We start from the raw sequence: 57,671 nt of genomic DNA on the forward strand, positions 1-57,671 counted from the left end.
CCTGGTCGAACTCCGCATAGCCCAGGCGCCGGTCGCCGCAGACCAGTGCCTCGCGGTCCGGATGGGCCGCGGCCTGGCGTTCGAACAACCGATGCACCGGCTCCGGCTGGCCGTAGTCCACTTCGGTAGCGTTCCAGTCGACCAACTGCCCGCGGTCGCTGTCGGTCAGCAGATCGTAATCACCAATGGCGGCTTCCGGCGCCGCCACGATGTGCCGGAGCAGGCCCTCAAACCGGTGATGGATGTCGGCTACGGTGCCCTCGTCAAACAGGTCCGCCGCGTAGTTCCAGTTACCGCCGACACGGCCATCCGGGAAGGTCCAGGTATGCAGGGCCAGGTCGAACTGGGCGGCACCGGCGTCCTGCGGCATCAGTTCGGCATGCAGGCCGGGCATCAGTTCGAAGGTTTCGGCGTCCCGTTGCTGGTGGTTGTAGAGCACCTGGAACAGCGGGTTGTGACTCAGGCTGCGTTCCGGCTGCAGGTGGTCCACCAGATGTTCGAAAGGCAAGGCCTGGTGCGCCTGGGCCTGCCGGGCCACCTCGCGCTCCCGGTTCAGGACCGTCGTGAACGGTTCGCTGCCGTCCAGCTCGCTGCGCAGGACCTGGGTATTGACGAAGAAGCCGATCAACCCTTCCAGCTCCGCTCGCTCGCGGCCGGCCATCGGCACGCCGACACTCAGGTCGGTCTGGCCGCTCAGCCGGTAGAGCAGCACCTTGTAGGCGGCGAGCATCACGGTAAAGAAGGTGGTGCCGCGGGCACGGGCCAGGGCGTTGAGTGCCCTGGCCAGTCCGTCATCCAGCAGGAAGTGATGGCGCCCGCCCCGGAAGGACTGCCGGGCCGGGCGCGGACGGTCCGAGGGCAGTTCCAGGACCGGCGGTTCGTCCCCCAACTGGCGGGTCCAGTAATCGAGGTCGGCTTCACCGGCGCCCGCCTCCAGCGCCCGGCGTTGCCACAGCGCCGCATCCGCGTATTGCAGCGGCAGTGGCGGCAGGTCGGACACCTCACCGTTCAGCGCGGCGCGATAGCATTGCACGAACTCCATCAGCATGACCTGGATCGACCAGCCGTCGGCGATGATGTGATGCAGGCACAGCACCAGGCGGTGGTCGTCTTCCGCCATCCGCACCAGCACGACCCGCCAGAGCGGCCCCCTGACCAGATCGAAAGGCTGTTGGGCCACATCCCGGGCCCGTTTCCGGAACATGGCTTCGCTGTCGGCGGACAGCTGCAGGATTTCCACCGGCGCGAGCGGGCCGACGACCTGTTGCGGCTCACCGTCGTCGTCCACCCGGAAGGTGGTGCGCAGACTTTGGTGGCGTTGCGCCAGGGTATCGAACGCGGTCCGCAGGGCGGCCCGGTCCAGTTGGCCGCGCAGGCGGATGGCCCCCGGCAGGTGATAGGCGCTGTTGCCGGGTTCCAGTTGGTCGATGAACCACAGCCGCTGCTGGGCGAACGAGGCCGGACTCACATCGCCGGCCACGCCCTGCGGGATCGGCAGGGCCGACAGGGTCAGCCCCTGGGCCTGCAGTTTCCGGAGGAAGACCCGGCGCTTGTCGGTGCTCAGTTCCAGGAAGCGGCGTGACAGGGCCATCGCGTTGTCCGGCATCATTCGATCTCCTCCAGTTCGCTCATCAATGCGTCGAGGTTGTCCAGGCGGTCCTGGTCCAGGGTCTGGCCCTGCAGGCGCCTCACCACCTCCGCCATGGCCGCCACGGTGGTGGCCTCGAAGGCTTCCGCCAGCGGGACGGTGACCCCCAGGGTTTCACGGATCCGGGACAGCAGGCGGGTAGCGAGCAGCGAGTGGCCACCCAGTTCAAAGAAATGGTCGTGCCGGCCGACACGCTCGACCTGCAACAGGTCCTTCCACAGCGCGGCGATGCCGGTCTCAATGTCACCGGACGGCGCCTCGAAGGGGCGCTCGTCCAGGGCGGGTTCCGGCAGGGCCCGGCGGTCCAGCTTGCCGTTGGCATTCAGCGGCAGGCGATCGAGGACAATCAGGTGGCTGGGCACCATCACCGCCGGCAGCTCGGCGGCCAGACGGCCCCGCAGGCTTTCCGTCGCCAGCGGAAGGCCATCGTCGGCCACCAGGTAAGCCACCAACTGGGAGCCATGGGGCGTGTCCCTGGCCGCAACGGCGGCCTGCCGGATGCCGCCGCAGGCCAACAGACAGGATTCGATCTCTCCCAGCTCGATACGCTGGCCCCGGATCTTGACCTGGAAGTCCGCGCGGCCGGCGTATTCCAGCACGCCGTCATCCGTCCAGCGGGCCAGGTCACCGGTACGATAGAGGCGTTCGCCCGGTGCCCCGAACGGGTCCGGCAGGAAACGTTCGGCGGTCAGTCCGGGCCGGCCGGCATAGCCCCGCCCCACACCGGTGCCACCGGCGTAGAGTTCACCCACCACCCCCCGGGGCAGCGGCTGCAGCTGTGCGTCCAGCACGTACAACCGGTTGTTGTCGGTGGGGCGGCCGATGGGAATGCCGGACCCGGTGTCGGCGATGCCCTGCAACGTCTGCAGGGCCACGTCGTCGGCACATTCCGCCGGTCCATAGGCGTTAACCAGCGGAATGGCCGGATAGCGTTCAAACCAGCGCCGGGCCAGCTCGCGGCCCAGGGCTTCCCCGGTGGGCAGCATCCAGCGCAGGCGCAGCGTCGGTTCGTCCGCCGTGGCCAGGATGCCCTCGATCACCGCCGGCACGGTCTCCAGCACGGTCACGCCGCTGTCCGCCACGGCCGCCACCAGTTGCCGGGGATCGTGGGTGATGGTGTCGGGGATGATCTCGACCTGCCCGCCAAACAGGGGGGCGGTCAGGAACTGCCAGACGGAGATATCAAACCCGGTTGCGGCCGTCTGGGCGATGATGTCACCTTCGCCCAGTTCCAGGTAGGGCACCTTGGAAAGCTGGTTGTTGAGCATGCCCCGGTGGCTGACCATCACGCCCTTGGGCTCGCCGGTGGAGCCGGAGGTGTAGATCACATAGGCCAGTTGATCCATCGCCGGATAGCGGCGCGGATTGGCGTCATTGCCCGTTCGCAGCAGGGATTCCAGGGTGATCACCTTGGGCCGTGCTGCGGATTCCGCCAGGATGGCGTCCACCTGCGCCAGACAGGCTTCCGGCGCCACCAGCACCGGCGCCTGGCTGCTGTGCAGCATGCGCCCGCTGCGCGCCGGCGGATGACGCTCGTCGAGAGCCAGGTAGGCGCTGCCCGCCTTGAAGGCACCCACCATCAGGGTCAACAGCTCCAGGTTGCGGGGCGAATACAGGGCCACCACCTGGTCCGGTTCGACACCGGCTTCGATCAGGCCGTGCCCGATGCGGTTGGCCCGCTGGTTCAGGGTGCCGTAACGGAGCGATTCGCCTTCGCAGCAGGCGACAGTCCGGCCGGGATCGGCCAGTGCCCACGCCTCGAACCGCTCCAGCCAGCTCAGACTCGTCCACTCCGGTTCGCGGTTGCCCTGCCCCAGTGCCAGCAGGTCGCGACGCTCATCTCCGGTCAGCAACTGCACCCCGGTCAATGGCTGTTCCGGCGCGGCCATCAGTTGACGCAGGAGGTAATGGTACTGGTTCAGCAGGGCCTGGATATCGCCGGCCCGGAAGCAACGGGCGTCGTAGCTGAACTGCAACCGGTAGGTCTCGCCCGGCAGGATCACCACGGTAAGCGGGTAGTTGGTGTGGGTCCGGTTGGCCCGGGGACGGATGTCGTAGGCCTCGGCTGCCTGCTGCACGTCCGGTCCCATGGGCACGTTCTCGAACACGAACAGGCTGTCGAACAGCGCTTCGTCCCGGGGCGTATCCGCCAGGTGCTGGACCTCCGCCAGGGACAGGTGCTCATGCTGGCGCATGCCGGCATTGGCGGACTGCAACGCCTGCAGGACGTCCAGGCCGGTGCGGGCCCCGGCTTCCATGCGGACGCGCAGGGGCAGCGTGTTGATGAACAGGCCCAGGGTCTCCTCGATGCCGTCCAGCTCGGTGGGTCGACCGGCCACGGTGACGCCGAACAGCACGTCGTCCTGGCCGCTGTGGCGCATCAGCACCAGCGCCCAGGCCGCCTGCATGAAGGTGTTGACCGTTAGTCTGTGCCGGCGGGCCTGGTCCGCCAGCTGCGCGGTTTCCGCGGCGGTCAGGGTCACGGCGACATCGTCGATGGCGGATTCCCCCTGGGCGCGGTGCCGGTATGGCAGAGGCGTGACCTCGGTAAAACCGGCCAGGGTGTCGCGCCAGAACTGCCGTGCCTGCGCCTCATCCTGCCGTTGCAGCCAGGCGATAAAGTCCCGGTAGGGGCGCGCCGGGGTCACCGTCAGCTCGCGTCCGGCCAGCAGGCTGCGGTAGTGGTCGAAGAATTCCGCCAGCATCAGGCCACGACACCAGGCATCGATGAGGACGTGATGGTGGCTCTGGATGATCCGGTAATCGCCGTCACCGAAACGCACCAGCCGCAGGCGCAGTAGCGGCGGCCGGCTGAAGTCGAAGCCATCGCGGCGCTCCTGTTCCAGCAGGGCCTCAAGTTCGGCCTCGGCCTGCTCACGATCCAGATGGCTGAGGTCGATCCACTGGGCCGGGGACGGCACCTCCCGGTAGACAATCTGGTGCTGGATGCCGCCATCGAGACCGTGGAAACCGGTGCGCAGCATCGGATGCCGGCGGACCACCGCCTGCCAGGCCGCCTTGAACGCCTCGAAATCCACGGCGCTGCGGACGTCATACTGGTCCTGCATCAGGTAGATGCCGCTGCCCTGCTCCAGCAGGCTGTGCAGCAGGATCCCTTCCTGCATCGGCGCCAGCGGCAGGATGTCCTCGACGTTGGTGGGATTGTCGAGTGCATCCAGTTGCGCCTGGTCCAGCCGGGCCAGCGGCACGTCGGACGGTGTCAGGCCGCCGCTGTGCGTCCGACAGCGTTCAATCAGCGACGTCAGCGCCTGCCGGTAGGCCTCAGCCAGGGCTTCGACCCGGGGCCGGTCGAAGCGGGCTTCGCTGTAGGTCCAGCGCAGGCGCAACCGGCCGTCGCGGACCAGGCCATCCACCACCAGCGCGTTCGCCATGGGTCCTTCCCGGTCGCGCAGATCGCCAAGGGGGCCATCGTCCAGGCTCAGCCCGGATGCCGCGGGGGAGTCGAACTGCCCCAGATAGTTGAAGGTCAGCCCGGCGCCCGTCAGTGACGGCAGGTCCGCGCCCTGTAATTCCTTGAGGACGCCATAGCCCAGCCCATCGCCCGGTACAGCGCGCAGCATCTCCTTGGTCTGCTTCAGGGTGGCCAGGATATCCGCCCCACGGTCCAGGGCAACCGGATAGAGCGAGGTGAACCAGCCGACCGTCCGGCTGACGTCCGGCGCACCCTCGGGTCCCTGGCGGCCATGGCCTTCCAGCATCACCACGTTGCGGGCGCGACCGGTCCACTGCTCCAGTGCCGCTGCCAGTGCCGCCAGCAGGACATCGTTGATGCGGGTGCGGAAAGCGCCGGGCACATCGTTCAGCAGGGCCCGGGTCTGCGCCGTATCCAGGGCCATGTCCAGGTGGCTGGCGTCGGCAATCCGGGCCGGTGCGTCCGGTCGGGCACAGGGCATGGCCGCCTCTTCGGTGCTGAAGGCCTGCCAGTAGTCGAGTTCGCCGTTGAGCCGTCCGTCCGCCAGTGCCCGGTTCAGGTAACCGGCCCAGTCGTGAAGCGCCGTGGTTTCAGCGGCGAGATCGATCGCCTGGCCCCGCTGGCGCTGGCCATAGGCCGTTTCCAGGTCGTCCAGCAGCACACGCCAGGACACGCCGTCCACCACCAGGTGATGAGCCGTCAGCATCAGGATCTGCCGTCCATCCGGCAGGATGGCCAGTACCGCCCGCAGCAGCGGGCCGTCGCTCAGGTGCAGGTTGCGGTGCGCCTCGTTGAACGTGACGAGCATGGCGGACTCATCCACAACGTCCACGACCTGGAGCAGGTCCTGCGGTGACCGGTCGGCGACGGTCTGGGTCGCCTGTTCCGGATCGAATCGCAGGCGCAGCGCCGGATGGGCCCGGACCACGGCGGCCAGTGCCTGGCGCAGGATGTCGGTATCCAGTGAGGCCTGCACGCGCAGGCGTACCGCCTGGTTCCAGTGGTGCCGGTGCGCCATGGGCTGGCCGAAGAAGCGCTGCTGGATGGGCGTCAGCGGATGGGTCTGGCTGGAGGATGCCGACGGTAACGGTTGCGCCGGGGACGCCTCGGCCACCTGCGCCAGCTCGGCAATGGTCTGCTTCTCGAACAGTTGCTTGGGCGTCAGGCGCACGCCCTGCTTCCGGGCCCGGGCGATCACCTGCAGGCTGATGATGGAATCCCCGCCCAGGCTGAAGAAGTTGTCGTGACGCCCGACCCGATCCACCGGCAGCAGCGTGGTCCACAGGTCCGCCAGGATCGTTTCCACACCGTCCAGCGGCGCGGCGAAGTCCTCACCCTGCCGCTCCGGTTCCGGCAGCGCCCGGCGGTCCAGCTTGCCGTTCGCCGTCAGCGGGAAGGCTTCCAGCGGCAGGATGTGGGCAGGCACCATATAGTCCGGCAACTGCCGTTCCAGCGTGGCCCGCAGGGCGTCCACATCCAGTGCGTCCGCCAGCGGATAGGCGACAAGCTGGCCGTTGCCGTCCAACTGCACGTGGGCATCGGCGACCCCGGCAAAGGTCCGCACCCGCTGGGCCACTTCACCCAGGGAGACGCGGTAGCCCCGCACCTTCACCTGATCGTCCTGGCGGCCCAGGAACGTCAACCGGCCGTCGTCCAGCAGCCGGGCCTGGTCGCCGGTGGCGTAGAGACGCTGGCCCGGGTGTTCCGGATCGGCCGCAAAGGCCCGGGCGGTCAGCTCCGGCAGCCCGAGATAACCCCGTGCCAGCCCGGCGCCGCCCAATACCAGTTCCCCACGGGCGCCCTGCGGCAGCACCAGGCGTTCATCGTTCATCACCTGCGCCCGGATATTCGGCAGTGGTTGCCCCAGCGGCACCGTGGTCGTCGTCTCGCCCGTGGTTTCCGTGACCAGGACACCCACCGTGGATTCGGACGGGCCGTAGTGGTTGAGCACGCGGCATTCCGGGTTCAGCGCCCGCACCTGATCCAGCAGCGAAGACGGCAGCGCTTCGCCACCGAGGACCAGTGCGGTGCGTGGCAACACCCGTGCCGGGTCCGCCGCCTGCAACAGGCCGGCAAGGTGCGTGGGCACGATCTTGAGCACCTCCACCCGATGCTCGGCCATGTAGCCGGCGAAGGCCTCGGCGTCCATCACCCGGTCAGCGCTCAGCAGGTGCAGTGTGCGCCCCGTGCAGAGCGCACCGAACAGGATGGTATGCCCGAGGTCCGCCGCCACCGTGGACACCATCGCCATGCTGGCCGTTTCCGGCAGGGCCAGGGTCCGCATCACGCCCTGTACGTAGTTGGCGATGGCGCCGTGGCTGACCACCACCCCTTTAGGCGTACCGCTGGTGCCGGAGGTGTAGATCAGGTAGGCCGCCTGGTCCGGATCGATCAAGGCCGACACCGGCTCCGAAGCGGCCAGCCGCCAGTCGGCATCGGCCTCGAAGCCGATCCGGGTGCCGTCATAGCCGGGTACCGGCGTTTCCGCCAGCAGGATCGACGCGCCGCAATCCCGCAACACGTAGGCCTGCCGTTCCGCCGGCCACTTCGGATCGAGCGGGACGAAGGCGCCGCCGGCCTTAAGCACCGCGATCACTGCCACCGCAAATTCCGGCGACCGGTCCAGGCATAGCCCCACCGGCACCTCGGCGGTCACGCCGTGCCGGCGCAGCGCCCGCGCCAACCGGTTGGATACCGCCTCGAGCCATTCATAGCCGTAGACCCTGTGTTCAAACTGCAGTGCCGTGCGTGGTCCGCTGCTGCCAATATGGGAACGCCAGAGTGCCACCAGGTCCGTGCACGGGAAGACCACCTCCTCCCCTTCCAGAACCGATGGCGTTGCCAGCAGCTCAAATGCTCCCAGGGCAAGATCCGGCTCGGCCGTTACCTGCTCGGCCAGGTTCACCAGTTCCTCGGCAAAACACTCGACACGCGGCGCATCGAACAGATCGCAGGCGTAGGTCAGCACGCCTTCGATGCCGTCGGCGTGATCGGTGATGTCCAGCCCCAGATCGAAGTGGGCCGTGTCGTCATCCCGCTGGCGCATGGCCAGGGTCAGGCCGGGCAGTTCGAGATGATCGGGCAGCGGCAACTGCTGGGTGAACTTCACCTGGCACAGCGGGTTGTGGCGCAGGTTACGTTCCGGCTGCAGCGCCTCCACCAGTTGATCGAACGGCAGGTCCGCGTGCGCCTGGGCGCCCTGCGTCGTGGTACGGACGGCGGCCAGGAAATCCCGGAAACCCAGGTCCGCCTGGGGCTGGCTGCGCATCACCAGCGTGTTGACGAACAGCCCCACCAGTCCTTCGGTTTCCGGCCGCCCCCGACCGGCCACCGGCACGCCGACACGCAGGTCCCGCTGGCCGCTGTAGCGGTAGAGCTGGGTCTTGTAGAGCGCCAGCATCAGCATGAACAGGGACACGCCTTCGGCACGGGCCAATTCATGCAGGCGACGGCTGAGGGATTGCGGGAAGCGGAAGCTGAGCCGCGCCCCCCGGTGACTCTGGGTTTCCGGCCGGGGTCGGTCGGCGGGCAGGGTCAGGACGGGCTGCCCGTCTCCCAGCTGCTTTTTCCACCAGGCCAACTGGCGTTCACCGTCCCCGCCAGCCAGGCGTTCGCGTTGCCAGTGGGCGTAGTCGGCGTATTGGACGGGCAGCGCCGGCAGGTCCGGCTCCCGCCCGTCCACAAATGCAGCGTAGAGCGCCGCAAATTCCTTCACCAGCACCTGGGCCGACCAGCCGTCGGCAATGATGTGATGGATCACCAGCAGCAGGCGGTGATCCGTGTCGGACATCCGGACGAGATGCGCCTGCCACAAGGGCCCGGTCTCCAGGTCCATGGGCTGGCTGACCTGGTTCCGGGCCAACTCGGTCAGCTCGTCTTCCGGGGCGTCGCTGCCGGACAGGTCGTGACGATGGAGGGGGACCGGCTGCGGGTCCAGGATGGACTGGATCGCCCGCTGACCGGCATCCTCACCGAATACGGTCCGCAGGCTCTCGTGGCGGGCGGCCAGGGCATCCAGGCTCCGTTGCAGCGCCAACTCGTCGAGATGGCCGCGCAACTGCCACTCGCCGGCGAGGTGGTATGCGGTCGAGCCGTCTTCCAACCGGTCCAGGAACCACAGCCGCTGTTGGGCATGGGACTGCGGCGGGGGCGCATCCGCCGGTCGACGAGCCAGTGCCTGGTTGCGGCCCGCGTGACGCTGCTCCACGACCCAGGCCGAGAACTCCGCCAGTCGGGGACGCTCGAACAGCGCGCCCGGGTCGAGATCCATACCCAGCACCTGGTTGAGTCGGGACACCACCTGCATCAGGCCGACGGAATCGCCACCCAGGGCAAAGAAATGATCGTCCGGCGCCAGGGTATGCTGCTTCAGCACTTCCTTCCACGCGGCAACCACCTCCGGCAGCAAGCCGGGTTCCGCCTCCGTGTCGGAGTGGTCGGTATCCAGCAAACGCCCCTGCCGCCAGGCTGCATAGGTCGCCAGCTGGCCGCGCTCCCAGCCTGTCCGGCAGGCCGAACGCTGCAGCTTGCCACTGGTGGTTCGCGGCAGCGCGCGCGGCTCCAGCAGCAGGATCAGCTGCGGCGCCACCTGGAACTGTCCGGTCAGGGTGTCGGCAATGGTAGCGCAGATCATCTCCGGTTTGACCATCCTGCGGACGCTGCGACCGATCTCCAGGGCCAGCCCGATCCCTTCGGCACCCTCCGCGTCCCGGGTGGCAAACGCGGCAATCCGGCCCCGCCGCAACAATTCCAGCTCCCGCTCCAGGGTCGCTTCGATATCCTGGGGATAGAGATTCTGGCCATTGAGGATGATCACATCCTTTTGCCGACCGGCGATGAACAGGTCGTTGCCTTTGGCGATACCCAGGTCGCCGGTGCGCACCCAGCGCTGGCCGTCTGCTTCCACAAACGTCGCCGCCGTGGCGTCGGCATTCTGCCAGTAGCCCTGGGCCACACTCGGCCCGGCCACCCAGATTTCGCCCACCTGGCCGTCGCCGACTACAGCACCGTCCCGGGTATCGACCAGGCGGATCGCGTGATCCGCATCTACCCAGCCGCAGCCGACCAGCCTGCTGTCCAGTGCCGCAACCTGTGCCGAACCGGCCGTCATCTGACTCGCGTCAAAACTGAATTCCCGGATTTCACCATTAAACGCGTGGGAGCTGACAAACAGGGTCGCCTCGGCCAGGCCGTAGCTGGGTGCCAGGGACGCATCCCGGAACCCGGCGGCGGCGAAGCGCTCGGCAAACAGCTCCAGTGTCTGTGGCCGGATCGGTTCGGAACCGGTAAACGCCATTCGCCAGTGGGACAGGTCGAGACGGGCGATGTCCTCATCCCGCAGCCGTTCGGCACACAGCCGGTAGGCAAAGTCGGGCCCGCCGGAGAAAGTGCCCCGATAACGACTGATCGCCTCCAGCCAGCGCGCCGGCCGCCCCAGGAAGAACTGCGGCGTCATCAGGTTCACGCTGTGCCCGTGGAGAATCGGCAACAGCAGTCCTGCCATCAGCCCCATGTCGTGGAACAGCGGCAGCCAGTTGACCCAGACGTCACTGTCGCTGGCGCCGAAGCCGCTGGCCATGGCGCGCTCGTTGGCCATCAGGTTGGCGTGGGAGACCATGACGCCTTTCGGCGCCGAGGTGGACCCCGACGTATACTGGAGAAACGCCAGGTCGTCCTCGACAATCCGGTGCGGCTGCAACGCCTCGCTGTAATCCAGCGGCACCTGATCCACCGCCACCAGTTGGCCGCCTTCCGCCAGCACCGGTTGCAACTGCGCCCGGTAGCGCTCCAGGTCCGCCGATAACCCGAGAACCGCCTTGGGAGTCGCATCCCGCATGATACCCACCAGCCGGTCCAGGTAGGCCTGGCGGTTGTTTTCCGGCGGGAAGGCCGGTACCGCAATCGCCCCCGCCTGGAAGCAGCCGAAGAAGGCCGCCGCGAAGTCCGCCCCGCTGGGCAGCATCAGCAGGCAGCGCTCGCCGATCACCGATCCCAGATGGGATTGCAGGTACGCCGCCAACGCACTCGACTGCCGGTACAGCGTGTCGTAGGTGGTGATCCGGGGCGGTTCGTCGTCCTGCTGGATATGCCGGATCACCGGCGCATCCGGCCGGTCATCCGCGTAATGCGCCAGGACGTCTGCAAAATTCGGGAAGGATTGCGGATCTTTGCTCATGGTCTCACCTGCCAGCAAGGGTCAATGCGTGCTCAGGCGCCTGACCGGCGCCATCAGGGGTTTGGAATACTCGGGGTCAGAGGGCGGAGGTCAGGCTCGCCTCCTGGTCGGACCGGGTCGTTGCGACGACCGAGCGCCCCAGGAAGATGGATTCGAGGATCTCCTGCGAGCGCACCGCCAGCACCGACAGCAGCGTGTCGCTCAGGCCGTGGCTGATTTCGCAGCAGCCCTGCAGGTAGATGCATGACTCGCTGTCCTTCAGCTTGAGGCGGTAGTTGCGGTCCGGCGTAAAGCTCTCGATGTGGTCGCCCAGTCCCGCCAGGAGCTCACGATGCTGGTCGCGCCGGTAGCCGGTCGCCAGAACCACGGCATCGAAGTCGAGGGCGGATTCGCGGTTGCCCACCAGATCGCGCAGGGCCAGGTGAAGACCGCCCTCACCCGCCTCCACGCTCGCCACTTCGCGGCGGGTCAGCATCCGGTGACGTTCGTCGCCGCGCAGCTTTTGCAGGTAGAACATCTGGAAGATGCGCTCGATCAGTTCCAGGTCGACGACCGCGTAGTTGGTATTGCGGAACTCGGCCAGCAAGTCACGGCGGCGCTCCTCGCTCTGCTGGAAAATCTGGTCGATGAACGACGGATTGAAGATCTCGTTGACGAAGGGGCTGTCGTCGGACGGCTTCAGCGCCGTGCCCCGCAGGATCATGGATACGTCCACATGAGGGAAGCGGTGGGTCAGGTCCTCGAAGATTTCCGCAGCACTCTGGCCACCGCCCACCACGGCCACCCGCGCACGCCGGCCGGAGTCCGCCAGCAAGGTTTCGATCCGTCCCCGGTACTGGGAGGAGTGCAGGACGCGTGGGTCCCTCACCCCTTCAAACGCCGCCGGCACCTGCGGCGCACCGCCCACGCCCAGCACCAGGTTGCGGGCCCGTCTGCAGCGGGTTTCACCATCCGCATCCCGGGACAGCACTTCGACACCGGTCAGCCTGCCGTCTTCCAGCAGCGGCTCGACGGCCTGTACATGCTGGCCGTAGTGGACCTGATCGTCGAACTGGGACGCGGCCCAGCCCAGGTAGTCGTTGTATTCCTCGCGGGTCGGGAAAAAGGTCTGGATGTTGATGAAATCCTCAAGACGGCCCTGTTCCTTCAGGTAATTGATAAAGGTAAAGCGGCTGCGCGGGTTGCGCAGTGTGGCCAGATCCTTGAGAAATGAGATCTGCATGGTCGAACCGTCGATCAGCATGCCTTCGTGCCAGTTGAACGCCGGCTTGCGTTCGAGGAAGCACACGTCGGGCGAGCGGGCACCCTGCGCGAATTCCCGGGTGGCTATCGCCAGGGCCAGATTGGACGGGCCGAACCCGACGCCTAGATAGTCATGGATGTGACTCATCACCTTTCTCCCGTAGTCGTGAACTGAGATTGAATCCCTTGCTTTCCCGCCCGGGTCCGATGGCGCCAGACCAAAAAGCAAATAATTCTCATTTACATGACGATCAGGAAGGACAGGTGTTTAAAGGAATATTGAAAGGCCGTCAGCGGCAGGAAAGGACAGGATGAGGCCGGGCTGAGCAGAATAGCCGGCCGATAGAGGGCTCATGGCCCTGAAACCTTTTGCGACCCGTTGGCCGTAGGTTGATGGGGCGCCGAAGGTGTGCCATACACCTCCGGGAACCAGGCCCACTACCCCGCCGAACTCACGGCCCGAACCGCATCATCGCTCACCTGCCGGCGCTGCTCGCCGGTCAGCTCGATCAATTGGCCGCCATCCATCCTGAACAGCCGGTCGGCCTGGTCGAAGTAGTGGTCGTCGTGGGTGATGGCAAACAGGGTCTTGCCACGGGCCTTCAGCATGGGGATCAACTCTCGATAGAACAGCCGCCGGAACAGCGGGTCCTGGTCCGCAGCCCATTCATCCAGCAGCAGGATGTCCCGCTCCTCCAGCAGCGCCAGCAGCAGCGCCAGACGCTTGCGCTGACCCTGGGACAGACGGGTATCGGCGATGCGCCCGTCCGCAATCTGCGCCTTGTCCCGCATATGGAGCTGATCCAGCCAGTGGTTGACCTGCTCCGGATCGGCATCGACGCCATGCTCGCCAATCAATTGGTCAAACAGGTAGAAATCGGTAAACACCGAGGCAAACAGGCGGCGGTAGGCGGACCATCCATCGCCGTCAACGGCCACCCCGTCCAACAGGACGTCGCCGGACTGCGGGTGATAGAGCCCGGACAGCAACCGCGCCAGGGTGGACTTGCCGCTGCCGTTACCCCCCACCAGGAACACCACCTCACCGCGACGCAGCGTCAGGTTCACCGGCCCCACATCAAAGCCGCGTTCGCCCTCCTGCGCCGGATAGCGGTATTCCGCACCGGCCAGCCGGACCTCCTGCCAGTCGCCGTTGGGGTTGAACATCGGCGGGTCGAACTCCGGGGAGTATTCGGCCAGGGCCAGGGTATCCAGTTTGTCCAGGGACACCCGGGCCGACATCATCGACGGCAGTGACGCCACCGCCGACACCAGGGGCGTGCGCATGAACAGGATGGTCAAGGCGTAGGTCGATGCCACCGCCGTGCTCGCCCACCCCAGACCGTTGGCCAGATAGAACGACAGACCGATCGTCCCGAGCACCATGATGTTCGCCCAGTTGCTGGCAATGCTGTGGTAGCGGTCCGCCAGGGTGACATGCCGCCGATAGGCATCCGCACTGACATCGAATTCGTCGTCGTAGTAACGCCGGGCGCGGTCCCGGTTCAGGGCCAGCTCCTTTCGACCTTCAATCGCCGCCTGGTAATCCTGGTAGATGCGATCCTCCGACTCCCGCAGGAGCTGCAGGTGCCGATTCAGCCCTTTCACCAGCACCCAGCCGACCCCCAGGGTGAACATCATCCAGAGCAGGGTCATGGCAAACAGCGGCAGCGACAGCCAGGCCAGGTACACGAACGCGGCGACACTCAACGCCAGGCCATACATCAGTTCGGGCAGGTGCACGAACGCGAGGGTGATGTTGCGAATATCGCTGGACAGGCTAGCCAGGATATTCGCCCCACCGATGGCTTCCAGCCGCTCGATGCCGGTGTCCAGCACCCGCTTTACCAGCGAGCGGCGCATGGCGTAGACGAAACGGTGACCAATCGCCGTCAGGGCGACCTGGGCGCCGGAGGCCATCACCAGCAACAGCAACAGCAGCCCACCGAATTGCCAGAGAATGCCGTCGAGGTTATCCGTCGCCGTCAGCATTCTCTGGTTGATAAAAGCAATCACCGCCACGCTCAGCAAGGCACTGGCAATGCTCATCACCAGCGAGCCGCCGAGCGCGCCGGGGTTGTGACTGAAGATCAGTCGGATCAAACGCATGATAATTTTCCTGGTTCGGACATTCAGGCCGTCCGACCGGCTTCCAGCCGGTTACGGCAATGAGCGAGGGTATCCCGCAGCATAAAATTCACCAGCGTCGGCGACACACCCAGGTGCCGGGCAACGTCCCGCTGCGTCCTGCCCTCAAGCCGGCTTAGCACCAGCACCCGCTGCATCCGCGCCGGCAGTTCCGCCAGTGCGGCCAGCACCTGTTGCAGAGCATCGCTGCCAACCATCCGCTGCTCAGGCGAGGCGGAGGGTGGCGCCGGTTCCTGCGCCATCAGGCTGCTGCAGGCACTGTGGCGTTTCTCCAGCGACAGTCGACGCAGCCGGTCGATCGCCAGGTTGCGCACCACCCGGAACAGGTACCGCCCTTCATCCTGGACACCCCGGCCCGTTCCCTGCTCCCAGAGTTTGAGAAACGCATCCTGAACCACATCCTCGGCCCGCGACCGGCACCCCATCATCACCTGCGCGGAATCGATCAGCAGCCGCTCGTATTCCCGGTAGGCCGCCAGCAACCGCCGGCGCTGCTCCGCCAATTCGTCCCGTCCGAGCGGGTGCACACCCAGACGACACCCCTTTTGATATGCCAGTTCTTGTCTGTAGGAACCCATAAATCCGTCCGTGGGCTTCGAATTTATTTAATGATAATTATTATCATTTGACTTCGTATTACAATACGTAGCTACAAAAGTCATATCCGCAGGCGGGGTTTGGCGCCAAATTTTGGCGGCAGAAGGGTTGACAGCTTTGCGCAAAATCCCGAGAATACGCGCCTCGTTGAGAGCGCTAAGCTCTGGGCGAAATGGCAAGGTAGCTCAGCTGGTTAGAGCACGGCACTCATAATGCCGGGGTCGGCGGTTCGACTCCGCCCCTTGCTACCAGCATTCAAAAAGGCCCCTCGCGAAAGCGTGGGGCCTTTTTTAATGCTCGACAAAAAGCGAGTTGGACCGCCGAAGGGGGTTCGACCGGAGCACGCGCAGCGTGCGGAGGAACGTCGGAGCGAACGCGACGACGGCCCTTCACCCTGACGGGCCGCAGGCCCGTGTACGCCACCGAACGCTCACCTCAACCATAGTGCTCATCCCCCACCGCCAGGCAAATACGGTTTCGGCCGCTGCTCTTGGCCCGATACATGGCCTCATCGGCCCGGTTGACCACGGTATCCCGATCGTCGTCGCTGCGCGCGATAGCCAGGCCGATGCTCATGGTCAACGTGATCCGCTGGCCTTTGCGGGTAAAGCCGATGGTTCGCAGGCTGTCGGCGAGGCGTTCGAGAAAATTCCATGCTCCGGCAAGATCGGTTTCCGGCATCAGAATCAGGAATTCCTCGCCGCCCCAGCGGGCGGTGACATCGGTGGCTCGCGACAGTTCACGCACCTTGTCTGCAAACAGCTCGAGGGCTACATCGCCTGCCGCGTGACCGTACTGGTCGTTGATTGACTTGAAGTGGTCGAAATCGAGCAGCACAACAGCCAGGGTATTGCCATAGCGCCTGGAACGGTCGAGCTCGGCATCCAGACGCTCCTCCATGTAACGCCGATTGAACATGCCGGTCAGGGCGTCGGTGCGGGCACGCACTTCCAGTTCCAGTCGGGCCTCTTCCAGTTTCTGGACGTCGGCCCGCCGGGCCAACTCGTGACCGACCCACTGGGCGAACAGCCGGACCAGCTCGATATCCTGGTTCGAGAATGGCGTCGTCGGCTCGGGACTGGAGAAGTTCAGGGTGCCGTAGCGTTCGCCGTCCACGAAGATGGTCGCGCCCAGATAGGCCTCCAACTGGAAGTTGATATAACAGGGATGGCTCCGGATCTCGCTTTCGCCGGCATGGAAGAAGCCGCGCACATCGTCAACGTTGTATACATGGCTGCAGTAGATTTCTGCGAAACGGAAAGTCATGCCCGGTTTCAGCACACCGTCCGGGTCAATCACCCGCATCACGGTGCAGGTATCTCCGGCGATGTGGCTGAATACGCCAATGGGCAGCCCGAAATGCTCGGTACCCAAGCGGAGGATGGCGTCGATCCGTTCCTCGAAACCCAGCTCACGGGACGTGGTGATGGTATGGAGCTGGCTCAGGGTGTGCTCCGTTGCCAGTCGATGCGTCACATCCCGGATGAACACCAGAAAGAGCAGGTTCTGCCGCTCCGGACTGTCGATGGGCGCGACCAGGGTTTCGCCATCGAATGACTGACCGCTTTTGCGACGATAGTTGATGACAACCGTCTTGTCTTCCGGATCGGCGTCTGTATCCATCGAGTCTGTGCCCTGGAGCTCAATGGCATCGGCAGGATCGGCGTAGAGCATTCGAGCCTTCTGCCCGACCAGTTCGACCTCGTCGTAGCCGAACATGTCGCAGGCCTTACGGTTGACCATTGCAATCCGGTGTTCGGCGTCTGCAGCGATCACGGCAACGTCCATGTTGGCAAACACGAAAGGCAACACACCGCTCAATGCCGATAACGATGTGTCCTTAAATACGGATGTCAGTGGCATAAACAGTACTCTCGCCCACACGCCTTCCATCCTGGCGATTCACAGCAGCTTCCATAAAGCGGCCAGGTTCTGGTCCTGTTATCGGTTAGCAACGTCGAAACTCGATACATCAATGATCTTTCCAGTATACCGTATGCGATGATCCGGACGGACGGCGCCCGTCCCGGCCGATCCCGTCGCCGGGTTTCACCGTCGTTTGAAATACAGACACGGTAAAACTACGCATTCACCGCTTCATTGCAAATCGCTAAAAAGGCAACATCCAACGCTGTTGAGGACGACCTCACCCATCCCGGGACTCGAATGCGGGACGACCCGCCTTGTCTGGAGCCCTGCAATGCGCACCACCAAAGACCGGATCAGGCAAGCCGTCAGTTTCGAACTGATTGGCCTGCTGCTGGTCATCCCCCTGGCCTCCTGGGCCTTCGACCTGCCGTTGAGCGATACCGGCGTTCTGGGCCTGATTGGAGCGTCACTGGCCACCGGCTGGAACTATGTATTCAACCTGCTGTTCGATCACGGATTGAAGCGTTGGAAAGGCACCACCCGGAAGGGTTTCCGGATGCGCCTGATCCATGCAATCAGCTTCGAGGCCGGGTTGATGCTGGCGTTCCTGCCCATTGTGGCCTGGTGGCTGGGCGTGGGGCTGATTGAGGCGCTGGTGATGGACCTGTCGTTCGTGCTGTTCTACCTGGTGTACGCCTTTGCATTCACCTGGGCGTATGACACCGTCTTTCCCGACGCGGATGCGGCACCCGCAGGAAAGCCCCGGCAGGACGCGCCTTCGCTGTCGTCCCTACGCTCATAAGCCGGGGGCAAGTGCCCCTGGTTTCACGACGCAACCTTCTCCGGGAACGGCACGACGCCAGGCCGGTTCATATCGATCACCTCCCGGCGCGGATACCCCATCCAGCGCGAATCACCGTTGCAACTCTTTACGGACTGACGACATGGCGTTGCCGTTTTTCACTTTCCAATCCAAAGGGTCGTTACTAAAGTGTTGATATACAGGACGCCGTTGCAATCCCGCAAAAGGCTGCCCGTCGGCCACCTGGAGAACCATCCGTGAATGCTTTCCTGAACCAGTTTTCCCTGAAAATCAAAATCGTCGGGATTGCAGTAACCATCCTGATCATCTTCCTGGCCAGCGCCGGCTACGCCATCTACTCGATCTCCAGCATCGGCAAGGAACTGGCGCTGGTGTCGGACAAGGACATCCCCCTGGCCGACTCGCTCTCGCGCATTACCGAACACCAACTGCGTCAGACCATCGCCTACGAGGCCGGCTATCGCGCGGCGCTCTCCGGTGACGGCGACAAGCAGGCCCTGGCCACGGCCCGGAATCGGTTCGATGCCCTGTCCGGCCAGATAGACGACGAAATCCGGCAGGCGCGTGCCATGGCGGCGGATCCCGGTGCAAACGCAGACGCCCGTTTGCGCGAGGAGCTCGATACCGTGCGTGAACAACTCAGCGGGATTGCGAAGGCCCACGAGCGTTTTGAACAGCACGTCGATGAGGCATTCACAGCCTTTGCAGCGGGCGACCTGGAACGGGCCGGTGATCTGGCCGGTGACATCGATCAGGCCGCCAGTCAACTCGACGACGGGCTGGCCGAACTGCACGAAGACGTGGCCGGATTCACCGAGCGCAGCGCCCAGGCAGCCGAGGCACATGAACAGTCGGCCCTGGCCACCCTGGCCGCCCTGGTGGCGATCAGCACGCTGGTTGGGCTGCTGGTGAGCTGGGTGGTGGCGAACGCCATCGTCCGCGGCATCCGCCGGGCCATCGTGACTGCATCCGGCGACCTGACCCAGGAGATCCATGTCGACAGCAAGGATGAAGTCGGGGAACTGCTCCACGCCATGAACGGCCTGCGCCAGAAACTGCTGGACATGATCAGCCAGATTTCCGCCATCACCGCGCAGTTGGCGGCCGCCTCGGAAGAGATGGCCGTCATCACGGAACAGACCGGTCGCACCATCGACGAGCAGTCTTCCGAGACCGAACAGCTCGCCACCGCCATGAACCAACTGGCCAGCACCGCCCAGGAGATCGCGCGCAACGTCAGTGACACGGCCCAGTCGGTCAACGAGGCCACCGAGCACGCCAATGACGGCCGGGCCACGGTGGAGAAAAGCATCCAGGAGATCTCCAAGCTGGCCGACGATATCGAACAGTCAGCCCAGGCCATCCGCCAGCTGGAAGAGACCAGCACAACGATTGGCAACGTACTGGAAGTGATCCAGGCGATTGCCGAGCAGACCAACCTGCTGGCGTTGAACGCGGCGATTGAGGCCGCCCGGGCCGGCGATCAGGGACGCGGTTTTGCCGTGGTGGCCGACGAGGTACGGGCGCTGGCCAGCCGGACCCACGAATCCACCAAGGAAATCGACGCCATGATCAACCAGTTGCAGTCCGTGTCGCACAAAGCGGTCGCCTCCATGGACAGCAACCGCCAGCAGGTCAGCCGCACGGTGGACTATGCCTCCGAAGCCGGTACCCAGCTCACCACCATCACCCAGGTGACGGCCCGCATCAACGACATGACCCGGCAGATCGCCAGCGCGTCGGAAGAACAGGTGGGCGTGACCGAGGAAATCAACAAGAACATCGTGCAGCTCAATACCATGTCGGAGCAGACGGCCCAGGGTGCAGAGGAAACCGCCACCGCCGGCCGTGACCTGACCCGCATGGCCAGCGAACTGCAGTCGATCGTCGCCCAGTTCCAGGTCTGATACGCGTTAACGCACGTCAGGTGGAAAGCCCGGGCACCGCACATTCACGGCGGCTTCCGGGTGTCATCACCGCCACCGCATCCTGCCCATCCATGACGCCGGTATGACCCTCCCGGATTGCCGGGTTTGTTCGATATCATGACGGCTCGACAGACCGGATGACGACGCTGATTTGAATTTGCACGGCACTGACGGATAATGGCTCGTCAACACCGCCAACCGACCATCGCAACCCCATCGCCATGTCCTGGATAGCGAAGCTGAAACAGGCCGCCGCACGCCTGAGGGCGGATACCCTCGCCCTCTACCTGGCGGCCCGCGATCCGCGGACGCCCTGGCTGGCAAAGATCGTCGTCGCGGTTGTGGTGGCCTACGCGCTGAGCCCCATCGACCTGATTCCGGATGTCATCCCGGTGCTCGGTTACCTGGACGATGTCATCCTGCTGCCGCTGGGTATCGCGCTGGCGATCCGACTGGTGCCGGAAACGGTGATGGTGGATTGCCGGGCGCAGGCCCGCGAGGCATTTCAGGGTGGGAGGCCGATCAACCGCTGGGCAGGCATAGTGGTGATTGTCATCTGGTTCGTTGCGGCCGGCGTATTTGGGGCCTGGTGTTACCGTCTGTGGCTTGGAGCGGGCAGTGGCGCGACCGGCTGAACCTACGTCGCCCGCCGGCATTGGGTACACTCCCCATTTCACGATTCAGGATGGTGCTATGACCGATTCGATGTATTTCTACGAACCCGCCAGCGGCCACGGACTGCCCCACGATCCGTTCAATGCGTTGGTGGCGCCGCGCCCGATTGGCTGGGTGTCCACCCGCGGCGCCGACGGCATCCTGAACCTGGCACCCTACAGCTTCTTCAATGCGTTCAACTACCACCCGCCGATCGTGGGTTTCTCCAGCGTTGGCTACAAGGATTCCGTGCGGAATGCCGAAGCCACCGGCGAGTTCTGCTGGAACCTGGCAACACGCCCGCTGGCCGAGGCGATGAATGCCTCCTGCGTCGCGGTCGCTCCGGAGGTGGACGAGTTTGAGCTGGCGGGCCTGACACCGGAACCATCGAAGGTCGTGAGCGTGCCCCGGGTGGCAGAAAGCCCGGTTTCGATGGAGTGCCGGGTCAGCCAGATCCTGCAACTGGCAGGCGCCGATGGGGAACTGGCGGACACCTGGGTGGTGTTCGGTGAAGTGGTCGGCGTCCATATCGCCGGACACCTGTTGAAGGACGGCATCTACGACACGGCAGCGGCCCAGCCGATCATGCGTGGCGGTGGTCCGGCGGATTATTTCCAGGTGGAAGCGTCCCAACGTTTCCGGATGTTCCGCCCCCGATAACCCGTCCCCCCGCACCGGCTGGCCACCTGTCGACGACCAGCCGGTGCCGCTTTCAGTCTTTTCCATGTCGCCTCTGTCCACGCTGGACGTCGCAATTGGGCTCACATTGAAACCATCGAGAACCGCACAACCCTCAAGGAGGCGGCGATGGCGATCAAGTTCGAGAAGGCCCTGTTGGACTATCCTCAGCAACGTGCCGGCGCGGCACGACACTCACAGAGTGTCGACCAGTCCGACCGGCGGGTTCCCATCAACCTACGCCAGTCCGGCCCGACACAGGTGGAGATGCTGATTTCCACGCGGGTGCGCAAGTCGCCCTACTGGCACCTTTCGGTGGAATCCGGCTGCTGGCGTGCCACCGTGTACAACCGCATGTATCACCCCCGCGGCTATGTGCATCCGGAGGACGGCGGCGCCATGGTGGAATATGATTCCCTGGTGCATGACGTCACCCTCTGGAACGTCGCGGTGGAACGGCAGATCCAGGTGAAGGGCCCGGACGCCGAAGCCTTCGTGAACTACGTCATCACCCGCGACGCGACGAAGATCAAGCCGATGCGTGGCAAGTACGTGATCCTCTGCAACGAGGAAGGCGGCATTCTCAATGATCCGGTATTGCTGCGCATCGCCGAGGACGAATTCTGGTTTTCACTCTCCGACAGTGACCTGGAATTCTGGCTGCGAGGCGTCAACACCGGCAAGCGTTTCGACGTCAGCATTGCGGAAATCGACGTGGCGCCGGTGCAGATCCAGGGGCCGAAATCCGAAGCGCTGATGGTGGACCTGTTTGGCGATGCCGTCAGCGAGCTGCCGTATTACGGACTGATGGCGGGCCAGGTGGCCGGGCACGACGTGATCGTCTCCCAGACCGGTTTCACCGGCGAGAAGGGCTACGAAATCTACCTGCGCGATGCCACCCTGCACGCCGAGGATCTCTGGTACACCGTCCTGCGCACCGGTGAGAAACACAACCTGCGGGTGATCGCACCGGCCCACCACCGCCGCATTGCGGCCGGCATCCTGTCCTGGGGACAGGATATCGATCAGGAAACCCTGCCCTTCCAGTGCAACCTGGCTTACCAGGTGCCCCGCAACAAGGACGCCGACTACATCGGCAAGCAGCGTCTGGAAGAGGTCCGCGCCCAGATGGAAGCCGGCAACCCGCCTTTTCGCCAGATCATGGTGGGTCTGCGCTTCGATGGGGCGCCGGTGACCGACTACGCCAACGATTTCTGGCTGATCAGCCAGGCGCCCGGCGATGACCCGGTAGGCTATGTCACCTCCCCCTGGTACTCGCCGGAACTGGAGACCAACATCGCCCTGGGCTACGTGCCCTACGAACTGCGCCACATCGGCACCCGACTGACCGTAAAGCTACCGCCGGAATACGCCGGAGCAGACGGCAACCTCGAGGTCAACGCCGAAGTCGTGGACGTCCCCTTCCGGCCATCGGTCAATCCCAATGCGCGGGAACGGGCCAAGGCCAAGGGCATCGACTTCGCGGATTGAACAAACGGACCGACAACCAGTGGTGAGCGTGCCATGCAACTTGTCCATGAACAGATGACGGACCCCAGCGTCGACAACGCCTGCGACGAGGAACTCGACTCTCTCGCCCGGTCGGCTTCCATGGAATTGACGCCGCGGCAGATTCTGGGCACCGATGACCTGAATCGCTGGCTTGCACCGGGAACCGCGGTGTATGTTCCGTTCCTACCCAAGGCAGACTATGACGACACCGTCAAAGCCTGCAGCCAACTTCGGGCGACCGGACTCGATCCGGTGCCCCACTTTCCGGCCCGGGCCATTGCCAGTCAGGAACAGGGCCGGGAGTGGCTGGAACGACTGGGGGCTGCCGGTGTCGACAAGCTGATGCTGATCGCCGGCGACAACGACCGGCCGGCCGGTCCCTTCAAGGACACCCTGGCGTTACTGGAAAGCGGGCTGCTGACCCGCTACCCCTTCGCCCTGGGTGTGGCGGGCCATCCCGAGGGGCATCCTTCGGCGGACCATCCCAGCCTGATGCAGGCGCTGCAAATCAAGCGAGACTATGCTGCGGAGACCCGGACACGAATGTGGGTCACGACCCAGTTCGCGTTCGAAGCCGGAAGTTTTACCGACTGGCTGCACACCGCCGGCGACCACCTGGCGCCGCTCCCGGTCTACTTCGGCATTGCCGGCCCCACCAAGCTGCGCACCCTGATGGCCTACGCCGCCCAGTGCGGTGTCGGCGTTTCCGCCCGGGCGCTCATGCGGCATCCGGAGACCACCCGACTGCTGCGTTCCTGGACGCCGGACGGCCTGGTGGAAGCGCTGGCGCAATACCGGGTGGCGCATCCGCTCACCCTGTTCCGGGGCATTCACCTGTTTCCCTTCGGTGGCCTGAAGCGAACGTCCCAGTGGCTTGAAGATCTTAGCAACGAATCGCCGGACTGCGCGGCTTCCCGCAGCAGTATCTGAGGACAGCAGGGAGGACTCGCCATGCCCCTTCAATACAACGAAAGCGCCCCCGCTGCCCCGGCCGAAGCGGAACTGCCGCCGCCCGGCACACCGGATATCGAGATTGCACGCTCGGTGCAGCCCCAGTCGATCCTGCTGCTGGCGCAGCAGCGTTTCGGCCTGCCCGCCGACAGCCTGATCCCGTTTGGCCATTACAAGGCCAAACTCAATATGAAGCACTTTGGGCTGCCGGATCCGGCGACCTACGGCAAACTGGTCCTGGTCACGGCCGTGACCCCGACGCCGGCAGGCGAAGGCAAGACCACCACCAGCGTCGGGCTGAACGACGGACTGAACCGGCTCGGCGTCAAGTCCTCGGTGTGCCTGCGTGAACCGTCGCTGGGCCCCTGCTTCGGCATGAAGGGCGGAGCGGCCGGTGGAGGTCGTGCGCAGGTGATTCCGATGGAGGACATCAACCTCCACTTCAACGGCGATTTTCACGCCATCACCGCTGCCCACAACCTGCTGGCGTCGATCATCGACAACCACATCCACTGGGGCAGCGAATCCGGGCTGGACCCGCGTTATATCAGTTGGCGCCGGGTGATGGACCTCAACGACCGCGCCCTGCGCAACATGATCGTCGGTCTGGGCGGCGCCGCGCACGGGCTCCCCCGGGAAACCGGCTTCGACATTACCGTGGCCTCGGAGATCATGGCCATCCTGTGCATGGCGGACGGGCTGGCCGACCTGCGCCAGCGACTGGCCCGGATCATTATCGGGCGCCGCCGCGACCTGTCGCCGGTCACGGTCGGCGACCTGGGGGCCGAGGGCGCCATGGCGATCCTGTTGCGCGATGCCCTGCAACCGAACTTGGTGCAGAGCCTGGAACACAACCCGGTGTTCATTCACGGGGGCCCATTTGCCAACATCGCCCATGGCTGCAATTCGGTGATGGCCACCCGCTACGCCCTGAGCCTGAACGATGTGGTGGTCACCGAAGCCGGCTTCGGGGCCGACCTGGGCGCCGAGAAGTTCATCGACATCAAGTGCCGCCAGAGCGGGCTGCGCCCGGATGCGGCGGTACTGGTCTGCACGGTCCGGGCCCTCAAGATGCAGGCGGGCACAGCCAAGAGCAAGCTGGCCACACCGGACGTGCAGGCGGTCTACGCCGGCTCGGACAACCTGCAGCGGCACATCCGCAACCTGCGCCAGTTCGGGCTGACGCCGGTGGTCTCGATCAATCGATTCCCCACCGACAGCGACGATGAGATCGCCGCCATCCAGGCCATCTGCGGCGACTGGGGCGTGCGGGCGATTCCTGCCCAACACTGGGCCGAGGGCGGCGCCGGGGCCACGGACCTGGCGCAGGCGGTCATGGATCAGATGGACGCCGGCGAGCCCGACGTCCAGTTCCTCTATCCTGACGAACTCCCGCTGACCGAGAAAATAGAAACCATCGCCACACGACTCTACGACGCCGCCCGCGTTGATTTCTCACCGGACGCGAAACGCCAACTGGAGGAGTACGAGCAACTGGGCTTCGGCCACCTGCCGGTCTGTATTGCCAAGACCCAGTACAGTTTCTCCGCCAACCCCAAACTGCGGGGCGCGCCGAGCGGACACGTGTTACCGGTCAGGGAGGTGCGGCTGTGTGCCGGTGCGGGATTCGTGGTTGCCGTGTGCGGCGACATCATGACCATGCCGGGCCTGCCGCGGCATCCCGCCGCCCTGGATATGGGGTTGAACGCGGAGGGAGACGTCTACGGCCTGGTGTGAAGCGAACGGCCTTCAGCCGGTGCCACTGCCCGAGTCCGGGTCATCCGGGACCGGTGTGTAGGTAAAGACACCGAAGGTCGGCTCCGCCCGTGCCCGCTGGAGCGCCTCCGATGCCGGCGAGCGAAGTTCGAAGGCCTGGACCGGTGTGGACTGGTTCAGCGATGGGGCGGTGCGCACATTGGCCCGCGCCGAGCGCGGGGGCGCTCCCATGTATTTACGGTAGCAGCGGCTGAAATGGGTGGCGGAAACAAACCCGCACATGGAGGCGATTTCGACGATGGAACAGGAGGTCTGCTTGAGCAGGCGCCGCGCCCGATCCAGTCGCAGCTTGAGGTAGTAGCGTGATGGCGTGCAGCCCAGGTGCTTGAAGAACAGGCGTTCGAGCTGCCGCCGGGAAATCCCCGCCAGTTGCGCCAGCTCCCGGAGTTCGATCGGCTCTTCGATATTGGCTTCCATCAGTTGGGCCACTTCCGCCAGCTTGGGCTGGGCCACCGCCAACTGATGGCGCAGGGGAACCGGCTGCTGCTCACTGTCCTCCCGAATCCGCTCGCACACGAACATGTCGGAAATGGCATCCGCCAGTGGCTGACCGTGACGCCGGCAGAGCAGGTGCAACATCATGTGCAGCGGCACCTCGCCGCCGGTACAGGTCATGCGGTCGCGATCGATGGTAAACAGGCGGTTATTGCAATGCACCCTGGGAAAGCCTTCCTGCAACGCCGCCAGACATTCCCAATGGGCACTACATCCATAATCGTCCAGCAGCCCGGCGCTGGCCAGGACGTATGCCCCGGTACACAGTGCGCCCAGCGCCACCTGCTTGCGCCCGAGACTGCGCAGCCATGACACCTCGCCGCTGGAGAAACTCTGGGTCACGTCGATACCGGCCACCACCAGCACCAGATCAAAATCATGGGAGTCACCAACCGCGGCGTCGGGCATCAGGGTGACGCCGTCGCTGGCGTTCACAGGCTGGCCGTCTGCCGAGAGTAGCTGCCAGGTGTAGAGTTCGGAACCGGTGAGCTGGTTGGCCATGCGCAGGGGTTCGATGCCGCTGGCCAGAGCCATGAGGGTGTAATTTTCTATGAGCAGGAAGCCGACCCGGTATGGCCGGGCCGCCTGGCCAACTGCATCGCCATCGGTCGAGCCAGTCATGCCTTCACCTTTGAGGACGTCTCGTCCTGACTGTCCGCCACCAACATTCGGACGGAACCCTTACCCCGACAATAAGCCTCCCACGGGCTCTCCGCAACGACTTATCCAAGGAGCGCAGTCATTACCATCCAGGCAAGGCAAGGCCAGTGTATGACGGCACCGCCCCGGGGCATGGTCCGGATGCGACAGAATGCGGGCCGCCTCTGTTTACCTGCGACACACGGGCGGGGGTGCCGACGATCCCTCAGGAGGCTTGAATGGCGTCATGGGCCGGCTGAGCAGCACCGACTGGGGCCATGGTTGGCCCCAGTCGAGCGCACAGGGAGGTATCTACAGCGTGTCCCGGGCAGCCGGCCTACAGCTGCCCCGGGTTACGCCGTCAGGACCGCATCCTTTCATTATCCGGATCGTAAAGCGCCCGATAACCCACCGACTCGATACGGATCCGGTACCTTTCCCCAAAGTATTCCAGCAGCAGTTCCCGCCCCTCCTGGGCGTATTCGTGCGGAATGTAACCCAGCAGGATCACCTGGCCGACCGACGGCCCGTAGGCCGCGCTGGTGTTGTAGGAACGCCGTCCTTCACTGTCCACCAGCACCTCGCCGGTCTCAGGATCGAGGATCGGCCATTGCCCAACCGGATAACGGGCGACACCCTTCGCATCCCGGTTCTCCAGCATGGTCAGGGTGCACAGGTAGGCCGGCTGGTTCGGTCGTTCCCGCTGTTCCAGGTAGGCGGCCTTGCCATGGAAGTCCGCCTCCTTGACCTTCTTGCGGGCAAGGTCGGCTTCATACAGGTTGTACTCGGTTTCCAGATCCGCGTTCTGCAGACGCAGGCTGTTCTCCAAGCGCCGGGTGTTGGCATAGGTTTCGATACCCACCGGTGTGACGCCGGCCTCAAACAGCAGGTCCCAGAGTCCCAGGCCGTAGCTGAACGGCACATAGAGCTCCCAACCCTGCTCACCGACGTAGGAAATGCGGAACGCCCAGACCGGAATCCCCTGCACCCAGATATCCCGGGCCGTGGCGAAGGGGAAGTTGTCATTGGACAGCTCGTCCGGATCATCCAGGAACCGGGCCAGCGTCTCCCGCGCCTTCGGCCCCCAGAGACCCAGTGTGGCCAGGGAATCGGAGCGGTCATCCAGCCGGTAGCGGGTCAGGTTCCGCTCTCGCGCCATGCGCCGGATCCAGACCAGATCCCGGTGGCCCGTGTCACCGCCACAGACCACCCGGTAGGCGTCCTCCGCCAGCCGGATAATGGTCAGGTCCGAGTGGATGCCGCCGCGCCCATCGAGGAAATGGGTATAGACCCCCTTGCCGACAGGCGTGGTGCCGCCCACCTTGGCGACCGACAGATACTCCATCAGCGCCTCGGCGTCCTGGCCGGAAATGTCGTAGATGGCGAAGTGGGACAGGTTGATCATGCCCACGTTCTCGCTCATTTCCAGCTGTTCGGCGTTGGACACCTCCCAGAAGTGCCGACCGTCCCATTCATTCTCCCGCACCGGAACCCGGTCCCGGTACTTAGCCAGCAGCGTCGCTTCGTTGGCCTGGTAGCCGTGGGCCCGCTCCCAGCCGGCCGCTTCCATGAAGTAGCCGCCCAGCGCCACCTCCCGCAGGTAGAACGGACCGGTCCGCAGCTGTCGGCCGCTTTCATAGGGCTCACGCGGGTGAACGGCCGGCGTGTAGATCTTCTTGGCCACTTCGTAGCAGCGGTCGTAGACGTATCGGGACGTCTTCTGGGCCGGATAGAGGCGGGCAATATCCACGCTGTGCGGGTCGATTTCCGGATGGCCGGTGGTCATCCAGTCCGCCAGCAGCTTGCCGGCCCCGGGACCATCCTTGACCCAGATGGCCTCACAGAACCACAGGTTCCGCACTTCCGGCGTTTCGCCGATCATCGAGCCGCCATCAGGCGTCACCGACAACAGACCATTGAAGGAGCGCCGTTCCTCCCAACCCAACTCACCGAGGATCGGTGTCATCTCGATGGCCTTCTCATAGGCATGCATCACCTGTTCCAGGGACAGGTCGCGCATGGAGGGTGACAGCCGGGCCTCACCCGGCTCGGCGATGTCCCAGGGGTAAACCAGCCGCGGATTCTCATGCTCGTAGTATCCCCACTCCATGAGCCCGCCCTCGGTGGTGGACGGATCGCCGGTATCGCGCACATAGGAGGAATTGCCCTGATCCCGGAACAGGGGCCAGGCCAGTTCCTCGCCGGTGCCCTTGAGCGCCTCATAGGGTCCGAAGAACAGCAGCGGGTGTTCCACTGGCATCAACGGCAACGGCGCTCCGGCCGTGCGGGCCATTAATGGCCCCCAGATGCCGATGGTCAGCACGACGTATTTCGCCTTGATGTACCCCCGATCGGTTTCCACCCCCTGGACCACGCCGTCCTTCACGTCGATGCGCCGGACCGGCGTATTGGCAAAGGCCTGCAGGTGGCCGCTGGCCACGGCCTCATCCACCAGGTTGCCCGCCACCGTCTGGGAGCGTGGCACCACCAGCCCCGCATCCGGATCCCAAAGGGCGCCCTGGATCCGGCTCTCATCCACCAGTGGGAACAGCTCCTTGGCCCTGGCCGGCGTGATCATGCTGACGTTGGTGCCGAAGGCCCGGCCCGAGCCCACCTTGCGGATCAGTTCGGCCATGCGCTCGTCGTCGTCGACGTGGGCCACTTCCATACCGCCCTTCTTCAGGTAGTTGCCGCGCTTGGCGTAGAAGGCCTGGCTGTATTTCGTGGTGTAGACGCTGAGCTTGTCGTGAGAGGTGGTGAAACAGAAATCCGAGGCATGAGAGGTGGATCCGATATCGGTCGGGATCGCGGATTTCTCAAGGCCCACAATGTTGGTCCAGCCCTGTTCGATCAGGTGGTGGGCCACAGAAGCGCCGACAATGCCGCCCTGTCCGACGATGACGACATCTGCGCTTTCCGGAAGCTTTGCCATGCTCTTCCCCTGCGGTGAAGGATGAATCCGACTGTTTTCCGGGCTATCGTGGAAAGACAGCCTGCCTTCAATCTGGATCCGAATCCCGCTGGCTGCCTTATTGGATACGACGCACAGTTGTCCAAAAACGCCATTCGCCCTTCAGGGGCCGCTTTTCCGGGCTGCAACGGTCAACGGAAGGTCACAGCGCCCCCCGGAACGCCGGGTGAACAACACCGGTGCCCTGCCTCGCAGGTGGGGCTGACCGCTTCACAACGAACATTTTAGGTGTAGCCATCCGGGATCGCCAGGAGCTGCGACCCCGAACAGGGTACGACGCGCCGGGAAAACCGGTCGGCGACGTCTCAGACGCGGCGGCTGCGTCCGTTTTTAAGACGGGAATAGGTCGCGGTCGCCACACCCAGCCAGGCGGCCAACTGGTAATCCGGCACCCGCTCGACCAGTTCCGGATAGTCACGCACCATGATCTGGTAGCGCTCTTCCGCACTCAGGGTCTGGCGCTCGAACTCACGCATGGTGGAACGTTCCGCCAGCTCTTCCATCAGGGCCAGGGCAAACTGGGCCCAGGCACCCTCGCCATCCTGCTTGATGCATTCGCGGAACGGCAGGAAATCCGCTTCCCAGAGGGTGCAGGGCGTCACGGTGGTCAGGCACAGGGTGTTGCGCTCGGAGCGGGTCCGGGCGAATACCGGCCAGATGGCGCTGCCTTCGTCGAAGAAGTGGTGAATACTGACGCGCCCCTCCTCGCTCTTGCGATAGAGCCGGGCAATGCCGTACTCCACGAGGTAGATCTTTTTCCAGGTGTTGTGGCGTTTCTCCAGATTGACTTCCGCCCCATAGGTGCGGTGTTCAAATAGAGAGGCCATTTCTTCCAGCAACTGCCGACGCTGACGGGAAAGACGGTCCGGAATCCCCCAGCCCAGAACCCGTGCCAGGCTGTTGCGCAATGCCCGAATACGCCCTTCTCCGGGGTCCTTGGTGGACCACCCGTAGGCTTCGGGAAATTCATTGGCAAGGCACGGTGAAGAGGACGGTTGGTTCAGGACGTGCGTGGCAGATGAAGCAAGTACATCATCATGTTTACCCATTACATAACTCCACCCGAACGTGCGAAATCGTTAGCGCGCTATTATTGCATCGACTTTCACTCACAAAAACTGATTTATATTGCTATTATTGAGCAATATTTCTGATTGATCACGGGCCATATGGACACCGAACTTGCACGCACTTTCCTGGTCGTGGCCGAAACCGGCAGCTTTGTCAAAGCCGCCGACCGGCTGAATATTTCCCAGACCACCGTCACCGCCCGCATACGCTCGCTGGAAAACCAGCTGGGCCAGGCCCTGTTCGAGCGCGGCCGGCACGGCGCCAGCCTGACGCCCCAGGGGGATCGTTTCATGCCGTCGGCGATGTCGATCCTGCAGGTCTGGGAGCGCGCCCGGCACGACGTCAATGTCTCCACCGAGCACGAACACGTATTGTCGGTGGGCGGCGAACTCAGCCTCTGGAACCCGCTGCTGCTGAACTGGCTGGTGTGGATGCGCAAGAACTGCCCGGAAATTGCCGTGCGTGCCGAGGTCGGGGATTCGGCCAGCCTGATCGGCAAGGTGGAGCGCGGCATCCTCGATATCGCCGTAGTGTACTCGCCGCTGTACCACCCCGGCCTGGTGGTGGAGATGCTGGAGGAGGAGCGCCTGATCATGGTGACCACCGATCCCTCCGGCTCGACGGCGGAAAATGAGCACTACGTCTACGTGGACTGGGGACCGGAGTTTTCCTCCCACCACGACAAGGCGTTCCCGTCCCTGAAACGCTCCGGCATCTTCGTCGGCATGGGCCCCATGGGTTTGTCCTATATTCTCTCCGCCGGCGGTGCGGGCTACTTCCGGGAGCGGGCCATCCGCGGCCTGCTGGACGAGGGCCGGCTGTTCCGGGTGCCCAATGCACCGGCTTTCCCCTACCCGTCCTACATGGTGACCACCGAGACCGAGCGTCCCCAGGCCGCGATAGACCGCGGAATGCTCGGTCTGCGCCGGGTCATCCGGGACGGTATGTCGCCCTGGGTGATGCCGGTATAATGGCATGGAGCGTTCGGCAACGCGGCCGTGCGCTTTCGGTATTCACCTACCGGGCCGATGGGACATTAGCCTTAGACGGCTTGTCAGGGTCCCGTGCAATCTCTAACCTTTAGGGAGGACGGGATCCATCTCCACTGCCTTAGCGCGCCGGTCCCGTCAACCCGGTTTCCCCTTTCCCAATCGTAGTGAGCAGCATTTCCATGACGGATGGCGCCAGCAATCGCATTACCAGTGGTTCAAAATACCGCAGCGAGCAAGGATTCTCGGCCATCAAGGACGGCATCAAGCGCTCCGGTAACGCGGACAAACCGGTTACCCGCAAGCCCAGTTGGCTGCGTGCCCGCATGCCCGGCGGTGAACGTTTCGACGCGGTGCGCCGCAACGTGGCCGAGCACCGGCTGAGTACCGTCTGCCAGGAATCCCACTGCCCCAACATCGGCGAGTGCTGGAATAACGGCACCGCCACGATCATGGTGATGGGTTCGGTCTGTACCCGGGCCTGCAAGTTCTGCGCCGTCGATACCGGCAACCCGAAAGGCTGGCTCGACCATGAAGAGCCGGAGAACACCGCCAAGTCCGTGGAGCTGATGGGACTGCGCTACATCGTACTCACCTCCGTCGACCGGGACGATCTGGAAGACGGCGGCGCCGCCCACTATGCGGCCTGCGTCAGCGCCATCAAGGCCCGCACCCCGCAAGTGGCGGTGGAGGCCCTGACACCCGATTTCGACGGCGTACACTCCGCCATCGAGGCCGTCGTCGATTCCGGCCTGGACGTGTTTGCCCAGAACGTGGAGACCGTCGAGCGCCTGACCCACTACGTGCGTGACCCGCGCGCCGGTTATGAGAAGACCCTCAAGGTGCTGGAACACGCCAAGCAGCATCGCCCGGACGTCCTCACCAAGACCAGCCTCATGCTGGGCCTGGGCGAGACCGACGAGGAAATCCTCCGGACCATGGACGACCTGCGCGCCGTGGGCGTGGACATCCTGACCCTAGGCCAGTACCTGCGCCCGACCCCGAACCACCTGCCGGTCGAGCGCTACGTCACACCGGAGGAATTCAACCGCTACCGCGAGATCGGCCTGGAAAAAGGCTTCATGGAGGTGCCCTCCGGCCCCATGGTCCGCTCCAGCTACCGGGCCGACCGGGTGTTCGAGCAGAACAACCTGGGCCTGGCCATGCCGGCCGTGCCGACGCCGGAGAAGGACGAGAACCGGATTCCACTGAAGGCCGTCGAGTAAGCGGCCTCTCCCAGCCCCATCCCGAAGCCAGCCTGACCATGCTGGCTTTTTTGTACCTGCCCCATCAACCGGCAAAGCGTGCCAGCACCGATCGCACCGACGCCAGGTAGCCGCCCCCAAACAGGTTCAGGTGATTGAGCAGGTGGTACAGGTTATACAGCGGCACCCGCTCCTCCCACCCCGGTGCCAGCTCCGCATTGGCGGCATAGGCCTGGTAGAACTCGCCGGACTGGCTGCCGAACAGCGTGGTCATGGCGAGATCGGCTTCCGCCCAGCCGTAGTGGGCCGCGGGGTCAATCAACACCGGCTCGCCTTGCGGTCCTGCGTGGATGTTACCGCTCCAGAGATCGCCGTGGATCAGGCTGGGCGGCTGCTCGGGAATCCAGTCCACCAGGCGATCGGCGATGGCTTCCACCTGACGCACCCCGGCCGCCGGCAGCCGCCCCTTGTCCCGGGCCAGCCGGGCCTGGAACAGCAGGCGCGCTTCGCCGAAAAAAGCGAAACCGTCGGCCATGCGGGGATTGGGCTGGGGCGTCAGGCCACAGTAGTTATCGCAGGAGAAACCAAAGGCGCTGTCCGTGGCGCGATGCATCTGCGCCAGGCGTTCACCCAACTGGCGGCCGAAATCCGGCCCCGGCGCACCCGCCACCCATTCCAGCAGCAATCCCTGTTCCGAGACCGCCAGCACCTGGGGCACCCGGATCGTACCGGTGGCCAGCATGGCCCGCAGCCCCTCCGCCTCAGCCTCGAAGAAGCCGGCCGGGGGCGCCCGGTGAACCTTGAGGAATGCCGTATCGCCGTTTGCGAGTACCACGCGAAATGCGTCGTTGATACTGCCGCCGCCGAGCCCCCGACGCTCGACCGCCGGTGGCAGGCCGGCCTCAACAAGCAGGGATCCCAGAATCGAGTCGGTCGACATCATGCGCTCCTTGCCACTGATCGGTGCGATGACTGTGGAGAGTGTAGCGAACGCGGCGGAGGCCAGGGCCAGCAAGGCAAAAGCCGGCGAATGAACGCAGTTGACGGGCTGCCAATGGGCCCCTTGACCGGGCCGGCGCTCCAGGCGTCATTCATCGCCGGACGCAGCCGCTTTTGCAACACCCGCTTCAGCTTGTGTGCCGGGACGGCCCCTGATAGAGCCGGCACCGGTTTCGCCCTTGCCGCTTGGCCTGGTACAGCGCCCGGTCGGCATCGCGAAGCATCTGTGAGGGCGACAGTTGGACATCCGCGGCGAAAACCGGCGCAATCCCGGCGGTCAGGGTGTGGCGGATGGCCCTGCCCTCATGTTCGGTAGGCGTCCCGGCAAAGTCCAGCCGGATCCTCTCGGCAATGTCCAGGGCCACCGCCTCCGAGGGCACCTGCAACAGAAGGACGAATTCCTCGCCCCCATAGCGGATACAGACGTCAGCCGGCCGGCTCGTGCGGTTGAGCAGGTCCGCCAGATCCACCAGCACCTGATCGCCGGCCTCATGACCATAAGTGTCGTTGATCTGCTTGAAGTGGTCCAGATCGATCAGGATCAGGAATACCGGCAGCCCGGTTCGCTCGAATCGTTGGCGGAACGTCTCGTAGACCAGGCTCATCCCGCGCCGGTTGTTGAGTCCGGTCAGCGGATCCTGGTGCGCCATGCGCAGGGCCATGCGGCGATCGCGGTCCCAACTGATCAGGCGTTCACCCAGGGCGACCAGCAGGAGCAGCGCTTCCAGGACTCCGGCGGCCTGGGCAAAGACCAGCGAATCCATTCCCCAGTGCAACCAGGGCGTGCCGGCGCTGATCACGCCGAGCGCCAGACCGATGCCGTATAACACCCATGCGATCGCATACCAGCGGGCATAGTGCTGCCCCTGCCGATAGGCCCAGAACCCCAGCGGCGCCAGCAGGATCAGGGACAGCAGGCCAACGAACGACAGCACCAGTACCGGTTCATAGAAACCGGCGAAGCGCATCAGGATGCCGAGCATCATGATCGCCTGGACGCAGCGGATCGCCCGGTCGATACCCGGGAACCGCTGCCGGGTCCGCAGGAAGCCCCGGGAAAACTGGAAGGCGCTGGCGGCCATCAGCAGATAGAGTATGTGGAAGCCTTCGTTGTGCCAGAACACCGATTGGGGCCACAGGAACTGGAAGGCAAACCCGTTGAGCAAGGCCCACATCAGGGCGCTGGCCACCAGGAAGACGGCGTATTGAAAGAACAGCCACTGGCGCAGCAGCCCGGCGCCGGCCAGCGAGATGAACACCAGGACCAGCATGGCGCCGTAATAGAGCCCGTAGAGTGCGTATTCCCGGCGGGACTGGTCGGCGAAGCGGCCGGCCTCGGCGAGATCGAGGTTCAGGCTGACACTGTCGGGCTTTTCGTAGGCCAGGCGCAGGTACAGGGTTGTCGACCCGCCGGGAGGCGTGGCGTGCTTGAAGGCCAGACGACGGTAGTCCAGCATGCGTTTGTCGAAGGGGGCCCGATCGGTCAGCGAGCACTCATGCCACTGGCCCCCATTGTCCACCCAGTAGACCGTCATCAGGTCCAGGTAGGTGGTTTCGTGGCTGAGCACCCAATGCACCGGGGCATTGCCGCTGTTATGCAGGCGCATCCGTATCCAGAAGGCCCGATCGCTGATCCCCTGGTTAACATCCCGGCCGGTCAGCGGCCGGAATCCATCGAGCGGCAGCTCGTCCAGCGTTGTATCCGGCGCCGTAACGAGAAACTCCGCGGGTGCACGAACCCGTTGCGCGGTCAGGTCGGCGATATCGAGCGTGGGTGCGGGAGGAACGGCCGCGGACGCCATACGGGCCGCGCACAAGAGAATCAGGACGGTGATCGGGATCAGTAATCTGACGACAGCAAGCATGCCAGGGTCTGTTTCAGTGAATCGATGCCAGTCTAGACAAAGTTGAGGATCGCGCCAGTTTTCAGGGGAACACACCCGCTCGACCAAGGTCACATTCCTTAGGCGGGCGGCCAGGTTCTAGAATAGCAGTTATCCTTTTTCGACCACGTCACGGATGGAGAATGCAATGAGACGTGTTGTGATCACCGGCATGGGCATCGTGTCATGCCTGGGCAACAGCATTGAAGACGTGAATGAGAGCCTGAAAGCAGGTCGCTCCGGCATTCGCTTCAACGAAACCTATCACGACCAGGGCTTCCGCAGCCAGGTCTCCGGCTCGGTCGACGTCGACACCTCGGTCATCGACCGCAAGGTGCGCCGCTTCATGGGTCAGTCGGCCATGTACAGCTACCTGGCCATGCAGGAGGCGATCGAATCCGCCGGACTTGACGAAAGCCTGGTCTCCAACGACCGCACCGGCCTGATTGCCGGCTCCGGCGGTGCCTCCTGCTCGAGTCAGGTGGAAGCCGTGGACATCATGCGTGAGAAGGGCGTCAAGCGCATCGGGCCGTACATGGTGCCACGGATCATGACCAGCACCGTCTCCGCCTGTCTGGCGACCGCCTACAAGATCCGCGGTGTGAACTACTCCATGTCGTCCGCCTGTGCCACCAGTGCGCACTGTATCGGTCACGCGATGGAGCAGATCCAGGCGGGCAGGCAGGACATCGTCTTCGCCGGTGGCGGTGAAGAGGAGGACTGGACCCTGACCATGCTGTTCGATGCCATGGGTGCCCTGTCCACCAAGTACAACGATGCCCCGGAAACGGCCTCGCGCCCGTTCGACAGCGGTCGTGACGGCTTCGTCATCGCCGGTGGCGGCGGCATGCTCGTCGTCGAGGAACTGGAGCACGCGAAGAAGCGCGGCGCCAACATCATTGCCGAACTGGTCGGCTACGGCGCCACCAGCGACGGCTATGACATGGTGGCCCCGTCCGGCGAAGGCGCCCAGCGCTGTATGCGCCAGGCCATGTCCACCGTCGAGGGCAGGATCGACTACATCAACGCCCACGGCACCAGCACGCCGGTCGGCGATGTGGCCGAGATGGGCGCGGTCCGCAAGACCTTTGGCGAGCACATCCCGGCCATCTCCTCCACCAAGTCGCTGTCGGGTCACTCCCTCGGCGCCGCCGGTGTTCACGAAGCGATTTACTCGCTGCTGATGCTGCAGAACGGCTACATCGCCGGCACCAAAAACTACCATTCTCCGGATGCGGAAATTGCGCATATGCCGATCGTCGGCCCTGATGCAAAGTCGGCTCATCTGGACCGCGTTATGTCGAACAGCTTCGGATTCGGTGGTACCAACGCCTCGCTGGTCTTCCAGCGTTTTGAGGGCTGAGGCAACTGCAGGGGTGGCATCCCACCGGGATGTCACCCAGTCCCGCAAGTGATTCACAACCGGACAGTTGGCAAAATCGTCTGTCGCCTTTAAGGTGGGATTATTGTGGAATCACAACGGGGCAAGATCATTCATATGGGTGAACGCATCTCCACGGCGCGCGCCGCTGCGCTCAAGTCAAGCTGCCAGGAATGCAGCCTCAGCAACCTGTGCCTGCCGCTGGCGGTCAGCAGCCATGACATCGACCGTCTCGAAGACGTCGTGCAGCAGGGACAGACCATTGATCGCGGCAAGCACGTGTTCCGTCAGAACGATCCGTTCCGCTCCTGTTATGCCGTTCGCAGCGGTGCCGTCAAGACGTACATCATTTCCGATTCCGGCGAGGAACAGATTACCGGTTTCTACCTGCCAGGCGAGATCATCGGCCTGGACAGCATGGGACCGGACGGCTATTCCTGCTCCGCCAAGGCACTGGACCGGAGCAGCTTCTGCGAGATTCCATTCAATCGGCTGGAAGAACTGGCGACACGTATCCCGTCGCTGCAGCATCACTTTTTCCAGTTGATGAGCCAGGAAATCAAGAACAGCCACAACCTGTCGCTTTTGCTGAGCAAGAACTCGGCGGAGGAACGGATTGCCACGCTGCTGCTGTCCCTGTCGACCCGCTTCAGCCGGCGCCGGTTGTCATCCACCGAGCTGATCCTGCCCATGCCCCGGCACGACATCGCCAACTACCTGGGATTGGCGGTTGAGACGGTAAGTCGGGTGATGACCCGCTTCCAGCGTCAGGGGCTGATCGGCTCCCATGGCCGGGAAGTCAGCCTGAAAGACATCCCCGCACTGAAGGCCGTCGCCCACGGCGGCTGCCAGAAGGACGACTGACGAAGGCGGCCCGGACCGCCTCTCAGTGCGTTTCGGGCTGGGCTGCACCGCTGATCAGGGCCGCCTCTTCCTTGAGCCGGGTGCGCCAGGGCAGTTGCTTGACGCCAAAGGTGTTGCGAATCTTGATGCAGCCCAACGTGGTGTTTTCCGGCTCCAGCCTGGCCCAGGCCGGCACCTTGTCAACCACGTGCACTGCCTCGAGCTCCGGCAGTGCATTGATGATTTCCAGCCCCAGCTCGTACTGACTGATCTCTTCCGCGCCAGCGTACTGATACGTGCCCCAGACTTCCGCGCCGCAATCGATCTGCAACACCAGCGCCCGGATGACCCGCGCCAGATCCTTCATGGCAACGGGCTGGCCGCGATGACGACTGGACAACTCCAACTGGGTTGCCCCTTCGGCGGATGCCGTAATCTTGCGGATGAAGCGCTCCAGGCTCCAGCCGGTCCGCAGGATCAGGTGCCGGGGCAATAGCGTCCTCAGCGCCTGCTCACACTCCCATTGCCAGTTGCCGAGCTGACTGAACGGCTGGCCCGGGTTGGACGTGATATAGGCACTCTGCTTGCGCCCGTCGAAGACATAGCAGGTGGACAGCTGGATCAGGGCGATATCATGCTCGCGGGCATGTTCGGCCAACGCCATGGGAATGGAGAAGGCCCACTCGCGAATCGTCTCGGGATCGCGCTCGGCGGCCTCCGGATCATTGTGCCAGAGGGTATTGACGATCAGGTCCGTTGCCTCGGGGACCCAATCCTCCAGCGCCGCGGGGTCCACACCGTCCGGGCTGCGGATCAGCAGTGGACGGATTGCCAGCGAGGTACCTCGCAACGCCTCCAGGACAAGACGCCCCAGGGGGCCGTAATCGTGTACAACCAGAACATTCACGCGGGTCAATCAACTCCAGATCATTGGGCAAGTGGAAGGCTTGGAACGCCCCTGGGCAGCAGCATGCCACTGCCGCCCCGGTTGGCTCAATCCCTGCTGGCAAGAGTGACAGAAGGTGCCGAGGGCTCCAGCCAATGGCCCTCGTTCAGACCTGAATAGAATAAGGCATCGGCGCTGATTCCGCATCCATCGCGACGCCGGGACAGACGCAAACCTGACTCACTGGACGGGACCGCCCGCCACCCGGGTCCAACCAATCAAACAGGGAAACCCATGCTCAAACAACAAAGCCATATCGTCGCCCCCATCCCCGATGCCCTTCGCAACAAGGCGTTGCTCACCGTCGAAGAACTGCGCTCCCGCGGCAGGGCCGACAAGCAGGCGATCGACGAACTGTATGGGCTGATCATCGAACTGACCGAGGAAGGACTGGACTTCTTCTTCCTGGAACCCCTGCGTCGGCTGCGCGCCAGCAGTATGCTCATGGGGATGGCCAAAATGGGGATTGGCAGCATGCTCAAGGGCAGCAAGATGGTGATTCACAAGGTCCTGAAGAAACTGGACGACAAGAGCCTGGCATCCATCCTCGACTTCATCGAGGAAATTATCTGCGAACCGGAAGCCTCAGCCTGACGCCGGCCCGGGCAGCCTTGCCTGCCCTGCCGCACCTCACTCGGTGTAGACCCGCGGCACTCTCGCCGTGACACCGGTCAGCAGCTCATAGCCAATCGTGCCGGCACAACGGGCGACCTCATCTACCGGAACGTTTGCCCCCCACAGTTCGACCCGGTCGCCCGGCCGGGCATGGGGCGCTGCCGTCAGGTCGACCGCCAGCATGTCCATCGAGACCCGGCCCAGCGTCGCCGTCCGGGTACCGGCTACCCAGACGGGAGTGCCGGTCGGTGCATGCCGCGGATAGCCATCGCCATAACCGATGCTGACGATGCCCATGGGGGTCGGCCGCGCCGCGCGCCAGGTTGCGCCATACCCGACACACTCGCCCGGCTGCAGAACCCGTGTGGCCGTCAGGCGCGATTCCAGCGACATCACCGCCCGCAGCCCCAACTCCGCCGCTGATTCGACAATCATGGGTGTCGCTCCATAGAGCATGATACCGGGCCGGGTCCAGTGGAAACGTGGCGAATCCACACGGAAATGGCCGGCTGAGTTGGCCGCACTGAATTCAAGTTCGGGATAGCGAGCCGACAACGCCGAGAACATGTCGTTCTGGCGGTCGGTCATGGGATCTTCGCGGTCGTCGGCGCAGGCGTAATGGGTGACCATTCCCTTCAGCGTAACGCCGCCGACAGCGCGCAGCCGCTGGACCCGGGCCTCCACCTGCTCCGGCGCGAAACCCAAGCGGTTCATACCGGTGTTGACCTTGAGCCATACGGTGAGCGTGGCAGCGGCATTTTCCAGGGCAGCCAGTTGATGATCGCTGTGGATGACCGGCTCCAGGCCGAGATCGGCACAGGTCGCGACGTCGGCATCGTCGTGGAATCCCTGCAGCAGGACGATAGGCTGGCGGATACCCGCTTCACGCAGCCGCTCGGCCTCTTCCAGGCAGGCGACGGCAAAGCGCCCGGCCTGATCGGCCAATGCGCGGGCTACCGGTTCCAGGCCATGGCCGTATCCGTCCGCCTTGACCACCGCCATGGCCTCGGCCGTACCGGCCTGGCGTTCTGCCAGTGCGAAGTTGTGCCGCAGGGCCGAGAGATCGATGCGCGCCCGGGTATGCCGTCCCATCAGTAATCTCCGCCGTAATCGCCGTGGGCCAGGTCTTCGAACTTGGTGAATCTGCCGAGGAAGGCCAGCCGGACGGTACCGATCGGACCGTTCCGCTGCTTACCGATGATAATCTCGGCAATGCCCTTGTCGGGGCTGTCTTCGTTGTAGACCTCATCCCGGTAGATGAACATGATGACGTCGGCGTCCTGCTCGATCGCGCCGGATTCCCGCAGGTCCGAGTTGACCGGGCGCTTGTTGGGCCGCTGCTCCAGACTCCGGTTGAGCTGGGACAGCGCCACGACGGGACATTGCAGCTCCTTGGCCAGGGCCTTGAGGGAGCGGGAGATCTCGGAAATCTCTGCTGTCCGGCCTTCGGTATTGCCGGGCACACGCATCAACTGCAGGTAGTCGACCATGATCAGGCCGATTTCGCCGTCGTTCTCCCGCGCCACACGGCGCGCCCGGGAGCGCATTTCGGTGGGACTCAGACCCGGTGTGTCGTCGATATAGAGCGGTTTGTCCTTGAGCAGGCTGACGGCGGAGGTCAGCCTCGGCCAGTCGTCCTCTTCCAGCTTGCCGCTCCGCATCCGGGTCTGGTCGATGCGGCCCAGGGACGACAGCATCCGCATGACGATAGCATCGGCCGGCATCTCCATACTGAACACCAGGGCCGGCTTGCCACTGCCCAGCAGCGCGTTCTCCACCACGTTCATGGCGAACGTGGTCTTACCCATGGAGGGGCGCCCGGCGATGATGATCAGGTCCGACGGCTGCATCCCCGACGTCCACTCGTCGAGGTCCTTGAAACCGGTGGTGATACCGGTAATCGTATCACCGGATTCGAACAGCTCCTCAATCCGGCCCAGCGCCTTGGTCAGGATCGGGTTGATCGCCTGCGGACCGGACCCCTGCTTGGTCCGGGACTCGGCAATCCGGAAGACGTTGCGCTCGGCTTCGTCCAACAGTTCGTCACTGGTACGGCCAAGCGGGTTGAACGCGGACTCGGCGATGTCACCCGAGACCTCGATCATCTGGCGCAGCACCGAACGCTCGCGCACGATCTGGGCGTAGGCCTTGATGTTGGAGGCCCCCGGCGTCTTCTCGGCCATTTCCGCCAGGTAGGTCAGTCCGCCGGCGTCCTCGAGATCACCGGCCCGATCGAGGAATTCACTGAGGGTGACCACGTCCAGCGGCTCCCCTTCCCCGGCGAGCCGCTCGATCACGGCGTAGATCAGGCGGTGGTCCTGGCGATAGAAATCAGCAGAGGTAATGACTTCGGAGACCGCATCCCACTTGCTGTTATCCAGCATCAGGCCGCCCAGAACGGCCTGTTCAGCCTCTATGGAATGGGGTGGAACCTTGATACGCGAGGTATCGGAGTCCGGAATACTCTGCTTCGCAATGGGATTGGCCATGATACCGCTTACTGACTCAAGCAATGATGATGAGTGGATCGTCCCGGACACCCCGGAAGGGCAAGCCCTGACGTCTACGTCTGCAGCGTGGCAGCGCACCCCGTCGGAGCCCATGCTGCCCGAACCGGCGCCGGCGACCGCGACCGGACGCATCACCGGTACTGAACACGCACTCAGGATGCACAGAGACGAACCGGGAATTAATCAGAGGCTCTTAAGATAACCGTCGGCGAAGACCCCGACAAGCGATCCACGGCGGTTTTAATTTGCGCCCCGAAAACACAGAAAGGCCCGGCAGACACGAGGGTCTGCCGGGCCTTCCGGCACAGCCGTAGTCAGGCAATACGCCGGCTGTCCAGCCCTCCTTTCAGAGGGCGGACGGGTCAGCGATTACTCGGCAACGACAGTGATCTTGACGGTCACTTCGACGTCGGTATGCAGCTGCAGCTCGATGTCGTACTCGCCGATGGCGCGCAGCGGGCCTTCCGGCATCCGTACTTCGCTCTTCTCGACTTCAGTACCACCAGCTGTCACGGCATCAGCGATATCACGCACACCGATGGAGCCGAACAGCTTGCCTTCGTCACCCGCCTTGGAGGTGATGGTGAAGGCGGCACCTTCCAGCTTCTCGGCACGGGCCTGGGCAGCAGCCAGATGCTCGGCCGCCGCTTTTTCCAGCTCGGCGCGACGCGCTTCGAATTCCTTGACGTTGGCTTCGGTCGCCGGAACCGCCTTGCCAAACGGCAGCAGGAAGTTACGACCGTAACCCGCTTTTACTTTGACCTTGTCACCCAGGGAGCCCAGGTTTGCGACTTTCTCGAGCAGAATAACTTCCATCTCGTTAACCTCTTCGTACTTTATTCTGCCGGCCCGGAGGGTTTTAAACGCCCCCTGAAATCCAGCCAGCTATCCACAAACGCCAATATAAGCAACAACAACATCAGACTCGGGCTAAGCAGCACCAGGGCCAGATAGAACAGCACCAGCCAGTGGATGCTCATGTTCCGGACGCCGACGATGCCGTGGATCATGGCCAGGCCCGCGATCATCAGCGGGACGGCAGCCGCCCAACTGATCAGGGCCGTATTCAGCCCCAGCAGCGGCGCGCCAAACATGATCGCCACACACAACACGGCGACGGGCCGGCTCAGTCGCAGGGCATGGAACTCGCTCCGGAAACCGCCCGGATTGTAGAGCGTTGCCTGCCAGCTGCGCGCGAGAATCGTCACGGCCACCGCCAGCAGTTGGTAGGTCCCGGCCATACTGGCACTCATGACCTGCCTGAAAACACCCTCGAGCCGTCCACCCAGCTCACTGGCAACATCCGGGTTGTACTGCTGATAGAACGCAACCCCGGTATCCACCAGATCCTTGAGCAGCTGCGGAAACAGCAGCGGCAGTAACACACCGGTTACCAGCGCCAGACCGCTTCCGGTCAGCAGTGCCTTCTCCCAGGAGGTCGTGGTGCGCAACACCACAACCATCAAAAACACCTGGATCAAGACAAACAGAGCCGTCGGATCATTGCCCAACCAGCTCCAGCCCAGAGCCGGCAGCAGTGCCCAGAGTCCGACATTGAGTCCCTGGGAAAGACCCAGTCGCAATGTGACCAGGCCGACTACGGCCGCTCCAATCCAGAAAAGGAAGGGAAGCGCGGTGGCTACCGCCGCTACCCCACTTGCCTGCAGGGGACCGCGCATCGCAAATTGTGCTAATGCACGCATGGTCCCGAGTCCCTGTCAGCGCTTAATTGTCGTGGCTATCGGTATACGGCAGCAGGGCCAGGTAGCGCGCGCGCTTGATCGCGGTTGCCAGCTGACGCTGGTAGCGTGCCTTGGTACCGGTGATACGGCTGGGCACGATTTTGCCGGTTTCAGTGATGTAACCTTTCAGGGTGTCCAGATCCTTGTAATCGATCTCTTTGACACCTTCCGCCGTGAAACGGCAGAACTTACGACGTCTGAAAAAACGAGCCATGCTTTAACTCCTCAACAACCGGTGATGGATTACTCTTCTTCCTGAGCGCTGGCCGCCTGGCGACGCTCGCTGGACTCCTGGGAACGACGCGGACGGTCGTCGCCTGAACGACGCTCTTCACGGTTCTCGGAAGCCTTCATCGGGGACGCATCGGTATCCGCCCCATCGCGACGGATGACCAGATCACGGATGATCGCATCATTGAAGCGGAAGTTGTGAGTCAGCTCGTCGAGTACGTCCTGTGAACATTCAACGTTGAACAGAACGTAGTGAGCCTTGTGGATCTTGTTGATCGGGTAAGCCAGGTGACGACGGCCCCAGTCTTCAAGACGGTGTACGGCACCACCGGCTTCGGTGATGGTGTTGGTATAACGCTCGATCATCGCGGGCACCTGCTCGCTCTGATCCGGGTGTACCATGATAACGATTTCGTAGTGACGCATGAGTTCTCCCTACGGATTAAACAGCCTCTGACAGGAGTCCCTGAAAGAAGCAAGGAGCTGGTATCGGATACCAGATTTCAGTCCGGTTTCCCGGTTGCGCTACCGCTGGCGGCAGACAATAGAAAACCACCCCCAATTTAGGGGGTGGCGTATTTTAGGCAAGCATCGAATTGATTGCAAGGTAATCAGCTGCCGCGCTGGCGTACAGCCTCGTAGAGACAGACACCCGTTGCCACCGATACGTTCAGGCTGTCCACCGTGCCATGCATGGGAATGTTGATCAGCGTATCGCAATTCTCGCGGGTCAGGCGACGCATCCCCTTGCCTTCGGCGCCCATGACCAGGGCCACCGGACCCTTGAAGTCCGCCTGGTACAGCGTGGCCTCCGCTTCGCCGGCCGTGCCGATGATCCAGACGCCCACCTCCTGGATCGCCCGCATGAAACGGGCCAGGTTGGTCACCCGGACCAGCGGCACCGATTCAGCCGCACCACAGGCCACTTTTCGCACCGTCGGATTGAGCGAGGCGGACTTGTCCCTGGGCACCACCACCGCCTGCACGCCGGCGGCGTCTGCGCTACGCAGACAGGCTCCGAGGTTATGGGGGTCGGTAACGCCATCAAGGATCAGCAGGAACGGCGCATGCCAGCCCGACAGGGCTGCCAGCAGGTCGTCTTCCTGCCATTCGCGACTGGGAGCGACTGCGGCCACAATACCCTGGTGGACGCCATCGACCCGGCTGTCCAGCTCACGGCGGTGCACGATGTCCCAGTGCACCCCCAGGTCGTCGAGCGCGCCGGTGATGGCCTGCGCCCGCTTGTCCTGGCGACCGGTCTGGATCCAGACCTGCTGCAACCGCGCGGGATCGCGCTTGACAACGGCATCGACGGCATGCCAGCCAAAAATGAATTCCTGCGCCACTTACCTGCCCTTACCTGACTTCTTCTTTTCGGCCCCACCAGAGGCGGAGGTGCGCTTGGCCTTGCCGCTGGCGCCTGACGATTTGCCGCCTTTCCTGCCGGAGGACCTGCCCGATTTCTTCTGCGCTTCGCGGGCCGCCTCCTGGGCCAGCATCTCCTTGGCACTCAGTGGCTTTCCGCTTTTGCCGCCACCCCCTTTGGGCTTGCGACCACGGGAGCCGCGCCTGTCGTCAGACGCCTTGCCCCCACGCTCGCCCTTCGCCGGCAGCGCGTCACGATCCGCCTGGCGGCGACGGGGCTTGCTGACCAGCTCCAGATCGATCTTGCGATCCTCCAGGCCGACCCGGACCACCTGGACCCGGACCGCATCGCCGAGACGGAAGCTGATCGCCGTGCGCTCGCCTACCAGACGGTGCTTGGCCGCATCATGATGGAAATAATCGCCGGCCAGCGTGGACACATGAACCAGGCCTTCGATATAGACGCCATCCAGCTCCACAAAGAAACCGAACGGTACCACCGAGGCGATCAGGCCGTCGTATTCCTCGCCAACGTGCTCCTTGAGGTATTCGCACTTCAGCCAGGCCATGACGTCACGGGTCGCATCGTCGGCCCTGCGCTCCGTCATGGAACAATGCTCACCCAACTGAACCATCCGGGCATAGTCGTACGGATACACCGCCAACCCTTCGTCTCGCGCATCTGGCTGGACGACCGTACTATCGGCCGCGTCCCCGTGGATGATCGACTTGATCGCGCGGTGCACGATCAAATCCGGATAACGGCGGATAGGCGAGGTAAAATGGGCATAGCTGGCAAAGCCCAGTCCGAAGTGGCCACTTTCTTCCGGGCTGTACACGGCCTGACTCAGGCTGCGCAGCATGACCATCTGGATCACGCCGGCATCCGGACGTTCGCGCACCTGTTCCAATAACGCCTGGTAATCCGCGGACGTCGGCTTTTCGCCACCGCCCAACTGGAGCCCCAGCTCACCCAGGAACAGGCGCAGCGCGGCCAGACGCTCATCCGCCGGGCCGTCGTGTACCCGGTACAGCGCTGGCATTTTATGGCGCTTCAGGAAACGCGCCGTGGCCACGTTGGCGCACAGCATGCATTCCTCGACGATCTTGTGGGCGTCGTTGCGCTGAACCGGCACGATCTCCTCGATCTTGCGGGACGCGTCGAAGATGACGCGGGTTTCGGTGGTTTCGAAATCAATCGCGCCACGCTCGGTCCGGGCCGCTCTCAGCACCTTGTACAGCGCGTACAGGTCATCCAGGTGAGGCGCCACATGCGCGTAGCGCGAGCGCAATTTCCTGCCGATGCCGGATTCGGGCCGCTCCAGCATATCGCTGACGGACGTGTAGGTCAGGCGCGCCTTGGAGTGCATCACGCCCTGGTAGAACGTATAGCTGCTGATGCGACCGTTGGCACTGATGGTCATGTCGCTGACCAGGCACAACCGGTCCACTTCCGGATTCAGGGAGCACAGGCCGTTGGACAGCTTCTCCGGAAGCATCGGGACCACGTGATCCGGGAAATAGACCGAGTTGCCACGCTCCAGCGCCTCCTCGTCCAGCGGCGTCCCCGGGCGCACGTAATGGGACACATCGGCGATCGCCACGACCAGCCGGAAGCCGCCACGCGGGCGCCGCTCACAGAAGATCGCGTCATCGAAATCCCGCGCATCCTCACCGTCGATGGTCACCAGCGGCAGGTCCCGCAGGTCAACCCGGTGCTGCTTGTCCGCCTCGCTGACCGTTTCCGAAATCGCCGCGGCCTGCTCACCCACCGCCGGTGGCCAGGCATGCGGAATGTCGTAGGAGCGGATGGCGACGGCAATTTCCATCCCCGGCGCCATGTGATCGCCGAGCACTTCGACAACGCGGCCGGTGGGCTTGGTCCGCGCAGTGGGCTGCCGCATGACGTCGACCACCACATACTGACCGTGACGCGCATCGCCGCAATCGTCCTCGGCCACCATCACGTCCTGGCTGATCCGGGGATTTTCCGGCACCACGAAGGAAATGCCGCTCTCGCGGAACAGGCGGCCCACAATCTGCTGACTGCGGTGCTCCAGAACCTCGACGATGCGCCCTTCCCGGCGGCCCCGATCATCGACCCGGTCCACCCGGGCAGCCGCCCGGTCACCGTGGATCACCTGACGCATTTCCCGGGCGCTGAGGAAGAGATCGCTGCTGCCGTCGTCCGGCACCAGGAAGCCGAAGCCGTCCCGATGCCCCTGGACGCGACCGGAAATCAGGTCCGCCTCGTCGATCGGCAGATACGCCCCGCGGCGGTTACAGATCAACTGACCGTCCCGACACATGGCAATCAACCGGCGGCGCAGCGCCTCGATGCCTTCGGGCGACGTCTGCTCCAGTTCGGAACACAGGGTTTCGTGGGTTGCCGGTGCGCCACGCTGGCGCAGGTGAGCCAGGATAAACTCACGGCTCTGGATAGGATTTTCGTATTTTTTGGCCTCACGCGTTGCATGAGGATCTTCATCATTCGCTTTTTTCTTGGATACCATTAAAAAGAATGCCTTAAGCCGGCAGCCTGATGCAGAAAACAAAAAATGAGGCTGCGGTTGAATGTGGCTGAAGTATAACCCCGACGGTGCGGAGATACCTAGAAACAGGGGCTCAATAACATGACGGGGAAGTAAAAAATGCCACTTCCTGGGGGAAGAAGTGGTGCCGAGGAGAGGACTTGAACCTCCACGGGGTTGCCCCCACTAGCACCTGAAGCTAGCGCGTCTACCAATTTCGCCACCTCGGCAGATGACTTGCAGTCGGCTTCCGAGTAAACCCCGCCTTTGCAGGCGCATGATTTATCGGGCTTTCTGCTTCCGGTGAAAGACTGCCCCTCACCAGATGGCGCGTACTTTAATCATTCGGATTTCAGCTGTCAAACATTTTCCCGAAATTTTTTCTTCCCTCTTTCGACTTCCCAGGATGCCGGGCCGGCAGGCCCAGGGCCGGCTCTCTAGAGCGTGTCGGCCAGATAGTCGGAAAGGCGGATGTACTGGTAACCGACGATACCGTATAGCTCGTAGCTCACCAGCCCGGAATGCAGCCCGCCGCAGGTCCAGGCACCGGAATCCTGATATCGGGCCAGCCGCGCCTGACGCACCAGGCCGTTCTGGTCCGCGTCGATGAACGCCTCATCCCGCACACCGTCATACGCCCACTGCAGCAACGACCCGGTGTCGATGGCTGCATCGAAGAAGATGCGACGTAGGAGTTGCTGGCGCCCGTCGCGCACGTCCCAGTCCAGTTTCAAACCGGTGACGTCGCCGTTGGCCGGCACCACCCCATCCGCCATGCCGGTCGGATCACCCGTATAGTGGTAGTTCTGCTGGGCCGAGACCACGCGTGCGGCGTCCATGTTGTCCTGCGAAATGGCATCCAGGCAGGGGACCACATCGCCCCCGAGCGTCATCGCCTGGCCTCCCAGCCCGGACGAGGTGTAGGAATACGCCGGGTCCACCGCATGGCCATCGGCCACCGGCGTCACGCCGCTGCCGTTTGAGGTAACCGCCTGGAGAACGCCCTGCCCATTGTAGGCCCATGTGTAGACCTGTTGCGGCGTATCCCCCAAGGCGCTGGATGGTGCCGTGCCGTGACAGGTGGTCGCCGAGTAGAACGACGCCCGGCCGTTTTCCCAGTCGAACACCAGGCGCTCGTTGACGTCATCATCCTGCCAGTAGGGCCGGCTGGTCTGGTAATCGAGATAGAACCCGTCCAGCCCCTGGGCATTGAGCTCCGCGACCCGGCCATGCACCCTGGCCAGGCGCGTGATTTCCGTCAGCGACGGGGTCATGCAGCCATCGGCATCGATGCGCTGCAGCACGCCATCCTCGCTGTAATGGAACGTCAGCTCGGCGGCGATGCTGCCGTTGTCCTCCAGGGCGCTCTCGCTGGCTGTGCCGCCCTGTTCCGGCGCGCTGACGGTCACAGATTGCAGCAGCACCGGGTTGTCCAGGTCCAGAGGCACCTGCGGGATATCCACCGCCGCCACATCCACGTTGTCGTACAGGCCGCCGCTGCCCACCGCCTCATCCACCGCCCGGACCACGTCATCGGCATAGCCGTTGTAGCTCAGCCGCATGATGCGCAGCGCCTCGGTCGGGAACGGCGCCACCTTGCCGTCGGAACTGACCAGCCCCGATTCCATGTCGTCGGGGAACTGGGCGGCCAGGAACCGGGCCATGGCGCGGGCGTAGGCATGGGCACGTGCATCGCCGGCCCGGATATAGTCGCCGGTGAGGTTGATGCCTGACAGCCGCTGCCCCAGGTCCGTCGTCACATCCAGATCGCCTGCCACCAGGAAGCGCCGCGCATCAATCAGGGTGGTCAGCGGCGACACGAAGCGCACACCGGGCGGCGCCGACATCAGGTAGGCGTCCTGCTGCACGACGTTGCCGTCATCCGTTTCCTCTTCCGTCACCCCGGGGATGACCGTGACCACCAGCGGATAGTCGCGCCAGTCCAGGTCGGCCGCCTCGGTGGCGTCCAGCTGCAAGGCCGAGAGATCCAGCGTGTAGGCTCCACCCTCGCCCGTGATCGTCGTGGGCTCACCGCCCGCGAGCGTGATCGTCCGTTCCGGGTTGGTACCGACCGTCACGTCGACGCTGCCGCCGTCATACTGGTAGTCGCCATCCAGGTCGAGCCAGATGCGCGCCTTGTCGAGGTAGCCGTCGATCACGCGCCCGCTGACGTCCTGCGATGCGGGTTCGTAGAGCCCGTCCGTGTCGCGGCCGTCGACCGGTGAGTCCTGCAGTTCGCCGTCACCACAGGCTGTAAGCAGGAGCAGGCAGGCGCCGGTCAGGAAGAGTCGTGAACGCATCATGGCAGCAACCGTTATCCTTGTTATAGCTGTCGGAGGCTCCACTGTAGGCGATGGCCCGATTCCTATCCTTGATAGGCTTGGCAATTTGTAAATTTGGGTAACCGGCGGGGATACAGGGACGCGAAAGGCCCGGCAGCACGAAAACCGGCCGGGCGAGGTCGGGCATCAGATTGAGCGGGCAACGATCTCCTTCATGATTTCGTTGGTGCCGGCATAGATCCGCTGCACCCGTGAATCCGCCCAGGCGCGGGCGATGGGGTATTCCCACATATAGCCGTAGCCGCCGTGCAACTGCACGCACTCATCCATCACCCGGCACTGCAGGTCTGTGGTCCACTGCTTGAGCATGGCCGCGGTCGGCACGTCCAGCTTCTTCTCAAGATGCAGTTCCAGGCAGCGATCCACAAAAACCCGGGCGGCGGTGATGTCCGCCTTCATCTCCGCCATCTTGAAGCGGGTGTTCTGGAAGCCGAGGATCGGCTTACCGAAGGCCTTGCGCTCCTTCACGTAATCCCGCGTCCAGTCCCAGGCAGCCTCCGCGGCCGCCACGGCGGTCAATGCGACCTGCAGGCGCTCGGCCGGCAGCTCCTGCATCAACTGCATGAAACCCTGCCCTTCATGGCTGCCCAGCAGGTTGGCCACCGGCACCTTCACGTCCTGGAAGAACAGTTCCGAGGTGTCCTGGGCCTTGAGCCCCACCTTCTCCAGATTCTGGCCCCGCTCGAAGCCTTCCCAGGCGGTTTCGACCAAAAGTAGGCTGGTGCCCTTGGCGCCCTCCCTGGGATCGGTCTTGGCAACGACAATCACCAGATCCGCCATCTGGCCATTGGTGATGAAGGTCTTGGAGCCGTTAAGGAGGTAGTGATCGCCCTCCCGGACGGCGCTGGTTTTCACGCCCTGCAGATCGGACCCCGCACCGGGCTCGGTCATGGCGATGGCACCGATCATCTCGCCGGTGGCCAGTTTGGGCAGGTATTTCTGCTTCTGCTCCCCGGTGCCGTAGTTGAGGATGTACGGCGCCACGATGTCCGAATGCAGCGCCCAGCCCAGGCCGGATGTGGAGGCCCGCACGATTTCCTCCATGATCACCGCGCTGTAGCGGAAGTCGGCGCCGACGCCGCCGTATTCCTCCGGCAAACAGGGGCACAGGAAGCCCAGTTCACCGGCCTTGCGCCAGATGTCCCGGCTGACCTGGCCGTCCTTTTCCCACTGGGCGTGGTGCGGCACCGCTTCCTGCTGGAGGAACTTGCGAACGGAATCCCGGAAGCCTTCGAGATCGGCATCGAACAGGGTGCGTGGAATCATGGGTAACCTCTGCGTTTTTGTTCCGGGCGCCCGCTGCCGGGCAGCGGGCGCGCCAATCGTGTGGTGTCAGAGGTTTCCAGTCTCCGGCGGCGGGCCGGATCCCACAATGGTGAAAAGCATCAATCCGGTTGGCGAAAACGACCGCGGCGCCCGAAGGCGCCGCGTCAGGGAAGAACAGGGAAAGCCGGTCGAGTCAGCCGAAATAGTCCGAGTAGGCGTTGTAGAAATGCTGCGCCGCGCGACCGCTGCGCCCCCCCTTGCCCAGCGCAAAACGGATGGCCAGCCTGTGCAGTTCCTCCCGGTCTTCCACCTGCGGGAACAGCGCATCCACCACATGCAGGTACGCCTCCTGGTTGAAGGGATAGAACGACAGCCAGAGACCAAATCGGTCGGACAACGAGACCTGCTCCTCGATGGCCTCCCCAGGGTGAAGCTCGCCGTCGACGACTTCCGCCTGTTGATTGTCCTTCATGTACTCTGGCATCAGGTGCCGGCGGTTGGAGGTGGCATAGACCTTGATGTTCTCCGGCGGACTCTCGATGGAGCCCTCCATTACACTCTTCAGGGCCTTATAGGTGCCCTCGCCCCTCTCAAACGACAGGTCGTCGGAGAAAATGATGAAACGGTAATCCAGGTCACGCAGGTCATCGACGATTTCCGGCAGGTACAGCAGGTCGTCCCGATCCACTTCCACAATCCGCAGTCCCTGGTCGAAATAGGTATTGAGGATCGCCTTGATCAGCGAGGACTTACCCGTCCCCCGTGCGCCCCAGAGCAGCGCATTGTTGGCCGGCTGGCCACGCAGGAAACGCTCGGTGTTGGTAACGAGCTGCTGTTTCTGCCGGTCCACTTCCAGCAACTGGTCAAGGCGCACCGGGTCGATCTGTTTCACGGCGCGCAGGGCATTGCGATGGCGACGCCAGATGGCAGCGGGAGTGGTTTGCCAGTCGATGCTCATAAAGTGCGGTTCCTGCTTGGTTTTCAGTCGGCCGGTGGCTTCGATGGACCGGCGAGCTTCCGGGACACGCGTTCCGCGCCCCAGCGGGGCATCAGGTCCTGCGGCAGGTCCAGGTGATCGAGGATACGCGCGACGATGAAGTCCACCATGTCCGCCACGGATTCGGGGTGGTGATAGAAGCCGGGGCTGGCCGGCATGATCACCGCGCCCATACGCGTCAGGCGCAGCATGTTGTCCAGGTGAATCTCGGAATACGGGGCTTCGCGTGGCACCAGGATCAGCGGGCGCCGCTCCTTGAGCGCCACGTCGCCGGCCCGTTCGATCAGGTTGTTGCTGGCACCGGTGGCCAACGCCGACAGGGTGCCGGTGCTGCATGGGCAGATCACCAGCGGGGCGCGGCTGCCGGATCCGGATGCCGGCGGCGCAAACCAGTCCTCGCGGCCAAACACCAGTAACTGATCGGCCTCAGCGCCATAACGCTCAGCAAGGAACGCCTGCATGGCGTCCGGGCTGCCCGGCAATGACAGCTCCGTTTCCGTCGCCACCACGACCTGGGCGGCCTTGCTGATCATGAAGTGCACGCGGCATCCCGCCGCCAGCAGGCACTGCAACAGTCGCAGGCCGTACCGGGCCCCGGAGGCGCCGGTCAGGGCCAGGTTAACAGTGGGTCGTTTCGCCGCGGAATGCGTGGGCTTGCCTTCAGTCAAAAGTCTGCTCCAGTCTTGCGATCAGCTTGCCGTGAATACCACCAAAGCCGCCGTTGCTCATCACCACGATATGGCAGGGGACCGGCAGGTCGTCCAACACCTGGCCGATCAGCCCCTCGACGGTGGTGGCGGTGCTGTGCCGGGGATCGTCCGCCGGCACCAGCGATTTCAGCCAGTCCATGTCACTGAGGTTAGCCCAGATCACCCGGTCCGCCTGCTCGCTGCTGGGCAACAGGGTCTCCCGATGCACACCCTGCTGCATGGTGTTCGAGCGCGGCTCGATCAAGGCGATGATGGGCTCGTCTCCGACCTTTTTACGCAACCCGTCCAAAGTCGTGGCAATCGCCGTGGGGTGATGGGCAAAATCATCGTAGACCCGGACGCCCTTCACGTCCGCCAGCAATTCCATGCGCCGTTTGACGCCGGAAAAACGGTTCAACGCGGCAATGGCATGATCCGGCGTAACGCCCACATGACGGGCGGCCGCAATCGCCGCCAGCGCGTTGCGGACGTTGTGCAGCCCGGTCTGCTGCCAGCTCACCGTGGCCACCGGCTGATCATGGTGAACCACCATGAAGCGGCTGCCGTCGTCCGCCAGCAGTTCGGCACGCCAGTTGGCCTGGTCCACCTCGCCGGCCACCGAGGTGGTCTGCAGGCCGCTCCAGCAGCCCATGTCCAGGGCCGCATCCAGGTGCACGTCCCGCGCCGGGCGGACGATCAGGCCGTTGGACGGCACGGTCCGCACCAAGTGGTGAAACTGGCGTTCGATGGCTTCCACGTTGTCGAAGATGTCCGCGTGGTCGAACTCCAGGTTATTGAGAATCAGCGTACGGGGCCGGTAATGGACGAACTTGGAGCGCTTGTCGAAGAAGGCGCTGTCGTACTCATCCGCCTCGATCACGAAGAAATCGCTGCTACCCAGACGCGCGGAGACGCTGAAATCCCTGGGCACCCCGCCCACCAGGTAGCCCGGCTCGAAACCCGCCTGCTCCAGTATCCACAACAGCATGGAGGTGGTCGTGGTCTTGCCATGGGTGCCGGCCACCGCCAACACCCAGCGCTTGCGCAGCACCTCCCGGGTCAGCCACTCCGGGCCGGACATGTAGTCGATGCCGCGGTTGAGCACGGCCTCGACTTCCAGGTTGCCGCGGGACATGGCGTTGCCGATCAGCACCAGGTCCGGCGCCGGCTTGAGGTTATCGGCGCAGTAGCCCTCCATCAGCTTGATGCCCTGGGCTTCAAGCTGGGTGCTCATGGGCGGGTAAACGCCCTGGTCGGAGCCGGTCACCTTGTGCCCGGCCTCCCGGGCAAGTACCGCGAGACTGCCCATGAAGGTCCCGCAGATACCGAGGATGTGGATATGCATGTTGGTCCTGTTTCCGTTCGGCCATCGACGACCGTTGACTCAAAGACTGAAGCGTCCTGTATCGCTGCGGCGGCGTCAAGCGGGCAGGCTCCCGAAAGGAATCATCCTGCCGATTTGCCGTTGCCGGATCCTACAAGACCGTCATGAAATGTACCCGAGATTAACGTATGATTCGCGCGAAGTGACCAATCTGCAGGAGGCGCCAGGAACCATGGCCATCAAGAACGCGTTTTACGCCCAGTCTGGCGGTGTCACCGCCGTGATCAACGCCAGTGCCTGTGGTGTGATTGAGACCGCCCGCAAGCACCCGGAAGCGATCGGCACGGTCTACGCCGGCCGCAACGGTATTATCGGGGCCCTTCGGGAAGAACTGATCGATACCAACGAGGAAAGCGACGAGGCGATCGCCGCGCTGATGTATACACCGGGCGGTGCCTTCGGCTCCTGTCGCTACAAGCTGAAGAACTTCAGCGAGAACAAGCGCGAGTACGAGCGCCTGATCGAAGTGTTCCAGGCCCACAACATCGGCTACTTCTTCTACAACGGCGGCGGCGATTCCCAGGACACCGCGTTCAAGGTGTCCCAGCTGGCCGAGCGCATGGGCTACCCGATTACCTGCATCGGTGTCCCCAAGACCGTCGACAACGACCTGCCGTTCACCGACTGCTGCCCGGGCTTCGGCTCGGTGGCCAAGTACATCGCCACCTCCACCCTGGAAGCCAGCCTGGACATCCAGTCCATGTGCGAATCCTCCACCAAGGTCTTCATCCTGGAAGTCATGGGCCGCCACGCCGGCTGGATTGCCGCAGCCGGGGGTCTGGCCGGCCAGGGCGAAGGCGCGCCGCCGCACATCATCCTGTTCCCGGAAATCCCGTTCGACCGCGATGCGTTCCTCAAGCGGGTCGAACACTGCGTGGAAAATTACGGCTACTGCGTGGTCGTCGCTTCTGAAGGCGCCCAGTATGAAGACGGCCGCTTCCTCGCCGACGCCGGCAGCAAGGACGCCTTCGGCCATACCCAGTTGGGCGGCGTGGCGCCGGCACTGGCCAACATGACCAAGCAGGCCCTGGGCTACAAGTATCACTGGGCGGTTGCCGATTACCTGCAGCGCGCGGCGCGCCACATTGCCTCCGCCACCGACGTGGAACAGGCCTACGCCGTGGGCAAGGCCGCGGTGGAGATGGCCGTGGCCGGCAAGCAGGCGCTGATGCCGACCATCGTGCGCGAGCAGTCCTCCCCCTATCGCTGGCACATCGGCGAAGCGCCGTTGAGCGAAGTGGCAAACCAGGAGAAGAAGATGCCGATCCACTTCATCACTGACGATGGCTTCGGCATCACCCAGGACTGCCGTGAATACCTGTCGCCGCTGATCAATGGCGAAGCTTTCCCGCCGTTCGAGAATGGCCTGCCCAGAGTCGCCAGGCTGCAGAAAGTGCTGGCCGAGAAGAAGCTGCGGACCGCGTTCGATATCTGAGGCTTTCCCTGCCGCACAAAAAAGGCGCCTCGTCATCCGGGCGCTTTTTTTTGTCCGTCCGCTCGCGGTCAGGCCAGGGAGGCGGCCTCCCGCTGCTGCACATAGATGGCAAACTCGGTAAAGCCACCGATATGCTGATCGCCGACAAGGATCTGCGGCACGGTGTAGACCGGCCGTCCGATCCTTTCCCCGATGTCCGCCTTGCTGATGCCTTCGGCAATCATATCCACGAACTGAAAATCGTAGCCCTTTATTTCGCACAACTGGCGGGCACGGACGCAAAAACCGCAACTCATGCGACCATAGATGGTAACGCGGTCCATCTTCGACCTCCTCGGATTCAATGGATGAGAGCTTGCCAGAAGGCCGCACATTTTCCTATTTGGCGCTTTGAATGGCCATCATAGGTTGTGCGTATGCGGCCGGCGGCGGCATGAGCGGGAACGATCGCCCGGTATCACACCGCCGCCGGTCCAGGCTCAGGTCCGCAGGCGGTTGAGCTGCTCTTCCAGCGAGATCACCTGCTCGCCCAGTTCCTCGCCGTTGCCGCGAACCCGCTGAGCCAGCTCGCGCAGGTCGCTGGCAGCATCACCGATATTGGTCAGGTTACGATTGATTTCCTCGCTGACCGAACTCTGCTCCTCGGCGGCCGTCGCCACCTGGGTGACGTGCTCGACGATGGTGGCAATACGCTGGACCACTTCAGCCAGGGACTGGTCCGCCTCGCGGGTACGGTCGACCGCACTGGTCGCCCGGTCGACGCCGCCACGGATGACGCTCACCGTCTGCTGAACCTCACCCTGCAGCCCTTCGATCATCTCGCTGATCTCGTCGGTTGACTCGCGGGTGCGTGACGCCAGGGTCCGCACCTCATCCGCCACCACCGCAAAGCCGCGGCCCTGTTCGCCGGCCCGCGCCGCTTCGATCGCCGCGTTGAGTGCCAGCAGGTTGGTCTGCTCGGCAATCCCGCGAATCACTTCCAGGATCCGGTTGATGTCATCACTGCGCTTGGCGACATGACCGATGGCCCCGCTGGCCTCCTCCATGTCGGCAGCCAGTTCCTGCACACCGTTGACGGCCGTGGTCAGGGTCCGCTGGGTATTCTCCACACCTTCGCTGGCTTCCCGGGCGTTGCCGGCCGCGTCGCTGGCGAACGTGGCCACTTCGCCGGCGGCGGCGGACATCTCGTTCATCGCGGTGACCACGCTGTCGATCTCACTGTGCTGGCGCGAAGTATTCTCATCCGTTTGCTGGGCGATGCGGCGCACGCTGTCCGATTGCTCGTTGACCCGGCCGTTGATCGACTTGAGATCGTTGATCATGCCCCGCAGTTTGGCCAGGAAGGCGTTGAAGCCGTCCGCCAGCGCGATCAGCTCGGCGTGGGTATCGATCTCCAGTTCCTGGGTCAGGTCGCCTTCGGCACTGGCCAGGTTCGCCATGCGGTCACGGATACGATCCAGCGGTCGCGTTACCGAGCGAACCAGGATGACCAGCAACACCAGGGAAATGATCGACACGACGATACCGGCGGTCATCTGCCGTGTCGCCGTGGCACCCACCTCGTCGGACAGCACGTCCTGTACTTTACGCAGGTCGGCCAGCGCCACATCCCTGGGCAACTCGATGATCATCGACCAGGTGGTATCCGACGCCTTGATATGGATCGGATAGGCCACAGCGATATCCTCGCCGTTGTCGAACACATCAT

40 protein-coding genes, 2 tRNA genes and 2 pseudogenes (1 of these 44 running past the window's edge) are annotated in these 57,671 nt (G+C 63.9%); 14 read left to right on the forward strand and 30 right to left on the reverse strand.

The window, feature by feature from the left end; genetic code table 11:
• The 7 genes and pseudogenes from EZI54_RS09455 to EZI54_RS09475 form a co-directional block, all read right to left on the reverse strand.
• On the reverse strand, positions 1–1,609 hold a 1,609-nt coding region (locus EZI54_RS09455), incomplete at its 3' end, for a condensation domain-containing protein (protein ID WP_242674403.1).
• Positions 1,606–1,974 (reverse strand): phosphopantetheine-binding protein, encoded by a 369-nt coding sequence (locus EZI54_RS25425; protein ID WP_423226993.1) that lies wholly within the window; start codon positions 1,972–1,974, stop codon positions 1,606–1,608. The genes EZI54_RS09455 and EZI54_RS25425, both read right to left, overlap by 4 nt.
• Positions 1,948–3,507 (reverse strand): annotated as a pseudogene (locus EZI54_RS25430) (amino acid adenylation domain-containing protein); the annotation flags it as partial. The gene EZI54_RS25425 and the pseudogene EZI54_RS25430, both read right to left, overlap by 27 nt.
• Positions 3,481–11,256, reverse strand: a pseudogene (locus tag EZI54_RS09460) (amino acid adenylation domain-containing protein); the annotation flags it as partial. The pseudogenes EZI54_RS09460 and EZI54_RS25430, both read right to left, overlap by 27 nt.
• A gap of 76 nt (positions 11,257–11,332) precedes the next feature.
• On the reverse strand, positions 11,333–12,646 hold the full coding sequence (locus tag EZI54_RS09465) for a lysine N(6)-hydroxylase/L-ornithine N(5)-oxygenase family protein (protein ID WP_131481340.1): 1,314 nt from the start codon (positions 12,644–12,646) through the stop codon (positions 11,333–11,335).
• Between the two features lie 290 nt (positions 12,647–12,936).
• Positions 12,937–14,607, reverse strand: a complete 1,671-nt coding sequence (locus EZI54_RS09470) for a multidrug ABC transporter permease/ATP-binding protein (protein ID WP_131481342.1) — start codon at positions 14,605–14,607, stop codon at positions 12,937–12,939.
• A 23-nt stretch (positions 14,608–14,630) separates the two neighbouring features.
• Positions 14,631–15,173, reverse strand: a complete 543-nt coding sequence (locus EZI54_RS09475) for a sigma-70 family RNA polymerase sigma factor (protein WP_165495729.1) — start codon at positions 15,171–15,173, stop codon at positions 14,631–14,633.
• A gap of 244 nt (positions 15,174–15,417) precedes the next feature.
• Here EZI54_RS09475 and EZI54_RS09480 point away from each other — a divergent pair.
• Positions 15,418–15,494: transfer RNA gene (locus tag EZI54_RS09480), tRNA-Met, on the forward strand.
• Positions 15,495–15,678: 184 nt separating this feature from the next.
• Here the strand turns inward: EZI54_RS09480 and EZI54_RS09485 are convergent.
• The gene (locus EZI54_RS09485) at positions 15,679–17,106 is read right to left on the reverse strand and encodes a bifunctional diguanylate cyclase/phosphodiesterase (RefSeq protein ID WP_131481345.1); all 1,428 of its coding nucleotides are present in this window, start codon (positions 17,104–17,106) and stop codon (positions 15,679–15,681) included.
• A gap of 337 nt (positions 17,107–17,443) precedes the next feature.
• Here EZI54_RS09485 and EZI54_RS09490 point away from each other — a divergent pair, with 337 nt between their 5' ends.
• The 7 genes from EZI54_RS09490 (at position 17,444) to EZI54_RS09520 (ending at position 25,395) form a co-directional block, all read left to right on the forward strand.
• Complete coding sequence (locus EZI54_RS09490; protein ID WP_131481347.1) at positions 17,444–17,914, forward strand: PACE efflux transporter; 471 nt, start codon at positions 17,444–17,446, stop codon at positions 17,912–17,914.
• A 257-nt stretch (positions 17,915–18,171) separates the two neighbouring features.
• Positions 18,172–19,842 carry a methyl-accepting chemotaxis protein gene (locus EZI54_RS09495; RefSeq protein ID WP_131481349.1) on the forward strand — a complete coding sequence of 557 codons (1,671 nt, stop codon included), beginning with the start codon at positions 18,172–18,174 and terminating at the stop codon, positions 19,840–19,842.
• A gap of 242 nt (positions 19,843–20,084) precedes the next feature.
• Entirely contained in the window at positions 20,085–20,498 is a 414-nt protein-coding gene (locus EZI54_RS09500; RefSeq protein WP_131481351.1) for a YkvA family protein, read from the forward strand.
• Positions 20,499–20,556: 58 nt separating this feature from the next.
• A complete protein-coding gene (locus tag EZI54_RS09505) occupies positions 20,557–21,177 on the forward strand; it encodes a flavin reductase family protein (RefSeq protein WP_131481353.1) in 621 nt (206 codons plus the stop codon).
• A gap of 147 nt (positions 21,178–21,324) precedes the next feature.
• Positions 21,325–22,686, forward strand: coding sequence for a glycine cleavage T C-terminal barrel domain-containing protein (locus EZI54_RS09510; RefSeq protein ID WP_131481355.1), 1,362 nt, complete (start codon positions 21,325–21,327; stop codon positions 22,684–22,686).
• A 33-nt stretch (positions 22,687–22,719) separates the two neighbouring features.
• Positions 22,720–23,637 carry a methylenetetrahydrofolate reductase gene (locus tag EZI54_RS09515; protein ID WP_131481357.1) on the forward strand — a complete coding sequence of 306 codons (918 nt, stop codon included), beginning with the start codon at positions 22,720–22,722 and terminating at the stop codon, positions 23,635–23,637.
• Positions 23,638–23,658: 21 nt separating this feature from the next.
• Positions 23,659–25,395: a formate--tetrahydrofolate ligase gene (locus EZI54_RS09520; protein WP_131481359.1), complete on the forward strand. Its 1,737-nt coding sequence runs from the start codon at positions 23,659–23,661 to the stop codon at positions 25,393–25,395.
• A gap of 12 nt (positions 25,396–25,407) precedes the next feature.
• On the opposite strand, the gene gbdR is transcribed toward EZI54_RS09520, so the two are convergent.
• The 3 genes from gbdR to EZI54_RS09535 form a co-directional block, all read right to left on the reverse strand.
• Positions 25,408–26,550, reverse strand: a complete 1,143-nt coding sequence (gene gbdR, locus EZI54_RS09525; protein ID WP_131481361.1) for a choline metabolism transcriptional regulator GbdR — start codon at positions 26,548–26,550, stop codon at positions 25,408–25,410.
• A 379-nt stretch (positions 26,551–26,929) separates the two neighbouring features.
• On the reverse strand, positions 26,930–29,500 hold the full coding sequence (locus tag EZI54_RS09530; protein ID WP_131481363.1) for a GcvT family protein: 2,571 nt from the start codon (positions 29,498–29,500) through the stop codon (positions 26,930–26,932).
• Positions 29,501–29,844: 344 nt separating this feature from the next.
• The gene (locus EZI54_RS09535; RefSeq protein WP_131481365.1) at positions 29,845–30,588 is read right to left on the reverse strand and encodes a Crp/Fnr family transcriptional regulator; all 744 of its coding nucleotides are present in this window, start codon (positions 30,586–30,588) and stop codon (positions 29,845–29,847) included.
• Between the two features lie 120 nt (positions 30,589–30,708).
• Between EZI54_RS09535 and EZI54_RS09540 the strand changes: the two genes are divergently transcribed.
• Together EZI54_RS09540 and lipA are read left to right on the forward strand one after the other, a co-directional pair.
• Positions 30,709–31,581: a LysR family transcriptional regulator gene (locus EZI54_RS09540; RefSeq protein ID WP_131481367.1), complete on the forward strand. Its 873-nt coding sequence runs from the start codon at positions 30,709–30,711 to the stop codon at positions 31,579–31,581.
• Between the two features lie 200 nt (positions 31,582–31,781).
• Positions 31,782–32,825, forward strand: a complete 1,044-nt coding sequence (lipA, locus tag EZI54_RS09545) for a lipoyl synthase (RefSeq protein WP_131481369.1) — start codon at positions 31,782–31,784, stop codon at positions 32,823–32,825.
• A 64-nt stretch (positions 32,826–32,889) separates the two neighbouring features.
• On the opposite strand, the gene EZI54_RS09550 is transcribed toward lipA, so the two are convergent.
• The gene (locus tag EZI54_RS09550) at positions 32,890–33,819 is read right to left on the reverse strand and encodes a fructosamine kinase family protein (RefSeq protein WP_131481371.1); all 930 of its coding nucleotides are present in this window, start codon (positions 33,817–33,819) and stop codon (positions 32,890–32,892) included.
• Positions 33,820–33,931: 112 nt separating this feature from the next.
• On the reverse strand, positions 33,932–35,668 hold the full coding sequence (locus EZI54_RS09555; RefSeq protein ID WP_207389191.1) for a sensor domain-containing diguanylate cyclase: 1,737 nt from the start codon (positions 35,666–35,668) through the stop codon (positions 33,932–33,934).
• Positions 35,669–35,834: 166 nt separating this feature from the next.
• On the opposite strand from EZI54_RS09555, the gene fabB reads away from it, so the two are divergent.
• Together fabB and fnr are read left to right on the forward strand one after the other, a co-directional pair.
• A complete protein-coding gene (fabB, locus tag EZI54_RS09560; protein WP_131481373.1) occupies positions 35,835–37,049 on the forward strand; it encodes a beta-ketoacyl-ACP synthase I in 1,215 nt (404 codons plus the stop codon).
• Between the two features lie 135 nt (positions 37,050–37,184).
• The gene (gene fnr, locus EZI54_RS09565) at positions 37,185–37,931 is read left to right on the forward strand and encodes a fumarate/nitrate reduction transcriptional regulator Fnr (protein ID WP_131481557.1); all 747 of its coding nucleotides are present in this window, start codon (positions 37,185–37,187) and stop codon (positions 37,929–37,931) included.
• A 22-nt stretch (positions 37,932–37,953) separates the two neighbouring features.
• On the opposite strand, the gene EZI54_RS09570 is transcribed toward fnr, so the two are convergent.
• Complete coding sequence (locus EZI54_RS09570; RefSeq protein WP_131481375.1) at positions 37,954–38,817, reverse strand: SDR family oxidoreductase; 864 nt, start codon at positions 38,815–38,817, stop codon at positions 37,954–37,956.
• A gap of 273 nt (positions 38,818–39,090) precedes the next feature.
• Here EZI54_RS09570 and EZI54_RS09575 point away from each other — a divergent pair, with 273 nt between their 5' ends.
• Positions 39,091–39,450, forward strand: a complete 360-nt coding sequence (locus EZI54_RS09575; RefSeq protein WP_131481377.1) for a hypothetical protein — start codon at positions 39,091–39,093, stop codon at positions 39,448–39,450.
• A gap of 36 nt (positions 39,451–39,486) precedes the next feature.
• Here the strand turns inward: EZI54_RS09575 and alr are convergent, their stop codons facing one another.
• The 14 genes from alr to mpl all read right to left on the reverse strand — a co-directional run bounded on the left by alr (position 39,487) and on the right by mpl (position 54,489).
• On the reverse strand, positions 39,487–40,563 hold the full coding sequence (gene alr / locus EZI54_RS09580; RefSeq protein WP_131481379.1) for an alanine racemase: 1,077 nt from the start codon (positions 40,561–40,563) through the stop codon (positions 39,487–39,489).
• Positions 40,563–41,960, reverse strand: a complete 1,398-nt coding sequence (dnaB, locus tag EZI54_RS09585; RefSeq protein WP_131481381.1) for a replicative DNA helicase — start codon at positions 41,958–41,960, stop codon at positions 40,563–40,565. The genes alr and dnaB overlap by 1 nt, the downstream gene beginning before the upstream one ends.
• A 390-nt stretch (positions 41,961–42,350) precedes the next feature.
• Positions 42,351–42,797, reverse strand: coding sequence for a 50S ribosomal protein L9 (gene rplI, locus EZI54_RS09590; RefSeq protein WP_131481383.1), 447 nt, complete (start codon positions 42,795–42,797; stop codon positions 42,351–42,353).
• A 20-nt stretch (positions 42,798–42,817) separates the two neighbouring features.
• Positions 42,818–43,684, reverse strand: coding sequence for a hypothetical protein (locus tag EZI54_RS09595; protein ID WP_131481385.1), 867 nt, complete (start codon positions 43,682–43,684; stop codon positions 42,818–42,820).
• A gap of 22 nt (positions 43,685–43,706) precedes the next feature.
• On the reverse strand, positions 43,707–43,937 hold the full coding sequence (gene rpsR / locus EZI54_RS09600; protein ID WP_123635781.1) for a 30S ribosomal protein S18: 231 nt from the start codon (positions 43,935–43,937) through the stop codon (positions 43,707–43,709).
• A gap of 29 nt (positions 43,938–43,966) precedes the next feature.
• A complete protein-coding gene (gene rpsF, locus EZI54_RS09605) occupies positions 43,967–44,380 on the reverse strand; it encodes a 30S ribosomal protein S6 (protein ID WP_131481387.1) in 414 nt (137 codons plus the stop codon).
• A 185-nt stretch (positions 44,381–44,565) separates the two neighbouring features.
• Entirely contained in the window at positions 44,566–45,300 is a 735-nt protein-coding gene (rlmB, locus tag EZI54_RS09610) for a 23S rRNA (guanosine(2251)-2'-O)-methyltransferase RlmB (protein ID WP_131481389.1), read from the reverse strand.
• Complete coding sequence (gene rnr / locus EZI54_RS09615) at positions 45,301–47,832, reverse strand: ribonuclease R (RefSeq protein ID WP_131481391.1); 2,532 nt, start codon at positions 47,830–47,832, stop codon at positions 45,301–45,303.
• Positions 47,833–47,993: 161 nt separating this feature from the next.
• Positions 47,994–48,080 (reverse strand) — tRNA-Leu (locus tag EZI54_RS09620).
• A gap of 207 nt (positions 48,081–48,287) precedes the next feature.
• Positions 48,288–50,153 carry a hypothetical protein gene (locus EZI54_RS09625; protein WP_131481393.1) on the reverse strand — a complete coding sequence of 622 codons (1,866 nt, stop codon included), beginning with the start codon at positions 50,151–50,153 and terminating at the stop codon, positions 48,288–48,290.
• A gap of 165 nt (positions 50,154–50,318) precedes the next feature.
• Positions 50,319–51,458 carry an acyl-CoA dehydrogenase family protein gene (locus EZI54_RS09630; protein ID WP_131481395.1) on the reverse strand — a complete coding sequence of 380 codons (1,140 nt, stop codon included), beginning with the start codon at positions 51,456–51,458 and terminating at the stop codon, positions 50,319–50,321.
• Between the two features lie 193 nt (positions 51,459–51,651).
• A complete protein-coding gene (locus tag EZI54_RS09635; protein WP_131481397.1) occupies positions 51,652–52,416 on the reverse strand; it encodes an ATP-binding protein in 765 nt (254 codons plus the stop codon).
• Positions 52,417–52,439: 23 nt separating this feature from the next.
• Positions 52,440–53,123 carry a flavin prenyltransferase UbiX gene (locus tag EZI54_RS09640; protein ID WP_131481399.1) on the reverse strand — a complete coding sequence of 228 codons (684 nt, stop codon included), beginning with the start codon at positions 53,121–53,123 and terminating at the stop codon, positions 52,440–52,442.
• Positions 53,116–54,489 carry a UDP-N-acetylmuramate:L-alanyl-gamma-D-glutamyl-meso-diaminopimelate ligase gene (gene mpl / locus EZI54_RS09645; protein WP_131481401.1) on the reverse strand — a complete coding sequence of 458 codons (1,374 nt, stop codon included), beginning with the start codon at positions 54,487–54,489 and terminating at the stop codon, positions 53,116–53,118. Before mpl ends, EZI54_RS09640 begins: the two co-directional genes overlap by 8 nt.
• A gap of 211 nt (positions 54,490–54,700) precedes the next feature.
• On the opposite strand from mpl, the gene EZI54_RS09650 reads away from it, so the two are divergent.
• Positions 54,701–55,963 (forward strand): 6-phosphofructokinase, encoded by a 1,263-nt coding sequence (locus tag EZI54_RS09650; RefSeq protein WP_131481403.1) that lies wholly within the window; start codon positions 54,701–54,703, stop codon positions 55,961–55,963.
• A gap of 68 nt (positions 55,964–56,031) precedes the next feature.
• On the opposite strand, the gene EZI54_RS09655 is transcribed toward EZI54_RS09650, so the two are convergent.
• Both EZI54_RS09655 and EZI54_RS09660 read right to left on the reverse strand, forming a co-directional pair.
• Positions 56,032–56,286 (reverse strand): GrxA family glutaredoxin, encoded by a 255-nt coding sequence (locus tag EZI54_RS09655; RefSeq protein ID WP_131481405.1) that lies wholly within the window; start codon positions 56,284–56,286, stop codon positions 56,032–56,034.
• 156 nt (positions 56,287–56,442) lie between these two features.
• Positions 56,443–57,671, reverse strand: the 3' portion of a protein-coding gene (locus tag EZI54_RS09660; protein ID WP_131481407.1) for a methyl-accepting chemotaxis protein. Its footprint extends 904 nt past the window's final position; 1,229 of the gene's 2,133 nt are visible here — the last part of the coding sequence; its start codon lies beyond the right edge, outside the window; the stop codon is at positions 56,443–56,445.

The sequence above is a fragment of the Marinobacter halodurans genome (assembly GCF_004327985.1).
GTDB classification, from domain to species: Bacteria; Pseudomonadota; Gammaproteobacteria; order Pseudomonadales; family Oleiphilaceae; genus Marinobacter_A; species Marinobacter_A halodurans.

What these genes read in the sequence shown, in the direction of transcription:
- dnaB (WP_131481381.1), bottom strand. Translation starts at nt 41,960, where the DNA reads ATGGCCAATCCCATTGCGAAGCAGAGTATTCCGGACTCCGATACCTCG.
- fnr (WP_131481557.1), top strand. Translation starts at nt 37,185, where the DNA reads ATGGGTGAACGCATCTCCACGGCGCGCGCCGCTGCGCTCAAGTCAAGC.
- EZI54_RS09510 (WP_131481355.1), top strand. Translation starts at nt 21,325, where the DNA reads ATGGCGATCAAGTTCGAGAAGGCCCTGTTGGACTATCCTCAGCAACGT.
- EZI54_RS09530 (WP_131481363.1), bottom strand. Translation starts at nt 29,500, where the DNA reads ATGGCAAAGCTTCCGGAAAGCGCAGATGTCGTCATCGTCGGACAGGGC.
- EZI54_RS09650 (WP_131481403.1), top strand. Translation starts at nt 54,701, where the DNA reads ATGGCCATCAAGAACGCGTTTTACGCCCAGTCTGGCGGTGTCACCGCC.
- EZI54_RS09595 (WP_131481385.1), bottom strand. Translation starts at nt 43,684, where the DNA reads ATGCGTGCATTAGCACAATTTGCGATGCGCGGTCCCCTGCAGGCAAGT.
- EZI54_RS09535 (WP_131481365.1), bottom strand. Translation starts at nt 30,588, where the DNA reads ATGGGTAAACATGATGATGTACTTGCTTCATCTGCCACGCACGTCCTG.
- fabB (WP_131481373.1), top strand. Translation starts at nt 35,835, where the DNA reads ATGAGACGTGTTGTGATCACCGGCATGGGCATCGTGTCATGCCTGGGC.
- EZI54_RS09625 (WP_131481393.1), bottom strand. Translation starts at nt 50,153, where the DNA reads ATGATGCGTTCACGACTCTTCCTGACCGGCGCCTGCCTGCTCCTGCTT.
- EZI54_RS09515 (WP_131481357.1), top strand. Translation starts at nt 22,720, where the DNA reads ATGCAACTTGTCCATGAACAGATGACGGACCCCAGCGTCGACAACGCC.
- EZI54_RS09540 (WP_131481367.1), top strand. Translation starts at nt 30,709, where the DNA reads ATGGACACCGAACTTGCACGCACTTTCCTGGTCGTGGCCGAAACCGGC.
- EZI54_RS09490 (WP_131481347.1), top strand. Translation starts at nt 17,444, where the DNA reads ATGCGCACCACCAAAGACCGGATCAGGCAAGCCGTCAGTTTCGAACTG.
- EZI54_RS09500 (WP_131481351.1), top strand. Translation starts at nt 20,085, where the DNA reads ATGTCCTGGATAGCGAAGCTGAAACAGGCCGCCGCACGCCTGAGGGCG.
- EZI54_RS09470 (WP_131481342.1), bottom strand. Translation starts at nt 14,607, where the DNA reads ATGCGTTTGATCCGACTGATCTTCAGTCACAACCCCGGCGCGCTCGGC.
- EZI54_RS09555 (WP_207389191.1), bottom strand. Translation starts at nt 35,668, where the DNA reads ATGCTTGCTGTCGTCAGATTACTGATCCCGATCACCGTCCTGATTCTC.
- EZI54_RS09635 (WP_131481397.1), bottom strand. Translation starts at nt 52,416, where the DNA reads ATGAGCATCGACTGGCAAACCACTCCCGCTGCCATCTGGCGTCGCCAT.
- EZI54_RS09575 (WP_131481377.1), top strand. Translation starts at nt 39,091, where the DNA reads ATGCTCAAACAACAAAGCCATATCGTCGCCCCCATCCCCGATGCCCTT.
- EZI54_RS09465 (WP_131481340.1), bottom strand. Translation starts at nt 12,646, where the DNA reads ATGAGTCACATCCATGACTATCTAGGCGTCGGGTTCGGCCCGTCCAAT.
- EZI54_RS09485 (WP_131481345.1), bottom strand. Translation starts at nt 17,106, where the DNA reads ATGCCACTGACATCCGTATTTAAGGACACATCGTTATCGGCATTGAGC.
- rpsR (WP_123635781.1), bottom strand. Translation starts at nt 43,937, where the DNA reads ATGGCTCGTTTTTTCAGACGTCGTAAGTTCTGCCGTTTCACGGCGGAA.
- rpsF (WP_131481387.1), bottom strand. Translation starts at nt 44,380, where the DNA reads ATGCGTCACTACGAAATCGTTATCATGGTACACCCGGATCAGAGCGAG.
- rnr (WP_131481391.1), bottom strand. Translation starts at nt 47,832, where the DNA reads ATGGTATCCAAGAAAAAAGCGAATGATGAAGATCCTCATGCAACGCGT.
- EZI54_RS09630 (WP_131481395.1), bottom strand. Translation starts at nt 51,458, where the DNA reads ATGATTCCACGCACCCTGTTCGATGCCGATCTCGAAGGCTTCCGGGAT.
- EZI54_RS09520 (WP_131481359.1), top strand. Translation starts at nt 23,659, where the DNA reads ATGCCCCTTCAATACAACGAAAGCGCCCCCGCTGCCCCGGCCGAAGCG.
- EZI54_RS09655 (WP_131481405.1), bottom strand. Translation starts at nt 56,286, where the DNA reads ATGGACCGCGTTACCATCTATGGTCGCATGAGTTGCGGTTTTTGCGTC.
- alr (WP_131481379.1), bottom strand. Translation starts at nt 40,563, where the DNA reads ATGGGACGGCATACCCGGGCGCGCATCGATCTCTCGGCCCTGCGGCAC.
- lipA (WP_131481369.1), top strand. Translation starts at nt 31,782, where the DNA reads ATGACGGATGGCGCCAGCAATCGCATTACCAGTGGTTCAAAATACCGC.
- gbdR (WP_131481361.1), bottom strand. Translation starts at nt 26,550, where the DNA reads ATGACTGGCTCGACCGATGGCGATGCAGTTGGCCAGGCGGCCCGGCCA.
- rplI (WP_131481383.1), bottom strand. Translation starts at nt 42,797, where the DNA reads ATGGAAGTTATTCTGCTCGAGAAAGTCGCAAACCTGGGCTCCCTGGGT.
- mpl (WP_131481401.1), bottom strand. Translation starts at nt 54,489, where the DNA reads ATGCATATCCACATCCTCGGTATCTGCGGGACCTTCATGGGCAGTCTC.
- EZI54_RS09505 (WP_131481353.1), top strand. Translation starts at nt 20,557, where the DNA reads ATGACCGATTCGATGTATTTCTACGAACCCGCCAGCGGCCACGGACTG.